Consider the following 45,361-nt stretch of genomic DNA (forward strand, 5'->3'; position numbering starts at 1 on the left):
GAACCCGGCCTTGCGGGCGCGCATGCACCAGTCGTTCTCCTCGCCGTAGCCCTTGCCGAAGGCGATTTCGTCGAGGACCCCGACCGCGTCCAGCGCTGCGGCGGTCATGTACATGCAGAAGCCGACGCCGGTGGGCACCTCGACGGAGCGGCCGCGGTTGAGCGTGCTGGCGGCTTGGTCGAGGTCCGGCCGGGGGATCTCGAGCGCCATGGTGTTGTTGGCGTTGAAGCGCGGGTAGCTGCAGATCGTGGCGTTGTTCGACAGCGGCGTGACGCTGCCCACGGGGGGGCGGCCCTCGGCCTCGGCGGTCTCGGCATGGGCGACGAGCCGGTCGAGCCAGTCCCCGAACACCTGGGCGTCGGAGTTGAGCAGGACCACGGCCCGGCCCTGGCGCAGACTGAGCCCGCGGTTGACCGAGCGGACGAAGCCGAGGTTTTGCGCGTTCTCGACGAGGTGGAACAGGCCGCGGCCGGCGAGGTCTCTCAGTTCCGCGGTCAGGTTCGGGTCGGGGGATCTGTCGTTGACGGCGAGCAGGGTGAACGGGGTCTTCTGCGGGGCGGAGAGGCAGGCGTGGATGGCGCGCAGGGTCTCGCCGCGGCCCTTGTAGACCGGCATGATCACGACGACCCGGGCCTGGGCGAGGGTCAGGGCGCGGGGCAGGCTGTCCCAGTCCTGCGGTTCGGGGGCCTCCATGGGCGGCCAGCTGCCGAGATCCTCGGGACAGCCCATCAGCCCGGCGGCGCGGCCGGTGCGGACGTAGTGCAGGAATGGCGTCTCGCCCTGCGCAAAAAGATGGCCGTAAGTCTCCTCGTAGAACGCGATCGAGAAGGTCTTGCTGGGGTCCCTGCCCTCGTGCTGGCCGTAGGCGACGAAATGGGCGAGCGGGCCGCCCGCGGCGCCGGCGACGTCGGGATTGCGCTTCGCGTAATACGCCGCGTCGAAATACGGCTCGAACAGCCGGGCCTGCTCCGCCAGGGCGTCCGCCTCGGAGGGCGGTGGGCCGTAGCGCGGGTCGAACCTCCCGGCCGCGATGTCGACGCCGTGCAGCAGCGCCGTGGCGAGATGGTGGACCAGGGGCGCGATGCCGGTCTCTTGCGCCCAGGGATGCGCGTCGAGATAGGCCTGCCCGTTGAAGTCGGGGCGCGGGTTGCGGCCCTGACGCCAGCCGGCGTCGCAATAGTCACGGACCGCGTCGACATCCTCCGCCAGTCCGTAGCGCTGCCGGTAGAAGGCGTGGTCGAAATGGAAAGCCGCCAACCCGGCCTGAAGGTCCAGGGACGCTGCCCGGTCCAGGGGCAGGCGGCCGATCGCGCCGAGCCAGAGCGTGTCCTCCACGGGCGGACGCGCCGGGCGCAGGCCGCAGACCCGCAGCAGCGCGTCGAGCGTCGAGCGCCCCGGGCCCGGATCGCGCAGCTCCCGCCAGCCGCTGGTCGCAAAGTGCAGATAGGGAGCGGTCTCCCGGGCATCCGCGTAGGTCGCCCGATACCAGGCCTCGTCCACCGCCGGGATGTTCAGCCTGTCCGTCCCGGAGAACGGTTTTTTGCCGGAGAGCCGCGTCTCGGCCACGTACCGGAAGAACGGGTCGCCGATCACCGCCCGGCTGCCGGCCCGTGCCTGCACGTAGCCGGCCGGGTCGAAATCCTGGCGCGGGCTGCGCATCTTCCGCCAGCCGCCAGCTACATAAGTGCGGAGCAATTCGGTGTCGGAGGCCTCGGCGAGTTCCTGGGCTTCCTGCTCGTCCAATCCGTCCCGGTAGTAGGCGGCGTCGAAATAGGGCGCGAGCGTCTCGGCCTGAAGTCCGAAAAAATCCTCCGGCTCGGGCCGGGCCGGGCCGCCGTGCAGGACGTAATGCACCAGCGGGTTCTGGGTCGCGTAGGAGATGTTTCGGGTCAGGCAGTAGGCCAGGGTGTCGAAGCGGGGCGACGGCTCGCGGCCCTCGCGCCAGCCGGAGGCCATGTAGTGGGCCACCGGGTCGACGCCGGCCGCCTGCAGGTCGGGGTTGTGGGCGAGGTAGAACGCCCCGTCCACGAGGCGGCGGGCCAGGCGCTCGGCTTGCCTTGTGTCGGGCTTGGGCAGGTCGCCACCCTTGGTGCGCTGCGCCGTCACCCAGTGCAGGAACGGGTTGATGCCGGCGGCAGCGAGATACGGCCGTGCGGCGAGGTAGTCGGCGGTGGAGAAATCCGGTCGCGGATCCCGGCCCGCGCGCCAGCCGACCGTGAGGTAGTCCCGGACCGGATCGACCGTGATGCCGTACCAGCTCGCGTAGAAGCCGGCATCGACATACGGCTCCAGCGCCGCGATCAGGCGCGCCTCGAGATCGTCGCCGGCACCCGCGCCGGCCCAGCGGGCCTGCAGGGCGGTGGCCCGGCCCAGCGGATCGCTGATCCGGCGCCAGCCCAAGCGCAGCGCGCGCGCGGAATCGACGGCGCCGCGCGCGACCGGCCGGCCGATGCGGCGCTTGAACCGCCCGAGGGTCGGGGGCAAACCGAGGCGCATCTCAGGGCTCTGCGGGGGAACGTGCGCCGCGTGCCGTCACGAGGCGCGGCATCCGTCGGCCGCCTTCGGGGTCGACGCGGTCGAGGCGCTGGTCTCGGATCGGCTCATGGTCGGCAGCGTCGGGGGCGTGCGAGGCGCGGAGGCGCGGAGGCGGGCGTCGCATTCTTCGCCCGTCGAACTAACGGAACCGGCCGAGTCCGTAAACCATGGGCCGGTCCGTCCTCGGCCTGCGCGGCTGCGCGGCCCGGCATGGCCGCTTGTCGGAGACCGGGGCCCGCTATATCGAAACGCCGACCCATCGGGACCGGATCGACGCCATGCGCCGCCTCGCCGGCTTTTCCTTCCGGCATCCCCGCTCGACCGATCCCTTCGATGCCGACCCGCGGACCCCTCGACGCCGAACAGGCCGCCGCCCTGGAGACCGCGATTGCCGCGGTGGCGCGGGCGTGAGCGGCCGGAGTCCCGCCCGTGCCTGATCCAGACCTGAGCCGCCTCGCGCTCGGCATCACCCTGTTCCGGCCGAGCCGGGACCAGGTGGACCGGGTGCTGGCGCACGCGTCTTCCGGATTCGCCGGGGTGATCGCCTTCGACGATGGCGGCCTGCCCGACGCGGAGGCGGAGCGCCTCGCCCGGGCCGGCGTGACCCTGCTGTCGGCGGGGCGCAATGTCGGCATCGCCGAGGCGCTCAACCGGATCGCCGCGGCGGCCCGGGCGGCGGGCGCGAACACCCTGCTGCTGCTCGACCAGGATGCCGAGCCGCCCGCCGGGCTGGCGGCAGCGCTGCTCACCGCCCGCGCCCGGCTCCGGGAGGCCGCGATCCCGGTGGCGGTCGTGGGGCCGGCCCCCGCCCCGGCCACCGGCCACAAGGCGCCGTCCTACCCGGGCCGGCCCGGCGCCCCAGCCTGCGGCGCCCTCGCCCCGGTGCAGTTCCTGGCGACCTCGGGCTCGCTGATCGACCTCGACGCCCTCGCCCGGATCGGGCCGTTCCGCGCCGATTTCTTCATCGACGGCGTCGAGCTGGAATGGTGCTTTCGCGCCTGGAGCCTGGGCTTGGGCTGCTACCTCGCCCGGGACGTCGCGATCCCGCACCGGGTCGGCGGCGGGGTGATCCGCGGCTTCGGGATCGCGATGCCGCGCCAGCCCCTGTTCCGCATGGCGACCTACCTGCGCAACGCGGTCTATGCCTGGCGCCTGCCGCACGTGCCCCTGCGCTGGAAGCTCGCCCAGGCCGCCTACCTGCCGCTCCAGGCCGGGCTGTACTGGGCGGATTCGGGCTGGCGGCCGGCCGTGCTGCTGCGGCTGCTCGCGGCCGCCCGCGACGGGGCCCTCGGGCGCCTCGGCCCGCCCCGGGATCGCCCATGACCGACCGCGCCGTCCTCGACGTGGTGATCGTCAACTGGAACGGCGGCGCCCTGCTCCGGGCCTGCCTGGCGAGCCTCGCGGCCGTGCAGGAGGCCGCCGCCGTGCAGGTCATCGTGGTGGACAACGCCTCCCAGGACGGCTCGGCGGACGACCTGCCCGCCCTGCCCCGCCCGCTGAAGCTGATCCGCAACGCTGAAAACCTCGGCTTCGGCCGAGCCTGCGATCAGGGCGCCGCCGCTGGGGACGCCCCCGCGATCCTGTTCCTCAACCCGGACACGCAGGTCGCCCCCGACGCCCTCCGTGTGGCCCGGGATGCCCTGACGGCCGATCCGCGCACCGGGATCGTCGGCGCCCGGCTGGTCGACCCGGACGGCCGGACCGCCCGCTCCTGCGCCCGGGCGCCCACCGGTCTCGGCCTCCTCGGCCGCGCCCTCGCGCTGGACCGGCTTGGCCTCGTCCGGCCGCATTTTTTGCTCGAATGGGATCACACCGACGACCGCGCCGTCGGCCAGGTGATGGGCGCATTCCTGATGATCCGCCGGGACCTGTTCGCGGCCCTCGACGGCTTCGACCCGCGCTTCTTCGTCTACTGGGAGGATGCCGACCTCTGCACCCGCGCCCGGGCCGCCGGCTTTTCGGTGCGGCACGTGGCCGGGGCGGTCGCCCACCATGTCGGCCAGGGCACGACCCGGCAGGTGCGGGCGCAACGCCTGTTCTACTTCCTGCGCAGCCAGATCCTGTATGCGCACAAGCATCACGGCCGGGCCGCCGCCCTCGCCCTCACGGCGGCGAGCTTTTGCGCGCAGGTGCCGCTGCGGCTCGCCCTGGCGCTGGCCCACCGCTCGGCCGCCGAGGCCGCCGAGGTGCTGCGCGCGGCCGGCCTCCTGGCGGCGGCCCTGCCCGGCCTCGCGCCGAAGCTGTTGCGGGGCCGGTGATCAGTGGCCGATATGGGCCACCGAGGCGATCTCCACGAGGGCGTCGGGCTTTACGAGGCCGCACTGGATGCAGTAGCGCGCCGGCTTCTCGCCCGGAAAGTAGTCCGCGTAGACCGCGTTGATCGCCACGTAATCGGCCCAGTCCTTCAGGAAGACGTGGTTGAAGGTCACGTCGTCCATCGTGCCGCCCGCGGCCTCGACCACGCCCTTGATCGTCTCCAGCACGTGCCGGGCCTGGGCGCCCGCGTCGCCGACATGGACCACGTTGGCGTCGGCATCGAGCGGCAGCGTGCCCGAAACGTACAGCACCCCGTCGGCCAGGGTGCCGGGCACGTAGGGGGCGAGCGGCTTGCCCGTACCCGGCGGAATGACGACCTGCTTCGGCATTTTTCTTCGGACTTTCGCGGTGCGGGTTTGGGGACGGCGGGCGGTCTATTCGGCGGCGGCGCGCGTCTGCGCGGCCAGCGCCGCCTCGAACGCAGCAACGTCCGAGACCCAGCCGAAGAAGGTCTCGATATTGGCGAGCGCCCCCTCGTGCAGGCTCCGCGGGCCGGCCTGGTGGGTGGCGTCCGCCAGGACGATCCCAAAATACTCCCGGTGGTAGCCGTCCCGCAGGGTCGACTCGACGCAGACATTGGTGGCGATGCCGGTGAAGACCAGCGTGTTCACCCCCCGGGCCCGCAGCATGCTGTCGAGCGGCGTGTTGTAGAAGCCGCTGTAGCGCGGCTTGCCCAGCACGATGTCGCCGGGCTCCGGCTTCAGGGCGTCGACCAGCGCGTAGTCCCACGAGCCCTTGGCGAGGAGCTGCGCGTTCATCTCCGGCCGCCGCCGCATGGTCTTGAGGGCGTTGGACTTGTGCCAGTTCGGCGAGCCCGGGCCGCCGGCCTCGACATAGTCCGGGTCCCAGCCGTTCTGGAACCACAGGATCCGGATGCCCGCCGCCCGGGCCGCCGCCACCGCCCGGATGATCTGGGCGATCACCGGCCCGGTGCCCGACACGTCGAAGCCGGCGAGGTCGAGATAGCCGCCCTGGCTGGCATAGGCGTTCTGCACGTCGACGACGATCAGCGCCGTCGCGGCCGGGTCGAAGGCGATCGGCTCGGGCCGGGCCGGCAGGATCACGCCGCCGTGGCGGCCATGGGGGTCGTGGAAACCAGCAGGCCTATCCATCACGCGACGTCTCTCATCATGCGACCTGGGCTAGCGGCGCCGGCACCACGTGCCGGCGGGATTGCATCAGCGGCTGGATCCGGGTCCCGAAGGCGTCGAGCCCCTTGAGGAAATCGTCGAACACCAGCAGCACGCCCTCCACGCCGTCGATCGTCACGATCGCGTCGAGCATCGCGGCCACCTGGGCGTAGCTGCCCACCAGGGTGCCCATGTTGAGGTTCACCGCCGAGGTCGGGTCGGCGAGCTGGCGGACATTGGTGTCGCTGCCGGACTTGGTGTCGGCCGCGCCCTGGATTCCGAGCCAGGCGATCGCCTCGGCATCGGCGCCGGCCTTGTAATGCGCCCAGGTCGCCATCGCGGCGGCGTCGGTCTCGTCGGCGATGATCATGAACAGCGCGTAGGCGGTGACGTGCCGCCCGGTCTTGGCCCGGGCCTCGGCCAGCCGCTCCACCACGGGCGCGAAGGCGGTCGGCGTGTTGAGCCCTTTCCCCAGGCAGAAATTGTAGTCGGCGTAGCGGGCCGTGAAATCCAGGCCGGCGCCGCTCTGGCCGGCGCAGATGATCTTCATCGGCGCCTGCGGCCGGGGGCTCAGGCGGCAATCGTTCATCTGGAAGAACGTGCCCTTGAGGTCGCTTCGACCCGTCTCCCACAGCTCGCGCAGAATCTGAGCATATTCCGCTAGATAGTCGTAGCGCTTAGAGAAATACTCTTCGCCCGGCCACAGGCCCATCTGGTCATATTCCGGCTTCTGCCAGCCGGTGACCAGGTTCAGGCCGAACCGGCCATCCGAGATCGAATCGATGGTCGCGGCCATGCGGGCGACGATCGCGGGCGGCATGCACAGGGTCGCCGCGGTGGCGAACAGCTTGATCCGGGTGGTGACCGCGGCGAGGCCAGCCATCAGGGTGAACGATTCGAGGTTGTGGTCCCAGAACTCGGTCTTGCCGCCGAAGCCGCGCAGCTTGATCATCGACAGGGCGAAATCGAGCCCGTGCGCTTCCGCCTTGAGGGTGATCTGCTTGTTGAGCGCGAAGCTCGGCCGGTATTGCGGGGCGTTCTCCGACAGCAGCCAGCCGTTGTTGCCGATCGGGATGAACACCCCGACGCTCATGGCTGGTACGCTCGTGACTGGAACACTCTCGGGACGGGTTTCCGCGTCCGCTTGGCTTTGCACCATCGCCCTCTGCTCCGCTCGGCCAAGCCCCGCAGGCAAGCCCTGTGGAACTGAGTCGGTGCGCGGACGCTCGCAAAACCCGGGCGGAGAATCAAACCCGTGCGCCGGTTCGGGGCTGGAAATGCCTCTCATTCCAGCGACTTGCACAACCGGCGCGCGATGCCTGCACATCCTGCGCGCGCAGTGCTTGCCGACCGCCGCCGTCCGTCTAGATGATCAGTCGGCTCAGGTGTCTCGTGGGAGGCGCTCGATCGGAGTGACCGTCGATGCGCGCGTGGCTCGCCCTCCTGCTGATCCCTCTTCTGCTGGTCTTCGGCCTCGCGGGGTCGGCCCTGGCCGATGACGGCGCCCGGGCGGCGGCCCGGTCGGTGATCACCAAGCAGGTCGAGGCGTTCGGGCGCGACGACGCGCCGACCGCCTACGCCCAGGCGGCCCCGGCGATCCGGGAGCTGTTTCCGAACGCCGACCTGTTCATCGGCATGGTCCGCACCCAGTACCGCCCAGTCTACCGCCACCGCAGCTTCGTGTTCGGCGAGGGCCGGGATACCGGGGAGGCGGGCGTGATGCAGTCGGTGGCGATCCAGGACGAGTACGGCGTCGACTGGACCGCCGAGTACAGCCTCGCCCGGGACGCGGACGGGACCTGGCGCATCACCGGCTGCCGCCTGATCAAGGCACCGGGCACGAGCGCCTGACCGGCGCTCGCGGTCCGGCCGGCCCTACGCGGCAGCGAGGCGCTTGGTCTTCCGGATCTGGCCGTCGAGCGCGATGTGGATGTCGTGCTCCGCGCCGTCCTTCGCCCCCCGCAGCTCGAAATGCTTGGGCTTGCGCGCGGGCGCGCCGGCGACCGTGTAGCCGGCCGCCTCCGCGGCCCGGACCGCCAGGGCGGGATCGGCCGGCGCATGGCCGTGGCCATCCTTCTTCGGTCCATCCTTCTCGGGCCAGTCGATCGTGCGGGTCGAGCCGTCCGCCAGGGTGAGGCGGGTGACCTTGATCTCGGAGGGTTTTTGCGTGCCCTGCAGCGAGACCCGGTCGCCGACCGCCAGGGCGATGCCTGCGGCGCCCTTCGGGCCGAGATCCGCCAGGATCCGCCCCCCGGCCCCGTCGAGGGCGAAGCGGTGCCCGAACACCGCCCAGACGGTGCCGGCGGCGAGGTGTGAATCGGTTGTCGTATCGGTCATGTCGGTGATCCTGTCGTGGATGCCGGCGGACGGTGGGGTCGTTTCCGAGCCCCGCCGTCGTGGCAAAGAACTATCGGGCGTCGGCGGGCCGCAGCGTCGCGAGCTTGTCGAGGAGTTGCAGGGTGATGTCGGCGCAGGCCTTCATCGAGTCCTCGTCGGCGCATTTCACGTCGATCCGGGCGTCACCGCGCTCGAGCCGGAAATGCGCGCCCTTCGGCGGCGGAGGCGGCGGCGGCGGACCATCGGGGCCCGGGCCGCGCTGGGGACCGCCGGGCGGCGGCGGGGGCGCTCCGTCCGGGCCGGGACCGCGCCGGGGACCGCCCGGGGGCGGGGGTGGCGGCGGGGCGCCGGCCTCGGGGCCGGGCCGCGGGCCGCCGGGGGGCGGCGTCTGCGCGATCGCCGCGGTGCCGAGCAGCAGCGCTGCGGCGCCGGCCAGGGCGAGGGGTCGAACGGCACGGGTTCGAATCATGGCGGATCTTTCTCCGAAGGCACCCCGCGGGCGGGGTCGGGCCGCCCCCGCGGCGCCGGCCGGTCGGGCCGGGGTTCCTCGGGGGTGATCCGGTTCTAGGGAAGGCGGCGCAACCGGTCCTGAACCGGCCCGTTCAGGCCCGGTTAAACCGAAGGCCCGCCCCGGCGGCCCGGGCTTTCGACAGGTCCGCCCGCATCGTGTAGAGGGGGCGCCTTCCTCCCGGAGGCCCCTGTGCTCCACGTCTCGACCCGCGGCGAGGCCGCGCCGCTCTCGTTCTCGGATGCGCTCCTCGCAGGCCTCGCCCGCGATGGCGGACTCTACGTGCCCCAGACCTGGCCGCAGCTCGGCCGGGCTGAGATCGCCGCGCTGGCCGGCAAGCCCTACGCGGAGGCCGCCAAGCGCGTGCTGCGGCCGCTGATGGATGGCGAGATCGAAGGCCCCGATCTCGACCGGATGATCGACGAATCCTACGCCACCTTCCGGCACCCGGCGGTCTGCCCGCTGACCCAGCTCGACGACAACCTGTTCCTGCTGGAACTCTTCCACGGGCCGACGCTCGCCTTCAAGGACGTGGCGATGCAGCTGCTCGGGCGGCTGATGGACCATGTCCTCGTCAAGCGCGACACCCGCGCCACCATCGTGGGCGCGACCTCGGGCGATACCGGCTCGGCCGCCGTGGAGGCCTTCGGCGGCCTCGACCGGGTCGACATCTTCATCCTCTACCCGCACGGGCGAGTGTCCGAGGTCCAGCGGCGGCAGATGACCTCCGTGCCGGCCCAGAACGTCCACGCGCTCGCGGTGGACGGCACCTTCGACGATTGCCAGAACTTGGTCAAAGCCCTGTTCCAGCACGCCGAATTCGCCGATGCGGTGCGCCTGTCCGGGGTCAACTCGATCAACTGGGCCCGGGTCGCGGCGCAGGCAGTCTACTATTTCACCAGCGCGGTGGCGCTCGGCGCCCCCCATCGGCCGGTCTCCTTCGCGGTGCCGACCGGCAATTTCGGCGACGTGCTCGCCGGCTGGGTCGCCAAGCGGATGGGCCTGCCGATCGAGCGGCTGATGATCGGCACCAACGCCAACGACATCCTGGTGCGCACCCTGGAGCACGGCGCCTACGAACTGCGCGGCGTCGTGCCCACGACCTCGCCCTCCATGGACATCCAGATTTCTTCGAATTTCGAGCGGCTGCTGTTCGAGGCGCTCGGCCGCGACGCCTCGGCGCTGTCGCGGCTGATGTCCGGGCTGAAGCAGTCCGGCGGCTTTTCCCTGAGCCCGGAGATCCTGGCCGCAATCCGCTCCGAGTTCGACGCCGTCGCGGTGCCGGAGAGCGCCGTGATGGAAGAGATCGCCCTGACCCAGGCCGCCACCGGGATCGTGCTCGATCCCCACAGCGCCATCGGGGTGCGCGCCGGGCGCCGGCTCCTGGAGCAGGATCCCGCAACCCCTGTCGTCGCCCTCGCCACGGCGCACCCCGCAAAATTCCCCGACGCGGTCGCCAAGGCCACCGGCGGCCTGCGCCCGCCCCTGCCGCCGCACCTCGCCGACCTCATGGACCGGCCCGAGCGCATGACCCCGGTGGCCAACGATCAGGCCGCGGTGGAGCGGCTGATCCGCGAGCGCGCCCGCATCACCCGGGCTGGGGCAAACCCGCGATGAACCAGCATTTCACCACGCACGCCGCCTCCCCGTCCCTGCGCACGACCCGGCTCGCGAACGGCGTGACGGTGGTGACCGAGCCGATGCCCGGGGTCGCGACCGCGAGCCTCGGCGTCTGGGTCGGGGCCGGCTCGCGCAACGAGCGCGCCGACGAGGCCGGGCTGTCCCACCTCATCGAGCACATGGCGTTCAAGGGCACGCGCAAGCGCTCGGCCCACGGAATCGCGGAGGAAATCGAGAATGTCGGCGGCGAGATCAACGCCGCCACCTCCACGGAGGGGACGAGCTACACCGCCCGGGTGCTCGGCGAGGATGCCGGCCTCGCCCTCGACGTGATCGGCGACATCCTCACCGATTCGGTGTTCGATGCCGGCGAGCTCGCCCGGGAGAAGGGCGTGATCCTGCAGGAATACGCCGCCGTCGAGGACACCCCCGACGACGTGGTCTACGACGCCTTCACGGAAGCCGCCTTCCCGGACCAGCCGGTCGGCCGGCCGATCCTCGGGCGCCCCGAGACGATCCGGAGTTTCGACGAGGCCGGGATTCGCGCCTACCTCGCCCGGGAATACACGCCGGACCGCATCGTCGTGGCCGGCGCCGGCGCGGTGACCCACGAGGCGATCGTTGCGGCCGCCGAGCGCCATTTCGGCGCCCTGCCGGCCACGGTGGCGCCGGCTGCCGTGCCGGGCGTCTACGGCGGCGGCGAGCGGCGGATGCCGCGCAAGCTCGAACAGGCCAACGTCGTGATCGGCCTGCCCGGCCTGTCGTTCCGGGACGATCGCTACTACGCGCTGCACATGTTCGCCCAGGTGCTCGGCGGCGGGCTGACCTCGCGGCTCTGGCAGGAGGTGCGCGAGACCCGCGGCCTCGCCTACGAAATCCAGGCCTTCCACTGGCCCTTCTCCGATTGCGGCCTGTTCGGCATCGGCGCCGGCACCGCGGGGGCGGACCTGCCCGAACTGGTCGACGTGACGCTTGCGGCCACGGCCCGGGCCGCCCGGGACCTCGCCGAGCCCGAGATCGCCCGGGCCAAGGCGCAGCTGAAGGTGTCCCTGCTCTCGGCTCTGGAGACGCCCGGCGGGCGCATCGAGCGCAACGCCCGCCAGATCCTGGCCTGGGGCCGGGTGATCCCGGCCGGCGAGGTGATCGACAAGGTCGACGCCGTCACGGTGGCGGACGTGCGGGCCGCCGCGGCCACGATGCTGAAGGGCGCGCCGACGCTCGCGGCGATCGGCCCGATCCGCAAGCTGCCCACCCTCGACAAGATCGCCGCCGCCCTCGGCGCGGCCTGAAATCCACCGTCTCGACGGACAAGCGACCCCGGGCGGGCGCCCCCCCGCCGCGCCCAACTTGATTTGGCCGCAAAGGGGCGCGATCCGCGGAGTCCGGATCCGGACCGGGGCGGCTGCCCCGGGGTCGGGGCCTTCCTATCGATCGCGGCCGCCCGGGTGGCCGACGCCGCAGCTCGCACGGCCGGAACTCAAGACACCCTTGCGCATCCTCGCCCTCCTCCTGACCCTGGTCGGTGGCCTCGTCGGTGCCTTGTCGCTGGCCGTCTCGGCAAGCGCCCCGGCCCTGGCCGTCGAGGCGGTGCGCGTCACCCTCGACGCGCCGGTGATCGACCTGACCACCGCGATCGAGCGCTACCGCTCGGACGGCGACCTGATCCAGATCTCCACGGCGCCCGGCAAGGACGGCATCGTCCGCCGCATCGTCGTGAAGGCGCGCGACGCCGGCGCCCGGCCCGACTGGATCGTGTTCGCGCTCACCAACGACACCGACGAGCAGATCGACCGCATCCTGGTGGCGCCGCATTTCCGGCTGGTGGATTCCGGGGTGATCTGGCCCGATCTCGGCGGCTCGCGGATCGCCGCCATCACGGCGAGCCAGGGCATCCGCCCCGAGCGCGACGAGAACCCGGAAGCCGACCAGTTCACGATCACGCTGGATCCCGGCACGACCGTCACCTACGTCGCCGAGCTGCGCGGGCCCAACGTCCCGCAGCTGCATCTGTGGGATCAGGACGCCTATCGCCGCAAGACCGCCGGGCTGACCCTGTACAAGGGCATCATCATCGGCATCAGCGGGTTGCTGGCCCTGTTCCTGACCATCGTGTTCGTGGTCAAGGGCGCGATCATCTTCCCGGCTGCCGCGGCTTTGGCCTGGTCGGTGCTCGCCTATGCCTGCATCGATTTCGGCTTCCTGCAGCGGGTCTTTCCCGTCACCGAGCTCGCCGAGCGGGTCTACCGGGCCTCCGCCGAGGCGGTGCTCGGGGCGACGCTGCTGGTGTTCCTGTTCGCCTACCTGAACCTCGCCCGCTGGCACGTGCGCTACAGCCATGTGGCGTTCTTCTGGCTCGCCTTCCTGGCGGGCCTCGTCGGGCTCGCGGTGTTCGACCCGCCGGTGGCGGCGGGGGTGGCGCGCATCTCCATCGCCGCGGTGGCGGGGATCGGCCTGCTGCTGATCGTCTACCTCGCCGCCCATAACGGCTACGACCGCGCCATCCTGCTGGTGCCGACCTGGCTGCTGCTGGTGGTCTGGGTCACGGCGGCGGGTTTCGCCGTCACCGGCCAGATCGGCAGCGACCTGGTGCAGCCGGCGCTCATCGGCGGCCTCGTGCTGATCGTGATGCTGATCGGCTTCACGGTGCTCCAGCACGCCTTCGCGGGCGGCGGCCTCAGCCATGCCCTGGTGTCGGACACCGAGCGGCGGGCGCTGGCGCTCACCGGCGCCGGCGACGTGGTGTTCGACTGGGATGTGCCCGCCGACCGGGTTTTTGCGGGCCCCGAGATCGAGGCGCAGTTGGGCCTCCCCCGCGGCACCCTGGAGGGCCCGGCGACGAACTGGCTCGGCACGCTCCACCCGTTCGACGTGGAGCGCTACTCGGCCGCCCTCGATACGGTGATCGAGGAGCGGCGCGGGCGCATCGTCCACGATTTCCGCCTGCGCTCGGCCGCCGGCACCTATTTCTGGTACCGGCTGAAGGCGCGCCCCGTGATCGGCGCCGACGGCGAGGTGATCCGCGTGGTCGGCACCATCGCGGACGTCACCGAGATCAAGACCGCGGAGGAGCGCCTGCTCCACGACGCCGTGCATGACAGCCTGACCGGCCTGCCCAACCGCGAGCTGTTCGGCGACCGCCTCGACGCGGCTTTGGCCTTCGCCGGCCAGGACCAGCGGCTCAAGCCGACCGTGATCGTGCTGGATGTCGACCGGTTCAAGGGCATCAACGACGCCATCGGGTTGTCGGCGGGCGATTCGATCCTGCTGACCCTGTCCCGCCGACTCGGCCGTCTGCTGCGACCCCAGGACAGCCTGGCCCGGATCTCCAGCGACGAGTTCGCCGTGATCCTGTTGTCCGAGCGCGACCCCGACCGGATCCTGGCCTTCGCCGAGATGATCCGCCGGGCGATCGCGACGCCGATCACCTATGCCGACCGGGAGATTTTTCTCACCGTCTCGATCGGCCTCGCCCTCTACGAGGCGGGCGCCAACCTCAAGCGCGACGAGGTGTTCAAGAGCGCCGAGATCGCCATGATCCAGGCCAAGCGCAACGGCGGCGACCGGATCGAGGTGTTCCGCGCCCATATGCGCACCGACCGCTCCGACCGGCTGATGCTGGAGAGCGACCTGCGCAAGGCGATCGAGCGCAACGAATTGCGGGTGCTGTTCCTGCCGGTGGTCCGCCTCGAGGACCGCACCGTGGCGGGGTTCGAGACCGTCCTGCGCTGGGACCACCCGAAGCTCGGGCGCATCCCGGCCTCGACCTTCATGCCGCTCGCCGAAGAGAGCGGCTTCGTGGTCAATCTCGGCATCTTCGCCCTGGAGCGCACGGCCCTGGAGCTCGCCGCCTGGCAGCGCTCCCTCGAAGTCGAGCCGCCGATCTTCGCGGCCTGCAACCTGTCCTCGCGCCAGCTCCTGCGCCACGACCTGCTGCACGATGTGAAGACCGTGCTGGCCCGGTCCGGGGCGCTCCCCGGCTCGCTCAAGCTGGAATTCAGCGAGAGCCTGGTGATGGAGAACCCGGAATACGCCGCCCAGATGCTGGCCCGGATCCACGATCTCGGCGCCGGCCTGTGCCTGTCGGATTTCGGCACCGGCTACTCGGCCCTGTCCTACCTCCAGCGCTTCCCGTTCGACACGATCAAGGTCGACGCCACCTTCGTGCGCCAGATCGGCACCGGCCAGACCGCGATCCTGCGCTCGATCGTCCGGATGGCGAGCGAATTGAACCTCGCCATCGTGGCGGAGGGCTGCGAATCGGAGAGCGACGCCCAGGCCCTGGCCGGCCTCGGCTGCGAATACGCGCTGGGCCCCGCCTTCGGCGAGCCGATGACCATGCTCCAGGCCCGCCAGATCGTCGGGGCGGCGCCGGAAGCCGCCTGAGCTTCAACCTACGGCTCGGCCTGATCGTCGAGCAGGACGCGCATGCGCCAGAGATAGTCCGCAAGCTGGGGGACGCCAGCCTTGCGGAGATCGTCCGTGTACTGCTTGGGCGTCAAGGGCGGCCGTTTATAGTGGGCGAGGTCGCGGGCGGCCGCCTCGGTCAGCATACCCGGCTCGATCCCCTCGGCCTCGCTGAAGAACGCGTCGGGATGGCGTGTGTGGATGCCATAAGGCGCCAGGGCGTCGGGCGGAAAATCCTTCTCGTTGAAGGTCACGATCACGTCGGCCCGGCCGGCGATGGCGGCGGCCAGGATGTGGCGGTCATCGGGATCGGGCAGGGTCAGCGCTGGAATCAGGCCGGCATATCCCGAGACGAGGGCATCCGGGACCGCGATGTCCATCATCACCCGGATCGGCTCGATCTGCTCGGGCCGGAGGTCGGCACGCCTGCCGAGCACCGAGCGGATCCATTCGTCATGGACATCCGGGCTCCAGCGCGCCCGGAAAACCCCGCTCTGCGCGACCTCCATCACGAGGCTGCGCAGGCGGGCTCCGAAGAACACGTTCGCGTCGAAGAAGGCCGTGAACGTGGACGGCATGATCAGTCGAGGCCGAGATCCTGGGTCAGGTCGGCCATGCGGTCGAGGGCATCCTTGCGCTGCGCCTCGTCCCGACGCTTGTGCTCGATAAGGTCGGCGGCGCGCACGCGCCTATGTGCACCGACGCGGCGGAACGGCAGCTCACCGCGCTCAAGCAGGCCAATAAGATGGGGCCTAGAGACATTGAGCAGGTCCGCAGCCTGTTGCGTCGTGAGTTCGACGTCGTGGGGAATGAACGACACGGCCTTTTGGTCGCCCATATAGGTCAGCACATCGACGATCAGTCGGAGCGCGCGCGCAGGCACCGGCACAACGACATCGACCGACTCCATCACGCGCAGACGGACATCCTGGTTGCCCTCGGCGATGGGCCTCAGGCGCGACACGGCCTCGCGAGCGATGAGGGCCTCCTCGTCGCTCGCCACAAAAGGCGCCTTCTCCATGAGAGCCAGCATGTCCCCTCTCCCGATAGTCATTGTCATGGTGCGCGCCCCGCATCGGTCGGCCGTGTGGACCGCCCGGCAGGGGCCACGGACAGCTGAGAAGCATCTGTGAACGCACTAGTCGCAATAAACGAAACAAGTGTAAACATGTTCCGACGCTCGGCTGCCCGCAAGGATATGCGCTGATCGCAGAATGGGCTTCAGAGGCACACCTCCGAGCCCCCTAGGTATGTCCCGCCTAAAGACCTCGAATGCCGCCAATCGATTTAAGCCCCCCTTAACCATGACCGCGCAAGCTCCTGTTGATGGATTGGCGCTCCGGCGCCCGGGATGGGGATGGGCGGATGGCTGAGGCGGCGAGGCGTTACCAGCAGGCGGGCAGCTCGGATCTCGTGCGTCGTCTGATCGCCCGGCCGGTCCGGCTGGAGCAGCAGGCCCGCACCCGGCTGCCCCTGCCCGGCCAGGCTCTGCCCGGCCAGGAGGCGCGTGTCTCCAGCGCCCCCCAGGACGACCTATCCGAGGATTCGGACGAGGCCGACGAGATCGCCCGGCTCGAGACCGAGCTGCAGGTGATGAAGGCGGTGCTCCGGGCTCAGCGGCAGGAGGTCGAGGCCCTGCGGGCGCAGCGCCAGCTCCTGACCGAGTCCGCGGCGAGCGACGACGTCCGGGCGACCCGCGAGCGCTGGGCGTCCCTGGTCGACACGCTCCTGATCCGCGCCCGGTGATCCCTCTCCAGACCAAGCGGGGTACGGCCATGGGCGCGCGCTGCTCGCTCGTCGTCAACGGCCGGTCGGTGCGCGTCTCGACCGGCGATACGCCCCTCGAGGCGGCCCTCGCCGAAGGCATGATCGCGCCCGTGCAGGCGCAACTCGCCAACCAGATTGCTGGCCAGGGCAGTGCCGCCCCGTCGAGCCGCCGGCCGCCGGCCCGCCGGGCCCGGGCCGAGGCCCTGCGGCCGAGCCTGCCCGGTGCCCCAATCCAGGGCCAGGAGGAGGCGCCGTCCCCGGCCGTCGCCATCCGCAAGGGCACCGTCTCGGAGATCCGCCGGCTCTGCCCCGGCATCGTCGAGGTGGTGGCGACCCTGACCCGGCGCCCGAACCTCGAACCCGGCCACCAGGCGCTCGTCACCTTCGCGGGCCTGCCCGCCCTGACCCTGGCCCCGACCCTGCGGGTCGATGGTTCCGCCGAGATCAACGAGGCGGTGTTCCATATCCCCCGGGATCCCGAGGGCGGCCCGGTCGACGCGATCCGGCTCGACCAGCCCGTGCGCCTGAAGGGCCCCGTCGGCCGCGGCCAGTACCGGCCCGGCGGCGGGCGCCTCGTGCTGGTGGCGGCCGGCGCCGGCTTCGGCCCGATCTGGTCGATCGCCCGGGCGGCCCGCTACGTCGAGCCCGCCCGCGAGATGGCGCTGGCGGTCGGCGCCCGCGACGCCCTCGACCTCTACATGCGCGAGAGCCTGGACTGGCTGCGCTGCACCGGCGTCGGCCGGATCGTGCTCTGCGCCGACCGCGGCCGCCAGCGCCCGCCGGACGTGCGCTCCGGCCCGCTCACCGCCCACCTGCCGAGCCTGCGCGCCACCGACGTCGTCCACGTGGCCGGCGACATCGCCACCATCGGCGCCGTGCAGGTGCTCGCCGCCGCGGTGGGCGCGCGCTGCTACCCGATCGTGCTCGCCTGACCGCGACGCCTGTCCGCGGACCGCGCCCGAAACATCAGGGCTCCGCCCCGATACCCCGCCACAGGGCCGGGGGCCCTTTGGGAACCCGTGTCGTCCCGTGAGTTCGTCTGCGTCGATGCTCCGCGTGCTCTGCCTCGGCTACAGCGTCACGGAGCTGCCGGGCTATGTCGAGCGGGCCAACGCCCTGGCGGCGGCCGAGGGGCGCCCGGTCACCTTCCTGCGCAGCGGCTGGGGCGGCCACTCCCTGCCCTCGATCGCCTGCCTGATCGACGAGATCCTCGACGCTTGTCCCTGCGACCACGTCCTGCTGGAGCTGTTCACCGGCAACGTCCGCTACTTCGATGGCGCGACGATGCGGGCCTACCTGGACGATATCCTGGCGGAGACCGCCCGGCGGGACCTGCCGGTCGCCTTCCTCAACCTCCACCAGGGCGGGGTCGCTTACGGCGCCGAACCGGTGGCCGCCCTGCTCGCGGAGTACCGCACCCTCTACGGCATTCCGTATCTCGACATCGCCGCCCCGGTGGCGGCGGGCGACATCGGCTATTTCCTGACCGACGGGACCCATGTCGCGCCGGCCGGAGCCGAGCTCTACGGCACCCTGGTCTACGCCTTCCTGCGGGCGCCGCCGCCGGGCCGCGCCTATATCGACCGGTTCCGGAGACTGCCGGTCCGGTTCGAATCCCTGCCGCTGCGCACCCTCCCCGGCCTGGCCTGCGGATTCGCGCTGCGCCGCAACGGCATCGCGCTGCACTTCCTGGAGATCCCCGAGGGTGCGGGCGCCGAGATCCCGTTCGGGCGCCCGCGCCACGTGATCGGCGCGCTGGTGACGTACGGGCCGGAGGCCGGCACGCTCACGATCCGGGATGCGGCGAGCGGGCGGATGCGCGCGATCACCGCCTACGACGAATTCTCGTACTACACGCGCTCGGTCTACCGCAGCGCCGTGTTCCCGGCCGCGCGGTCCCTGACGATCACGCAGGAGGCGGCGCTGCCGGACATCGCCCTGCGCAAGGGCGAGCCGGACCGGGGGAAGCGGCTCGGGCGCGTGTCGCACGTCTTCTTCCGGCGCAGGCTCGGGCTGGCCGAGCGCGCGGCGCTGATCCGCCACCGGCTGCTACGCAACCTGCGCCGGCTCACGGGCTTCCCAAGGGCCTGAGGCCCTTGGGCGGGGTGTCGGGGCGGAGCCCCGATCATCGGGCAAAGCCCGACACCAGGGCTCTGCCCTGGACCCGCAAAAGGTCGAAGACCTTTTGAATCCCGAACTTCTTCAGCCCAGGCGGACGCGCCAGATTTCCTCAGCGTATTCGCGCATCGACCGGTCGGAGGAGAACCACGCCATCCGGGCGGTGTTGCGGATCGCCTTGGCCCACCAGCCACGCGGATCACGCCAGGCGGCGTCGATCACGCGCTGCACCCGCCAGTAATCGTCGAAATCGGCGGTGAGCAGGTACTGGTCGCGCTGGCGCAGGTCGTCGGTGAGCGGCCGGAACCGGCCCGGCTCCTCGGGGGAGAACCGCCCGGAGGCGATCATGTCCAGCGCCGCCGCCAGCCGCGGCGAGGCCTGGATGGCCTTGGCGGCGTAGCCCGGCTCGGCTTCGCGCGCCTGCACCCCGGCGGCGTCGAGGCCGAAGATGAAGATGTTGTCCGCCCCGACATGGTCGCGGATCTCGATGTTGGCGCCGTCCAGCGTGCCGACCGTGAGCGCGCCGTTGAGCGCGAACTTCATGTTGCCGGTGCCCGAGGCCTCCATGCCGGCGGTGGAGATCTGCTCCGACAGGTCGGCGCCCGGGATGATCGTCTCGGCGAGGCTCACCGAGTAGTTCGGCAGGAACACCACCTTCAGCCGGCCCGCGACCTCCGGGTCGTCGTTCACCGCCTTGGCCACGTCGCAGGCGAGCTTGATGATCAGCTTGGCCCGGACGTAGCTCGGCGCCGCCTTGCCGGCGAAGATCTTGACCCGGGGCGTCCAGTCCCGGTGCGGCTCGGCCTTGATCGCCTGGTAGAGCGCCACCGTCTCGACGACGTTGAGCAGCTGGCGCTTGTATTCGTGGATGCGCTTGACCTGAACGTCGAACAGCGCGTCCGGATCGATGTCGATGCCGGTGCGCTCGGCCACGACCTTGGCCAGCGCTTCCTTGCGCTGCCGGCGCACGGCGGCGTAGCGCGCCACGAAGGCCGGATCCTCGGCATGGGCCTCGAGGCCCCGGAGCAGGGCGGGATCGTCGAGCACGCCCGGGCCCACCGTCTCCACGGCGAGCCGGGTGAGGCCCGGATTGGCGTTGTGGAGCCAGCGCCGGAAGGTGATGCCGTTGGTCTTATTGACGATCTTGTCCGGATCCAGCGCGTGCAGGTGCGCGAACACCGTGGAGCGCATCAGGTCGGTGTGCAGGGCCGAGACGCCGTTGACCCGGCGGGCGCCGTGGAAGGCCAGGTGCCCCATGCGCACCCGGCGGCCATGGGCCTCGTCGATCAGCGAGATCGAGGCCAGGTAGGCGGCGCCCTGGTGAGCCGGGTCCTGGCGACCGTGCTTGGCCTGCTCTTCCAGGTGCATCCAGTTGATCAGGTAGATGATCTGCATGTGGCGCGGCAGCAGCCGCTCCATCAGCTCCACCGGCCAGGTCTCCAGCGCCTCGGGCAGCAGGGTGTGGTTGGTGTAGTTCAGCGTGTTGGTGGTGATGTGCCAGGCATCCTCCCAGGAGAGGCCGTGGTCCTCCAGGAGAATGCGCATCAGCTCCGGCACCGCGATGGCCGGATGCGTGTCGTTGAGCTGGATCGCGGCGTGGTCCGGCAGGGAGCGCACGTCGCCGCGCTCGGTCACGTGGCGGGCGATGAGGTCCTGGAGCGAGGCCGAGGTGAAGAAGTATTCCTGGCGCAGGCGCAGCTCCTGGCCCTCGGCCGAGGAATCGCTCGGATAGAGCACCCGGGAGATCGCCTCGGCGCGCATGCGTGCCGCCACCGCGCCGACATGGTCGCCGCCGTTGAAGCGGGCGAGGTCGACGGGCTCGCCGGCCTCCGCCTTCCACAGGCGCAGCCGGTTGACGTGGCGCCCGCGCCAGCCGACCACCGGGATGTCGTGGGCGACCGCCCGCACGGTCTCGGCCGGCTGCCAGTGGCGGCGGATCACGCCCTCGCCGGGGGAGGACAGGGTCACGGTGCCGCCGAAGCCGATCGTGTAGGTCGCGTCCGGCCGGGCGAACTCCCAGGGGTTGCCCTCGGCGAGCCAGGTCTCCGGCGCCTCGCGCTGCCAGCCATCCTCGAAGGACTGGCGGAACAGGCCGTGATCGTACCGGATGCCGTAGCCGACCGCCGGGATGCCGATGCTGGCCATGCTGTCCATGAAGCAGGCGGCGAGCCGGCCGAGGCCGCCATTGCCGAGCGCCGCGTCGGGCTCGGCATCCTGCACGGCGTCGAGATCGACCCCGAGTTCCCGGAGCGCCGCCCGGGTCGTCTCGGTGAGGCCGAGATTGTTCATCGCGTCCGACATCAGCCGGCCGATGAGGAATTCGAGCGAGAGGTAGTAGACTCGCTTGTTCGGCACGGCCTTCTCGGAGGCCATGCAGGCCGCCACGATCCGCTCGCGCAGGGCCATCGCGGTCGCGACGAACCAGTCGCGCGGGCGGGCGGTCTCGGGCGTCCGGCCCAGCGCGAAGGTGAGCTTGGCGCGAATCGATTCCCGCAGGTCGACCACGGAATCGCCGGTCTCGGACAGGAGCGGCGCGATCCAGGCGGCGGTCGTCGGGATCTCGGATGCACTGTCGTCGCGCAAGGCGTCCCGCTGGGCGGGCGGAGTGAGAACGTCGTTCAGCACGTGCGGGTCCCCCAAAAGTCGGCGCCCCGGATTCTAGCGCCAGGGCTATCGTGGGCGGATTATCTCTTTTGACGGATTGCCAGCGAATGAACGTCTCGGCGATCCGTGCCCCGAAGCCACAAGTTTGCGATCGGCTTCCGGGCGAAGTCGTGGCGGTGCCGCCCCGACCGGGGCGTGCGACCGCGCGGCCAGAGATATGGCGCGACTACGTGACATTCTAGACACAACGGCCGGCGGCGCCAGCCCGCGACGCGCGCATCTGAGCCGTCGCCAGCGCGCGGCTCAGCGGTTAACCCTGCGTCGGGGATTCGCGGGGTGCAGCATGACCGAGACCGTCTGGTGGAAGCGCGGCACCGTCTACCAGGTCTATCCCCGCTCGTTCCAGGACACGAACGGCGACGGGGTCGGCGACCTGCCCGGCATCACCGCGCGGCTGGACTACCTCGCCTGGCTCGGGGTCGACGCCGTGTGGATCTCGCCGGTCTACCCCTCGCCCATGGCGGATTTCGGCTACGACGTGGCCGATTATTGCGGCATCGACCCGCTGTTCGGCACGCTGGCCGATTTCGACGCGCTGATCGCCGAGGCCCACCGGCGCAAGTTGAAGGTGATCCTCGACTTCGTGCCCAACCACTCGTCGATCGCGCATCCGTGGTTCGCGGAGAGCCGGTCGTCGCGCTCCAGCCCGAAGCGGGACTGGTACATCTGGCGCGACCCGGGCCCCGGCGGCGGTCCGCCGAACAACTGGGTCTCGAATTTCGGCGGCCCCGCCTGGACCCTCGATGAGGCCACCGGCCAGTACTACTACCACGCGTTCCTGGCCGAGCAGCCGGACCTGAACTGGCGCAACCCCGCCGTGCGGGCCGCGATGCACGACGCGCTGCGCTTCTGGCTGGAGCGCGGCGTCGACGGGTTCCGGGTCGACGTGATCTGGCACCTGATGAAGGATGCCGGATTCCGCGACAACCCGGCCAATCCCGACTACGCGCCGGGCACGCCGGAGATCAACCGCTTCACCCAGGTCTACTCCGCCGACCGCCCGGAGGTGTTCGACGTGATCGCCGGGATGCGGGCGGTGCTGCGCCAGTACGGCGAGCGGGTGCTGATCGGGGAGATCTACCTGCCGATCGAGCGGCTGGTGGCCTATTACGGCCCCGACCTCGCGGGCGCCGACCTGCCCTTCAACTTCCAGCTGATCCAGACCCCGTGGCGCGCCGACGCCGTCGCCGACCTCGTGGCCAATTACGAGGCGGCGCTCCCCGAGGGCGGCTGGCCGAACTGGGTGCTGGGCAACCACGACCAGCCGCGCATCGCCGCCCGGGTGGGCGAGGCGCAGGCTCGCATCGCCGCGATGCTTCTGCTGAGCTTACGCGGCACCCCGACCCTCTATTACGGCGACGAGATCGGCCTCGGTCCCATCCGGATTCCGCCTGAGCGTGCCCAGGACCCCTGGGAGCGCAACGAGCCCGGGCACGGCCGCGACCCGGAGCGCACGCCGATGCAGTGGGACGAGGCCCCGCAGGCCGGCTTCTCCACCGCGGAGCCGTGGCTGCCGCTCTCGGAGGATTGGCCGGTCCGCAACGTCGAGGGCCATCGCTCGGACCCGGCCTCGATGCTCACCCTGCACCGGCGGCTCCTGGCCCTGCGGCGCGACCACGCGGCTCTGGCCGTCGGCGACTACCGGGGCGTGCCCGTCGAGGCTGCGGATGTGTTCGCCTACGAGCGCTTCGCCGACGGCGAGAGCCTGCGCGTGGTCCTGAACTTCGGCGGCGATTCGCAGAGCCTTCCCTTGCCCGAGGGCGACTGGACGATCCTGCTCTCGACGCTGACCGGGCGAGCGGGCGCGCAGGCCCGCACGACGCTCGCCCTCGGCCCCGACGAGGGGGTGATTCTCCGCCGCGCCTGAGCCTCGGCCTGCCATCTCTTGTCGCAGTGCAGCGCAGTTATTCGGCCGTAGCCGAATCTGTAACCGAAGCTTAAGGCTGACGCTGGCCTAAATTGTGCGTCGCAGCGGAACTGGTGCGGCGAAGGAGCATTGGACATGGTTGAGGTCGTGACAGCGGTGTCTGCCCGATCCTCTGCCCGACCGGGGCATCCCGCCCGGCCAGGATCGATGCCGATGCACGATGCGCTTCGCGGTGGCTCCCTGGTCGATGACGCCTTCGGCGAGAGCGGCGGAGGCGCTGCGCAGTTCACCAATCCGGCCTGGCCGGCCTCGCTGCGCCGCCGCATCCTCTACGCCACCCCGGAGATGGCCGACTTCGTGAAGACCGGCGGCCTCGGCGAGGTCTCGGCCGCCCTGCCCCGGGCCCTGGTGCCGTATTACGACATCCGCGTCCTGATCCCCGGCTACCGCCAGGTCCGCGCCGCGTTCCCCGAGATCCCGGTGGTCGCCCGGCTCGAAGGCTTCGCGGGTGTACCTGCCTGCGATCTCGGCCTGGTCGAGGCCGCCGACGGCTTGCGCATCTACGTCCTGCTGGCGCCCGAGCTCTACGAGCGTGACGGCACGCCCTACGGCGACGCCCACGGCGATTTCGGCGACAACGACCTGCGCTTCGCGCGCCTCAGCCTCGCGGCGGCGGAGATTGCCGCCGGCATCGATGGCGATTGGGCGGCGGACCTGCTGCACCTCAACGACTGGCAGGCGGCCCTCGCCCCGGCCTACCTGGCCTGGCGCGGTCGGCGCATCCCGAGCGTGCTGACCATCCACAACCTCGCCTATCAGGGCCTGTTCCCCCGCGACAGCCTGGGCCGCCTCGGCGTGCCGGACTCGGCCTTCCAGGTCGACGGCGCGGAGTTCTACGGCCAGCTCTCGTTCCTGAAGGCCGGCATCTTCTACGCCTCACAGGTCACCACGGTGAGCGAGACCTACGCGCGGGAGATCCAGACCGCCGAGATGGGCTGCGGGCTCGACGGGCTGCTGCGCACCCGCGCCGGCCAGGGCCGCCTCGCCGGCATCCTCAACGGCATCGACGAGACCTGGGACCCGAGCACCGACCAGCACCTCGCCACCCGGTTCGAGGTCGACGACTGGAAGGGCAAGCGCGCCAATGCCGAGGCGGTGCGCCAGCAATTCGGGCTGGCGGTCTCCCGCGGCCCGCTCTTCGCCATCGTCTCGCGCCTGGTGCACCAGAAGGGCATCGACCTGAGCCTGCAGGCGGCCGAGGCGATCGTGGCCGAGGGCGGCCAGCTCGTGGTGATCGGCCAGGGCGAGGGCCGGTTCGAGCAGGCCCTGCGCGGCCTGTCCAAGCTCCACCCCGACGCGGTCGGCGTGCATGTCGGCTTCGAGGAAGCCCAGGCGAGGCGGATGTTCGCCGGCAGCGACTTCCTGCTGATGCCCTCGCGGTTCGAGCCCTGCGGGCTCGCCCAGATGTACGCCCAGCGCTTCGGCTCCCTGCCGATCGTGCACCGCACCGGGGGGCTGGCCGACACGGTCGAGGACGGGGTGACGGGCTTCACCTTCCCGGAGGCTTCGGCCTCGGCCTTCGGCTCGGCGGTCCGCCGGGCCTTCGAGGCGTTCGGCCAGAAGAAGCGGCTCAACGCCATGCGCCGGCGCGCCATGGCCGCCCGGTTCGGCTGGGACCAGGCCGCCGACAGCTATGCCGGCCTCTACGCCCGCGCCATGGGCAACAGCCCGGCGCTGCGCTGGCGCGCCGCGTAAGACCGGGTTTCCAAAGGGCTCAGCCCTTTGGCAGGGGTTCGGGGCAAGACCCTTGAGGACTTGGCCCCCGAGACACCAGGGCTCTGCCCTGGACCCGCAAAAGGTCACGGACCTTTTGAATCCGTGACCTTCGGGGACGAGCCTCTATCGCTCCAGCACGAAGATCATCGTCGCCAGCGGCGGCAGGGTCAGCGACAGGGACTGAGCCTGGCCGTGGCTCGCCTGGCCGTCGGTGTGGCCGCCGCCGTTGTTGCCGAGGTTCGAGCCGCCGTACACGGCCGCGTCCGAGTTGAACGCCTCCCTGTAAAAACCCGCCTCCGGCACGCCGACGCGGTAGCCCTCCCGGGGGAGCGGGGTGAAGTTCGAGACCACGATCGCGACCTCACCGGGATTGGCGCCCTTGCGGGCCCAGGCGATGACGCTGTTGTCCTGGTCGTCGGCCACCAGCCACTGGAACCCGGTCTGCTCGACGTCCCGGGCGTAGAGGGCCGGGGTCGAGACGTAGAGCCGGTTGAGGTCCCGGACCACGTCCTTGACGCCCTTGTGCAGGGGATCGTCGAGCAGGTGCCAGTCCAGGCTGTTGTCGTGGTTCCACTCCCGCTCCTGGCCGAACTCGCCGCCCATGAACAAGAGCTTCTTGCCGGGATGCCCCCACATGAAGCCGAAATAGGCGCGCAGGTTCGCGAATTTCTGCCAGCGGTCGCCCGGCATCTTGCCGAGCAGCGAGCCCTTCCCGTGCACGACCTCGTCGTGGGAGAGCGGCAGGATGAAATTCTCCGAGAAGGCGTAGAGCAGCCCGAAGGTCAGGTTGTGGTGGTGGTAGCGGCGGTGGATCGGATCCTCCGACACGTATTTCAACGTGTCGTGCATCCAGCCCATGTTCCACTTGAAGCCGAAGCCGAGGCCGCCCGTGTAGGTCGGGTGCGAGACCCCCGGCCAGGAGGTCGATTCCTCCGCCACCGTGATCGTGCCCGGGGCGTGGCTGTAGGTCGCCTCGTTGGTCTTGCGCAGGAAGTCGATGGCGTCGAGGTTCTCGTTGCCGCCGTAGCGGTTCGGGATCCACTCGCCCTGGCGGCGCGAATAGTCGAGGTAGAGCATCGACGCGACGGCATCCACGCGCAGGCCGTCGAGGTGGTAATGCTCCAGCCAGAACCGGGCATTGGCGGCCAGGAAGGTCGCGACCTCGGTCCGGCCGAAATTGTAGATGTAGGTGCCCCAATCCTGGTGGAAGCCCTGGCGCGGGTCGGCGTGCTCGTAGAGATGCGTGCCGTCGAACAGGCCGAGCCCGTGCGCGTCCAGCGGGAAGTGGCCGGGCACCCAGTCGAGCATCACGCCGATGCCGGCCTCGTGGGCGGTGTCGACGAAGGCGGCGAAATCCTCCGGCGTGCCGAAGCGGCTGGTCGGGGCGAACAGCGAGACCGGCTGGTAGCCCCAGGACCCGTCGAACGGGAACTCGGTGATCGGCAGCATCTCGATATGGGTGAAGCCCATATCCTTGACGTAGGGGATCAGCCGCTCGCCCAGCTCCTTGTAGGTCAGGTAACGGTTGCCCTCCTCGGGCACACGCGCCCAGGAGCCGAGATGGACCTCGTAGATCGAGATCGCGGCGTGGCGCGGATCCTTGGCGCCCCGGGTCTTCATCCAGCCGGAATCGCGCCAGGCGAACTCGCCCGTCCCGTGGGTGATCGAGGCGGTCTCCGGCGGGTGCTGGGCGGCGAAGGCGACCGGGTCGGCCTTGAGCGGGATCAGGGCGCCGTCGGGGCCGCGGATCTCGAACTTGTAGCACGCGCCGGCCTTGAGGCCGGGCACGAACAATTCCCAGATCCCGCCGTCCTGCCACAGGCGCATCGGGTGGCGCCGCCCGTCCCAATCGTTGAAGTCGCCGACCACGCTGACCTTGCGGGCATTGGGCGCCCACACGGCGAAGCGGAAGCCGTCGATGCCGTCGAGCTGGCCGGACTGGGCGCCGAGCATCCGGTAGACCAGATTGGTGCCGACCTCGCGCAGGGTCGCCACGTCGTATTGCTCGATCGAGGAGCCGAAGCCGTAGGGATCGAAGCGTTTGCGCTTGGTCCCGTCCCAGAGCTCGACCTCGATCTCGTAGAGCGGCCGGCCCTCGCCCTCGACCCGGGCGACGTAGAAGCCCTCCGGGTGCCGCTTCTCGAACGGCACGGTGCGGTCGCTCATCACCAGGGCGGCGGCCCGCGCCTCGGGCAGGACGGCGCGCACTTCCCAGAGGTCGGGGCCGACCCGGTGGGGGCCGAGCACCGAGAACGGGTCGCCGTGGTTGGCGCTCATCAGCGCCGCGATCGCGTCCGGATGGACGCTCGGCGGTGCCGAGGCGGCCCCGGAATGCGGGACATCCGCGTTCCGCGCGCTCGCCGCTTCCGGGTCGATCCGCGGTGCGAAGGTCTCGTCGATCGCCGTCATTCAGTTTCTCCGGGCTCGTGGCCGTCCGTGTCCAGAATGGTGAGAACCCCCCGGGCGGGGATTTCGATCCAGTCCGGCCGGTTGTTGGCCTCGTAATCGACTTCGTAGAGGGCCTTGGTCAGCAGGCAGAGGCGCAGCAGCCGCGCCCGCGTGGCCGGGTCGGTCACGGCCGCCCGCGTCCCCGCCACGGCCGTCTCGTAGCCGGCCAGGAACGCCGCCTCGATCATGCCGCGCCAGGCGCTAGCGGCGTCCCGCGCCCGTGCCTCGGAATCGCCGAACCGGACGGTGATCTCGCGGATCACGGTCTCGGCCCCGTACGCGAAGGAGCGCATCAGGCCGGCGACGTCGCGCAGGGGCATCGACTTCGCCCGCCGCTCGTCGGCCGGGCGCGAGGGCTCGCCCTCGAAGTCGACGATGATCAGGTCGCTCTCGGAGACCAGCACCTGACCGAGGTGATAGTCGCCGTGGATCCGGATCTTGTGGGCCCCGCGCGGCGGCTCGGTGCTGAGCGCCTCGATCAGCGCCTCGACCTCGGCCCGCCGCTGCATGAGCGCCGTGCAGGCCGGCTTGCCGGCATCGAGGCCGCGCTCGGAGAGGCCTTTCAGCGCCCGGAAGGCCCGATCGGCCTGGTGACGCGCGTCGCGGGCGAGCACCGCCAGGTCGTCCTCGGCGAAGGGTTCGGCCGCGAAGGCCGGGTCGTCGGTCTCCATCGCGAAGGCGGCGTGCATCTCGGCGGTGCGGCGGCCGAGCAGGTCGGCCCAGGGCCCATGGGCCTGGAACGCCTCCTCGGGGCTGACCGCCTCGCTCTCGGGGGTGAGCACCACGGTCTCGAAGTCCCGGCGCAGGCCCTCCAGCATCAGCGTCCAGGCGTCGCCCTGGTTCATGACGAATTTCTGAAGGACCGCCAGCGCCGTCCGCGTGCCATCCTCGGCCACGTGCTCGAGGGTGCCGAGCAGCGCGGGCGTATTGGAGAAACCCGCCTGCTCGGTGAGGAAGCGCCCGACCTCGATCTCGGGATGCGTCCCCGGCTGCAGGCGGCGCAGCAGCTTGAGCATCATCTTCGAGCCGATGGCGATCGAGGTGTTGCTCTGCTCCGCCGACAGCCGGCGGATGTCGGCCACGTCTACCGTGACATCCGGATCGAAGGCCGACGTGGTGGAAAACACCAGCCGCCCGCTCTCCGTGGGAATCTCCGTGCCCTGGCGCATGGCGTCGATCAGGCCGGCCGCGAAGGCGTTGGAGCCGGCCGCGCCGTAGAGCAGGCCGGTGCGCGGCCCGCGGCGCACCCGCGCCACCGCGAAGGGCAGCAGCGTCTCGTCCTCGCGGCCCTCCTCGACGCCCACGGGCACGAAGTATTCCTGGGATTCGCCGTTGGCGAGCTGGACCTGCAGGCGCGGCAGCAGGAAGCGGGCGCTGCCGTCCACGTCCTTCAGGGCGGCGCAGTCGATCACCTTCACGGACCGGATCCGCGAGCCCTTGGCGCCGAACCAGCGCCGGCTGGTCAGGAACGGCGGCACCACGGTGCGCTCGAAGGCGACCCGCTCGCGGCCCGACATCAGGCTCTCGATGCCGCCGGTGAGCACCAGGGTGAACAGCTCCGGGGGCTCCTGCTGCGGGCCGATCGCGCCCGAGCGGGCGGCGCTGAGCGAGAACCAGTAGAAGCCGTAGGACGGCAGGGTCAGCAGGTAGGGCAGGTCGCCGATCGGCGGGAATTCGGAGCCGCCGGTCAGCTCGATCGGCACCGCGGTGCGCAATTCCGACAGGTCGAGCTGCACCGCCTGGGGCGCGCGCGACAGGTTGGCGACGCACAGGATCCGCTCGTCCTCGTGCTCGCGGATCCAGGCCAGGACCTTGCGGTTCGAGGGATACAGGAACTGGATCGTGCCGCGGCCCAGCGCGACGCTGTTGTTGCGGATCGCGATCATCCGCCTTGTCCAGCTCAGCAGGCTGGTCTGCGACTGGGTCTGCGCCTCGACGTTGATCGCGTCGAAGCCGTAGATCGGGTCCTGGATCGCGGGCAGGAACAGCCGCTGCGGGTTCGCCCGGGAGAAGCCGCCGTTCCGGTCGGGCGACCATTGCATCGGCGTGCGCACGCCGTCGCGGTCGCCGAGATAGATGTTGTCGCCCATGCCGATCTCGTCGCCGTAATAGAGCACCGGCGTGCCGGGCATCGACAGGACGAGGGACTTCATCAGCTCGATCTTGCGCCGGTCGTTCTCGAGCAGCGGCGCGAGGCGGCGGCGGATGCCGAGATTGATTCGGGCCCGGCGCTCGGCGGCGTAGAACGACCAGAGGTAGTCACGCTCCTCGGCAGTGACCATTTCGAGCGTCAGCTCGTCGTGATTCCGCAAAAAGATCGCCCACTGGCAGCCCTCCGGGATCTCCGGGGTCTGGCGCATGATGTCGGTGATCGGGTGCCGGTCCTCCCGGGCGATCGCCATGTACATCCGCGGCATCAGCGGGAAGTGGAACGCCATGTGGCATTCGTCGCCGTCGCCGAAATACTGCGCGGTCTCCTCCGGCCACTGGTTGGCCTCGGCCAGCAGCATCCGGTCCGGATAGCTGGCATCCAGCGCCGCCCGGATTTTTTTGATCACATCATGCGTTTCGGACAAGTTCTCGCAGTTCGTGCCGTCGCGCTCGATCAGGTAGGGGATCGCGTCCAGCCGCAGCCCGTCGACGCCCATGTCGAGCCAGTAGCGCATCGTCGCGATGACCGCTTCCAGCACCTTCGGGTTGTCGAAGTTGAGGTCCGGCTGGTGGCTGTAGAACCGGTGCCAGAAATACTGCTTGGCGACCGGGTCCCAGGTCCAGTTCGAGGCCTCGGTGTCGAGGAAGATGATCCGCGTGTCCTTGTACGGCGCGTCGGTGTCCGACCAGACGTAGAAGTCGCGCTCGGGCGAGCCGGGGGGCGCCTCGCGGGCCGCCTGGAACCAGGGGTGCTGGTCGCTGGTGTGGTTGATCACGAGCTCGGTGATCACCCGCAGGCCGCGCGCGTGCGCCGCCGCCACGAAGGCCTTGAAGTCCTCCATGGTCCCGTAGGACGGGTTGATGCCCTCGTAATCGGCGATGTCGTAGCCGTCGTCGCGCAGGGGCGAGGGATAGAACGGCATCAGCCAGATCGCCGTGACGCCGAGGTCGCGGACATAGTCCAGCCGCCGGGTCAGGCCCTCGAAATCACCGATCCCGTCGTCGTTCGAGTCGAAGAACGACTTGACGTGGATCTGATAGATGATGGCGTCACGGTACCATTGCGGGTCGCTGCGATCGATCATCGCGTCGCTGCCTCATCGGTCGAAGGGACTGGGACCGGCGGGCGGAACCGGCCGGGGCGCGGGCGATCGGCCGCGCGGCGCAAGAGTCGGCGCCGGGCGGGCCCGGCGTCGGAATTAGAAGTCATGGTCAGGTGCCATGGGCTGGCTCAGCCCGCAACCCGCCGCGGCGCCCGAAGACGCCAGATGATGCAGGATCGCTCGGCCGGATCGAGGGCGATCCGGTGGGTCTTGCCCCGCAGCTCGAACGTGTAGCCCTGGAGCAGGTCCTCAACCTCCACGGCGCCGTCGTCGGGCAGGCCGAACAGCCAGAGCGGCACCTCGTAGGTGCATTCCTGGCGGTTCTTGGGATCGAGGTTGACCATGGTGAACACGCAATTGTCACGCTCCGGCGTCGCCTTGGCGTAGGCGATGATCTGGTCGTTGGAGGCGCCGGTGAAGACCACGTTGCGGAAATCCCAGAGGGCGGGGTTCTCGCGGCGGATCTTGTTGAGCGTGACGATGTGCTCGCGGATGTTGCCGGGCCGGTCGTAGTCCCAGGCCTTCAGCTCGTATTTTTCGGAATTCAGATACTCTTCCTTGCCCGGGTAGGGCGCCGCCTCGCACAGCTCGAAGCCGTTATAGATGCCGTAGACCGACGACAGGGTGGCGGCCAGCGTCCCCCGGATCACGAAGCCCGCCCGGCCGCTGGTCTGAAGGAAGTACGGGTTGATGTCGGGCGTGTTGGCGAAGAAGTTCGGGCGGTAGTACTCGCCCATCTCGCCGGCGAGCTCCAGGGCGTACTCGGTCAGCTCCTGCTTGGTGTTGCGCCAGGTGAAGTAGGTGTAGCTCTGCTGGTAGCCGGCCTTGGCGAGCTTCATCATCATCTTCGGCCGAGTGAAGGCCTCGGCCAGGAACAGCGCGTCGGGATAGCGGCCGTTGACCTCGGCGATCACCCATTCCCAGAACGGGATCGGCTTGGTGTGCGGGTTGTCGACCCGGAAGATCCGCACGCCCCTTGCGCACCAGCCGAGCAGGATGTCGCGCAGCTCGATCCAGAGCGAGGGCAGGGCGCCCCCGTAGAAATGGACGTTCGAGATGTCCTCGTACTTCTTGGGCGGGTTCTCGGCGAATTTCAGCGTGCCGTCGGGGCGCCACTCGAACCATTCCGGATGGTTCTTGATCCAGGGATGGTCCGGCGAGCACTGGATCGCGAAGTCGAGGGCGATCTCCATGCCGTAGGCGTGGCTTTCCGCCACCAGCCGCTCGAAATCCTCCAGCGTCCCGAGGTCGGGATGCACGGCCTCGTGACCGCCCTCCTCCGCGCCGACCGCGTAGACCGAGCCGACATCCCCGGGCAGGGCCTTGAGGGTGTTGTTCTTGCCCTTGCGGTTGGTCCGGCCCACCGGATGGATCGGCGTGAAGTAGAGCACGTCGAAGCCGAGTTCGCGGATCTCGGGCAGGCGCTTGATCACGTCGTCGAAGGTGCCGTGGCGGTTCACGTCCATCGACTGGGAGCGCGGAAAAATCTCGTACCAGGCGGAGAACCGGGCTGCGAGGCGGTCGGCGATCACCGGTAGCACCACCGGATAGCGGCTGAGATTCACCCGCTCGGCGTTCCGGCGCACGAGGCTCGCCGCCTCGGGCTGCAGGATCCGCTCGAGCTGGGCGGCCGAGCCGGTCTCCTCCGCGGCGAGCGCCGCGACCAGGGCGGCCAGCCGCTCCGCGTCGCGTCCGGCACCGCGGCCCCGGGCGAGAGACGCGGCGCTCTCCACCAGGGTGACGCCCTCGATCGTCTCAAGCCGGATGTCGACGCCGGCGGCGCGCTTCTTCAGGGTGTCGCGCACCCAGGAGGAGAACGGATCGCGCCAGGCGATCAGGGTGAACTCGTAGCGGGCGTTGCGCTCCAGGGGGAAGTGCCCGGCCCAGCGGTCGTTGTCGACGAAGACCATCGGATCCTCGCGCCACGCCTCGGTGCCGGCGACCCGCGACAGGATCGCGGCGTCGAGCACCTCGTGGCCGTCGGAGAAGATGTCGGCCTCGACCCGCAGGGATTCGCCGACGATGCGCTTCACCGCCGAGCGGCCGCCGTCGATCTCCGGGCTCACGGCCTCGATCACCACCCGGCCCTCGCCGTCCGGCATGCCGCGCTCGGGCAGCTGGGCGACCTGGGCGGCGCTGGCGCTGAGGATGCGCAGCTCGCCCGGCAGCAGGTCGATGGCGCTGCCGGGATGGAAGGCGATCGGCTCGGCTTCGGGGGTCCGGTCGACGAAGGCGCCGAGCATCCCACCGGTCCGGGCGATGAGCGCCCCGGCCTCCACCGGCACCGGCTTGTCCGAGGGGTTGTAGAGCACGATCAGCGCGTGCTGCGCCGAGGCCGGATGGCCGGTGTCGAAGCGGGCCAGCGCCACGAGGTCGCTGTCGGGGGCCGAGATGCGCAGCTGCGCGCCCTCGACATTGGCGGCCGGCAGCTCGGCCCGGAGGGCGTTGATCGCCCGGATCGAGGCGGAGATGTCGATGCCGGTGTCGTTCTCGCGGTCGCGCGGGGTGGTCTCGACCACGTGCAGCGCCCGGCGGTAGCCCCATTCGTAGCCGATCGGCATCAGCACGCCGGCCGAGAAGAAGGCGGCCAGCGCGTAGCGGGTGCGCAGGTGCCGCGCCACCGCCTCGGGGCCGCCGCCGATCTCGGCGGCCAGGCGCTGCATGTCGTGGTTTTCCGGGAAGGCGATCGAGGGCGCCAGCACCCGCAGGCGCTCGTACTGCTCCAGCGCCCAGGGCTTCTTCAGGTCCCACCAGGCGAAGGAGTTGAACAGGTAATCGAAGCCGGCGCCGGCCGTGGCCTTCGCCTCCTCGAAGGTGCAGCCCAGGGTCTCGGCGGCGAACAGGCAGGCGGAATCGCGGCCCTTGGCCTCGCCGATCAGGACGCGCCAGGTCTCGGGCGGGACCTTGTAGGCGGCGTCGCACCGGAAGCCCGCGACGCCGAGCGCCTGCAGCCGGGCGACGTAGGCGCCCCAGATCCGGGTCAGCTCGTCCCGGGCGGACGGCGTGTGATAGTCGAGCTCGACCAGATCGCCCCAGACCGTGCGGATCGAGGGATCGTCCGGATCCACCGCGCCCGGATGCATGATCGAGCCGTCGGGCTCCTTCATGAACAGGTCGGGCCGCTCCAGAGCCAACCGGGCGTTGTCGGCGGTGTGGTTGATCACGAGGTCGGTCATCACCGATAGGCCGGCGGCCTCGGCGGCGGCGCAGAACCGGCGGATCTGCTCGTCGTCCGGGGTGCCGTCCTGGTCGCGGAACCGCTCGTCGAGCCGCTCGGGATCGGCCACCGCGTAGAGGCTCCGCGAGCCGCCGGTCTGGTGGAACGGGTTCAGGTAGATCCAGTCGAAGCCGAGCGCGGCGATCCGGGGCAATTCGGCCGCCCAGTCGGAGACGCGCCCGACCAGGAGCGGGAACAGGTTGTAGATCCGGGGCCCCTCGGCGCGAGGCGCCAGGGCTGCGGGCAGGACGGCTCCGGTCGTCGCAGCGGCGGTGGCGGCGGCGGTGGTCGGTGCGTTCATGCTGGTCTCTGGCTCCTGGTCCATGGTCGTAACGCCCGAACCGCGCGGGCGTGCCTTACGTGGGACGGCGCGGATGTTCAGATCCGCGCCACCCGCCTCTCAGCAGATTCGCATGACAGGGCCGCGAGGGGCCTGCCCGGGCGACCGGCGTCATTGCGAGCGGAGCGAAGCAAGCCAGAGAGACGCGACGATCTGGGAACGCGCGCTGCCCTGGGTTGCTTCGCTCCACTCGCAATGACGGAGCGGATCACCCCTGCGTTGCTTCGCTCCACTCGCAATGACGGAGCGGATCACCCCTGCCGCCGCAGGACCGCGTAGGGCAGGTCGCGCAGGAGCTGACCGAGGTCGGCCCCCTCCCCTCCGGTCTCGACGATCTGCCCCGACACGAGGTCGCGCCAGTGCGTGCCCGCCCCGAGATCGACCCGGGTTCCGGCGAACGCCTCGCCCGACCAGACCGCGTCGCCGACGATGCCGGCGAACAGGCGCGGCACCGCCACGAACAGGTCGCCGCCCTCCTCGCCCGGGTCGGTCCGCCGGTAGGCGATCACGTGGGCCGCCCGGGCGCCCGTGGCCTCGACCGGCTCGTAGGCGGCGCTGGCGTAGAAGGCCGGACGCTCGGCCCGCTCGGCGAGCAGCCGCGCGAGGGTCGCCTGCTTGACCCGCCCGTCCGGCCAGTGCGGCAGCAGGGCGGCCGGTTCGCCGCCCTGTTCGAGCATCCGCTCCAGGGCCGGGTAATCCACCGGGCGGCGGTTGTCGGGATCGACGAACGAAAAGTCCCAGACCTCCGTGCCCTGGTAGGTGTCGGGCAGGCCCGGCAGGGTGCATTTCAGGACCGTCCGGCCGAGCCCCGCGAGCATGCCGAGATGGGCGAGCCGCCGGGCGAAGGGGCGCAACTCGCGCAGGAAGTCCGAGCCCGGGGCGATCAGCGCGGAAAACAGCTTCTTGACCGCGCCCTCGTAGACCTCGTCGACATTGACCCAGCTCGAGCGGCGCTTGCCCTCGCGCATGGCCTTCTCGCCATAGGCGATCAGCCGATCGCGAAAATCCGCGATCGCGGCCGTCTCGTCCCCCTCCAGCAGCTCCAGCGGCCAGGCGCCGAGGATCGCCTGGAAGAACATCCACTGGTCGTTGGCATCCGGGGCCGGCTCGCCGTCGATCCGGGCGAGATGCGGGCTCGCCGTGCGCTGCCACAGGTCCCAGGCGCCGGCCCAGCCCTCCGGGATCTCGGAGAGCGCGAGCATCCGGGTCCGGGCATCCTCGCCGCGCTTGGTGTCGTGGGTCGCCGTGGTGATCATGGCGTTCGGCCAGTCGCGGGCGCGGGCGATCTGCAGGTCGTGGAAGTGCTCGGCGTCGATGCCGTACTCGCCCGGATCGCCGCCGACCTCGTTGAGGCCGAGCAGGCAGGCGTACCGGTAGAACAGCGTGTCCTCCAGGCTCTTGGCCATGACCGGGCCGGTGAGCTGCTGGAACCGGCGGCGGAAGCGCAGGACCACCCGCGGGTCCGGGCGCCCCGGTCCCACGGTCTCGATCCGCCCGAGCAGCACGTCGGCGGCGAAATCGTGCACCGAGCGGTCGGGCAGGCCCGACCAGCGCTTCGCCTTGGCGACCGCGCCCTCGATCAGCCGCACGTCCTCGGGCTCGACTTCGCCCTCCTCCAGCTCCGGCGGCAGGTAGCTGCGGTAGGTCGGGAAGCGGGCGATGATCTCGATCAGGGCCCGGCGCAGCGCGTTGACGGTGAAGTCGCGGGTGCGCCGGTCGGCATCCGCCACCTCCTTCAGGTCGGTGGTCAGCACCTCCAACTCGCTGGCGAAGCTGATCTCCAGGATCTCGGCCTTGGCGGCGCGGAGCTGGAACCCGTAGGGCTCATCGAAGCCCGAGGCCCATTCGTAGAGCCGCCGGACCTTCCCCTGCCGCTCTTTGTCCACCAGGATGCCGTCGAGCTGGTTGAGCACGTCGTAGCCCGTGGTCCCGGCCACCGGCCAGGGCCGCAGCCGCTCGCCGGGCTCCAGGATTTTTTCGACGACCACGTAGAAGCCGGGGCCGACGGCGGCCTGGAGCGCACGCGCGTAGCCCAGCGGGTCGGCGAGCCCGTCGATATGGTCGATGCGCAAGCCGTCGATCCGGCCCTCGCGGATGTGCCGGAACACGGTCTCGTGCGAGCGGTGGAAGATGTCGGACAGCTCCACCCGCAGGCCGGCCAGCGAGTTCACATCGAAGAACCGACGGTAGTTGATGTCGCTCGACGCCACCCGCCAATGGGCCAGCCGGTAGGCCTGGGCCTCCAGGAGCCGGTGCAGCGGCCCGAAGCTGTCGGGGCGGCCCTTGAAGCCGTTGAGCAGCGCCAGGGTGCTGGCGGTGGCCTCCTGGATCAGGGTCGAGACGCCGTAGATCTCGGCGAGCCGGCGCTTGAGCCCCTCGGCCTCCTCGGGGAATCCCTTCCGGCGGGTCTCGTCGGTGTCGATCGCCATGGCGCGCAGGCGCTCGGAGATGGCGAGCAATTCCGCGGTGGTGTCGTCGTCCACTGCCCCGATGGCGGCGATCACCCGGTTCAGGATGGTCGGGTAGCTCAAGGGGCGGATCGGCAGCTGGTGCTCGTAGTGCCAGACGCTGAAGGCGCCGGCCTCGGGATCGAACTTCAGCTCCAGGGTGCCCTGCTCCAGGGCCTCGCCGTAGCGCTCGCCCAGGAACGGGATCACCAGGTTGCGGCCGGCGCCGAGGCGCTGCCAGTCGATGTCGAAGGCGTCCGCGAAGGGCGACAGGGAGCCCCATTCGAGCACCGAGAGCCACCACGGGTTGTCGGAGCCGCCGACGCCCATGTGGTTGGGCACGATGTCCAGGAGCAGCTTCAGCCCGTGCCCGTGCAGGGTCTCGGACAGCTTGACGAAGCCCTCCTCGCCGCCGAGCTCCGGGTTGATCGCGCCGTGATCGACGATGTCGTAGCCGTGGGTCGAGCCGGGCCGCGCCTTCTGGAGCGGCGAGGCGTAGACGTGGCTGATCCCGAGCTTCTTGAGATACGGGACGATCCGCTCCGCATCCGCGAAGGTGAAGTCCTTGTGGAATTGCAGCCGGTAGGTCGATTGCGGCGGCGGTGCCGCCAGCCGGGCGGAGCCGGAACGCGGGCCCCGCGACTCGGCCGAGAGCGAGGCCGCCAGCTTGGCGAGCGGGCCGCCCGGGGCGGCGATGGCGACGAGGTCCCGGTCGAGCTTGCGCCGCCAGTTCGGATAGCCCTCGGTGGAGCCCGGGACGTTGGCCTGGGCGAGTTCCGAGACCACGTCCTCGTACTGCACGGCGGTCAGCATCGAGGGGGCGCGGGCGAGGTAGCGGGCGGCGGCCTCGAACGGCGCGGCCTCGGGGGGCTCGGCCGTCGGCAGGAGCTGCTCGGCCGCCAGCGCCTCGGTGAGGCGGCGGCGCTCGACCACGCGCTCGTTGCGCTCGGCCTCGGCGCGATCCTGATCGTACAGGCCCAGCGACTGGCGGGTGTCGGTGTCGACCCCGCGCCACCAGCCGACGAAGGTCGGCAGGTCGTGGGTGGTGATGGCGGTGAGCGCATCGCGCGGATAGGCGGAGGGGGCCTTGAACCGGCCGTCCCCTTCCCGCTCGAAGGCCAGGATCCGGTAGCTGAGCACGCCGGCCCGCATCAGGGCGTCGGAGAAGCCTTCGGGCGCGGTGCCGAGATCCTCGGCGATGACCAGGCACTTGTTGCGGTGGCTCTCCAGCCGCAGCACCGCCAGCATCGGCTCGAACGGCATCGCCACGTAGGCGCCGGCATGGGCGCCGGCCCCGAGCGGGATCAGGAACAACCGGGCGAGCTGGAAGGCGTGGTCGATCCGGATCGCGCCGGCATGGCGCATGTTGGCCTGGACCAGGGCCCGGAACGCGGCGAGGCCGTCGCGCTCCATCTCCAGCGGGTCGAAGGCCGGCAGGCCCCAGTTCTGGCCCTTGGGGGCGAGCAGGTCCGGGGGCGCGCCGATCGAGACCCGGTCGGCGAAGCGCTCGGGATGCGACCAGATCTCGGAGCCGCCCCGGTCGGCGCCCACCGCGAGGTCGCGATAGAGCCCGACCCGCATGCCGGCGCCCAGAGCCGCCGCGGAGGCTGCGGCGAGCTGGCGGTCGGCGAGGTATTGCAGCCAGGCGTGGTAGCCCACCGCCTCGGCGTTCCCGGCCGCGAAGGCCACGACCGCGTCGGTGCCGGCACGGCGGTATTCCTCCGGCCAGTCGCCGAGCCAATGGGCGCCCTGCTGCCGGAAATGCTCGGACAGGGCCTCGAACACCGCATGCGCGGCGAGGTCCGGGCCGCCCTCCTGGCGGAAGCGCTCGAACGCGGCGTCGGTGCCGGCCCGGGCCGGGGATTCGAGCCAGAGGGCGCGCAGCACCGGGTCGAGCACGTCGGCCACGCCCTGGTGGTCGACGAGCGCCGCCTCGCGGAGCGCCGTGATCGCGTCGGCGCGCTCGGCGAGGAGCGCCTCGGCTCTTGAGCCGGCGAGCCCCGGCAGGCTGCGCGGGGCGATGAACAGGGTCTCGAGGAACAGCCGCGAGGACGGCGAGTAGGGCGAGATCTTGGTGCGGTCGGAACCGAACAGGGCGTGGACCGGGCTGAGCCCCAAGAACGCCGCCCCGCGCAGGGCCGCCTCGCGGGCGGCCTCGCCGGCATCCGCGTAGGTGCCGATGCCGATGTTGGTGGCCGAGCGCAGGCCGTAGAGCTGCGCGGCCATGCCCCAGTCGGAGGCGCCCTCCTCCGTGTAGGGCCGCGGACGCCAGCAGCGCTGGGGCGCGGCGATCACCCAGGATTCGGCCCGGATCCGGCCGGCCTGGACGGTGAGGCGGTGATAGCCCGGGGTCAGCGGCGGCAGCTCGAAGCCGGGCTCGGCCCCCTGCGGGTTGGCCCGGCCCTCGCGGGCCGCGCCACGCTCGTCCACCAGCCGCCAGACCAGGGTGTGCGGGGTGCCGTCCTCGACGCGCACCGGCACCCGGGCGGTGCGGCGCGCCTCCACGGGCAGCAGCGGCGGCACCAGGCCCCGGCGCAGGGCCTCGACCTGGGCGAGGCTCTCGGCGATCCCCGCCTCGTCCTCCACCGCGAAGCCGAGCGCCGCCAGCAGGCCGCGCCGCACCTCCAAGGAGGTTTCCACCGGCTGGCCGAAGGCGTCGGTGTAGCCGGCGGCGACGCCGACGAGGTCGGCGAGTTTTTCCAGGGGGCTCACGAGCGGGGCTCCGTCAGGAACAGGCCTGTCCAGGACGGCAGGTCCCGTCCGGTCTTATCGGGGGCGTTGGTCCAGACCACCCGGGCATCGCCCGGATCCACCGCGAAGGCCGCGTCCCCGACATTGGCGACGAACCGCAGGGTGCCGGCGCCGAACCGCCAGGTGCAATCGACCACATCGGATCGCGGCAGGGTGGCGGCGGCGCCTTGGTAGCCGGACTTCGCCAGCGGCACCACGACGTCCCGCCTTAGACCCAGCAGGCGCGTCGTCTCGGCCAGGACCTCCCGGTGCGGCGATCGCTCGCGCTCCGACCAGTCGAGCTTGGACTGCGCGAAGGTCTCGCGCTCCGTAGGATCCGGGATCTTCGAGGTGTCGTCGGCGAACGCCGCGAAACTCTTGAACTCCCGGCGACGGCCCTCGCGCACCGCGGTGTTGAGGTCCGTATCCGGAGCGAAATCCACGAAGAACAGGAACGGCGTCGAGGCCGACCATTCCTCGCCCATCCAGAGCATCGGGATCTGCGGCGCCAGCAGGAAGCCGGCCCGGGCGAGATCGAGCTTTTTCGGGTCGGCCAGATGGCTCAGCCGCTCGCCGAGCGCCCGGTTTCCGACTTGGTCGTGGTTCTGCAGGAAGGTCACGAAGGCCGAGGGCGGCAGGTGCGCCGAGGGCTCGCCGCGCGGATGGTTGCCCAGCGTCGAGAACGGCTCGCCCTGATACGCGAACCCCTCCGCCAGGCAGCGGGCCAGGCGCTCGACTGGTTTGTCGGCAAAGCTTTGATAATAGCCGGCGTCCTCACCGGTGAGCAGCACGTGCCAGCAATGGTGCAGGTCGTCGGCCCATTGCGCGTCGTGCATCTTCGGCCGCCCGGCGGCGTCGCGCTCCAGCCAGCGGGCCTGGTTGGCCTCATTCTCCAGCATCAGGTGGATCTGGCGGTCCGGAAAAGTTTTGCGGACCGTCTCGCCGAGCTCGGCCAGGAAGTGGCGGGGCGAATCGTCGAGGATGGCGTGGACGGCGTCGAAGCGCAGGCCGTCGAAATGGTATTCCTCCAGCCAGTACAGGGTGTTCTGGATGAAGAACTGCCGCACGGTGGCGCCGCTCTCCTTGCCGTCGAAATTGATGCCCGCGCCCCACGGCGTCTGGTGGCGCTCGGTGAAGAAGGTCTTGGCGTAGGCGTGGAGGTAATTCCCGGCCGGTCCGAAATGGTTGTAGACCGCGTCGAGATAGACCATCAGCCCGAGCCCGTGGGCGGCGTCGATCAGGCGCTTGAGGTCGTCTGGGCGGCCATAGGCGCCGTCGGGGGCGTAGGGCAGGACCCCGTCGTAGCCCCAGTTGCGCGAGCCCTTGAAGTCGGCGAGCGGCAGCAACTCGATCGCGGTGACGCCGAGCGCCTTGAGGTCGGGCAGGCGCGCCTGCAGGCCGGCATAGGTGCCCTCGGGCGTGGCGGTGCCGACATGGCACTCGTAGATCACCGCCTCCTCGAACGGGCGCCCGGTCCAGGCTTCGTCGGACCACGCGAAGGCGCGCGGATCGACCACCTCGCTCAGGCCCGAGACGTCGTCCGGCTGGAAGCGCGATGCCGGGTCGGGCACGACGAGGTCGCCGTCGACGCGAAACCCGTAGCGAGCGCCCGGCTTCACCCCGGGCAGGGCGGTGCGCCGCCAGCCGCCGCCGGATTCGGGCAGCGGATGGTCGATGCCGTCGACGACGAGCTCGACGCTCTTGGCGGTCGGCGCCCAGAGGGCGAAGCGCACGCCGCCCTCCACCATCTCGGCTCCGAAATCCATGCTGTGGGCGCGCCGCATCGGGCCACGGTCCTCGTCGTTGGCCGTGCGCCCCGGGGGACAAGCGCGGCAGGGATCATTGTCGTGGGAGAAGGCCCCGGGCCCGATCCGGTTCCCGCAGCGCAGCTATGGCGGCGGAGGTATGTGGCAATTGGGTGGTGGGGCGGGTGAGGCTTTCTCCCGTGAAAGCCGTTGGTTCACGGATCGACCTGAACGATACGCGATGCACATGGAGACCCATGTGAGCTGTCGGATTGATGCCAACGACTCTCGGATCGTCGCCGGCGCGTTGGGCGTGGCACTCCAGCGTTGCTATGCCTTCTCATACCGAAAGCACCGCGTCCCGCCCGCCGGGTGGGTGTTGAGTGATCACTTGCGCCGGACAAACGACCCGCGTTCCACCGGCAGAATTGGGAATTCGGGCGGCTCGTTTGTCAACGGACCATGAGGCGGAAAGTGCTCAGAGAAGGCCGGATAAATCAGACGAGCGAAGCTTTGATCGGGAAGGGGGGACGCCCTAACCCTGCTTCAGATCGGCGACCTCTACATGTAAAAAGAATGGAAGAATGCCATCGACGCACCGCTCCGCTCGACAATACGGTTCGCCGTCGATTTGGTAATTGGGCGCAATCTCTAGACTCTTACGAGCAACCACGCCCCGAACAGGAACGTCATGCTGTCTGTGCTATATGCTAAGTTTCTGACTTAATGCCCTTGAGTCGGAAGGTTGAAGTTTTTACGAAGATCTCGGATATAAAGATATAAAATCTATAAATTGGAATAAAACTTTATGTAGTTCAACATAATCTAGGATAGATAAAGCGATGATCATGGCTTGCGTTCTACGGACAAATTTGTTAAAAAGTAAAGAGGTTTTCATTTTCTTTAGATGATTTCTGGAAGAATGTTGATCGTTAGATACTCTGCTCTTTTCGAGCCATCGACATCCAATTCGTACTTTGTGGAGCTTGCCTTGTCGATGGCAAGCCTAAAGCACTTTGTTGATCCTTATGCGGATTTAATGGTCGTTTTATACATTAACAAAGCTCATCAAGCAGGATTTGATAAAGTCATACCCGTGTTCGGGGTTAATTACAAATTGTTAATCATGGATGAGCAGCCAAGTTACGCACAAGATTATGAATTCGCAAGATCTATTGCAGACTGCGAAGAAATAGATCGAATCTGTATTCGACGCATGCTTACTGATTTTCGTGAATTAGATGTTTATAGCCATCGCATGCTTATAGGCCCTGATGTCTTCTTTTTTGCGCCTCCTGACGAGGTGCTACGTTTCTATTGGTCTCCAGCTAACGACAAGCGCGTTCTATACGCGTCGGATACATTAACATTTCGTGGCTCGTTGTATAAGTTAAGATTCTTTCGTGCTCCTATCCTTGAAGGACTTTTAGGGGATTTTTATTTGCTTGCTCCGGGCGTTTCCCTTGCGGAAAGTTCAATCAAGCAATGCTTGCGCCTGATTGATTCTTGGCCAGTTTCCGAGTGTAAGTTTATACCAGAAGTCAGTTGCCGCAGCAATTTGGCCGAGCAGCATGCCGCCGCGATACTTCTTTACCCATTCGGTGGTGAGCTATTGCCGCCTGAACGTTACAATCACGGTCATTTTGGTCCAGATTCTGTAATGACACATTGGCATGCAGCGAACTACGCTATCTCGCGCATGCCTGAAAAAGTCACGAATCTCTTTAGAGAGGCGCTCAACGCGACCATTTGAGAAGGATATGTGCTGCCAGCCGTCGGAGCACATGCGCTTTACGAGTCTGATGGCCGTGATCACCTGCATTTTAGGCAGCTTGGCTTGCTTATCGCACGATCATGCATCTGCGAACTGTGCTCTTTCTACTGCCTCGGCACCCACCCGCTCCGCGCCTCCACGCCCGCCGCGGTGAGCACCAGCACCGAGCGGCCGGGCAGCGGCACCGCGTCGTCCGGCCCGTAGGACGAGGCGCCCGGCGGGACCGTGCCGGTGTGCTCGCCCGTGTCGAAGACCGGTTGCCAGGGGCCGCCGATCACCGGGGCGAGGCGGAAGTCGAGGGCCTCCACCCCGGCATTGAACAGCAGCAGCAGGCGGTCGCCGGCCCCGTCATTGCCGATCTGCATGCCGAACACCTGGAGGCCGTCATCGGCCCAATGGCGGTTCTCCATCTCGGTGCCCTCGGGGGCGAGCCAGTGCACGTCCCGCAAGGGCGAGTCCGGGCCGACCGGGGCGCCGGTGAAGAAGCTGCGCCGCCGCAGGGCCGGCTGGCTCCGGCGCAGGGCCAGGAGATTCGCCACGAACGCGGTGAGCCGGGGATCCGGATCGCTGGTCCAGTCCATCCAGCTGATCGGGTTGTCCTGGGCGTAGGCGTTGTTGTTGCCGCCCTGGCTGCGGGAGCGCTCGTCGCCCATCAGCAGCATCGGCACGCCCTGGGCCAGCATCATTGTGGCCAGCATGTTGCGCTTCTGGCGGGCGCGCACGGCCAGGATGCCCACGTCGTCGGTATCGCCCTCGACGCCGTAATTGCAGCTGACATTGTGGCCGTGGCCGTCGCGGTTGTCCTCGCCGTTGGCCTCGTTGTGCTTCTGCTCGTAGGCCACCGTGTCGGCCAGGGTGTAGCCGTCGTGGCTGGCGATGAAGTTGACGCTGGCCAGCGGCGAGCGCCGGGACGGGGCGAACACCTCGCGCGAGCCGGTCAGCCCCTGGGTCAGCTTCGCCAGGGTGCCGGAATCGCCTTTCCAGAAGCCGCGGGCGGCGTCGCGGAACTTGTCGTTCCACTCGCTCCAGCCGCGCGGGTAGCCGCCGAGCTGGTAGCCGCCCTCCCCGATATCCCAGGGCTCGGCCACCATCTTGACCCGGGCGAGCACGGGATCCTGCGCCACCGCCTGGAAGAAGGCCGCCTGCGGGGTGAAGGTGAGCGGCGAGCGCCCGAGGCTCGAGGCGAGGTCGAACCGGAAGCCGGCGATCCCGTAGGCGGTGACCCAGTGGCGCAGGGAATCCAGCACCAGCTGCATCACCCGCGGGTGGCTGACGTCGAAGGTGTTGCCGCAGCCGGTGCAATCGATCGTGCGGCGCCGGTCCGCGGGGTCGAGCTTGTAATAGCTGGCATTGTCGATGCCGCGGAACGACAGGGTCGGGCCGCTGTGGTCGCCCTCGGCGGTGTGGTTGTAGACCACGTCGAGCCAGGTCTCGATCCCGGCGGCGTTGAGCTCGCGGATCGCGGCCTTGAGCCCGCCCAGGCCGCCCTCCCCGAGGTAGCGCGGGTCCGGGGCGAAGTAGTTCAAAGGCTGATAGCCCCAGAAGTTGACGAGCCCCTTCTCGACCAGAAACCGGTCGTCGGCGAAGGCCTGGATCGGCAGCAGCTCCAGGGCGGTGACCCCGAGCTTGACCAGGTGCGCGATGATCGCCGGGTGGCCGAGCGCCGCGTAGGTGCCGCGCTCAGGTTCCGGAATGTCGGGATGGGTGCGGGTCAGCGCCTTGACGTGCGCCTCGTACACCACAGTCTCGGTGAGCGGCCGGCGCAGGGGGGCCAGCGCGAGATCGGGCACCTCGGGGGCGGTGACCACGCCCTTGGGCATGTAGACCGCGCTGTCGCGCCGGTCGATCCGGCTCTCGTTTCCCCGGCGGTGGCCGTAGAGCGCGTCGTGCCAGCGGATCCGGCCGCGGATCTCCCTTGCATAGGGGTCGAGCACCAGCTTTGAGGGGTTGAACCGGTGGCCGTTCGCCGGGTCCCAGGGCCCGTGCACCCGGTAGCCGTAGAGCTGGCCCGGCAGCACCCCGCGCAAATAGCCGTGCCAGACGTCGTCGGTGCGGCAGGGCAGCCGGACCGTGCGGGTCTCGTGCCGCTCCCCCGGCTCGAACAGGCAGATGTCCACCGCGGTGGCGTGCTCGGAGAACAGGGCGAAGTTCACTCCGCGCCCATCGAAATGCGCGCCGAGCGGCGCCGGCACCCCGTCATCGACGGCGATCATGGGCGGGGTCCGGTGTTTCGGGAGGTGGGGGGATGCGCGTGCCGAAACGGACGCGTGGGGTCATTCATGGCGTTCTGGATGGCGCTCGGCTCGCGGGGACGTTCGGTCCAGATCTGACAGGCGCGCTCCCTCCCCCCTCTGCGGGGGAGGG

The 45,361-nt window shown here is 69.9% G+C and carries 27 protein-coding genes; 12 read left to right on the plus strand and 15 right to left on the minus strand.

The window, feature by feature from the left end:
- On the minus strand, positions 1-2,496 hold a 2,496-nt coding region (locus MKK67_RS01950; protein WP_243961678.1), incomplete at its 3' end, for a glycosyltransferase family 2 protein.
- Between the two features lie 468 nt (positions 2,497-2,964).
- Between MKK67_RS01950 and MKK67_RS01955 the strand changes: the two genes are divergently transcribed.
- Together MKK67_RS01955 and MKK67_RS01960 are read left to right on the plus strand one after the other, a co-directional pair.
- Positions 2,965-3,858 carry a glycosyltransferase family 2 protein gene (locus tag MKK67_RS01955; protein ID WP_243961688.1) on the plus strand — a complete coding sequence of 298 codons (894 nt, stop codon included), beginning with the start codon at positions 2,965-2,967 and terminating at the stop codon, positions 3,856-3,858.
- Entirely contained in the window at positions 3,855-4,793 is a 939-nt protein-coding gene (locus MKK67_RS01960) for a glycosyltransferase family 2 protein (protein ID WP_243961690.1), read from the plus strand. The genes MKK67_RS01955 and MKK67_RS01960 overlap by 4 nt, the downstream gene beginning before the upstream one ends.
- On the opposite strand, the gene rutC is transcribed toward MKK67_RS01960, so the two are convergent.
- From rutC to rutA, 3 genes are read right to left on the minus strand one after another with little or no spacing between them, the layout of a single operon-like run.
- Positions 4,794-5,180, minus strand: a complete 387-nt coding sequence (gene rutC / locus MKK67_RS01965) for a pyrimidine utilization protein C (protein ID WP_243961693.1) — start codon at positions 5,178-5,180, stop codon at positions 4,794-4,796.
- A 45-nt stretch (positions 5,181-5,225) separates the two neighbouring features.
- Positions 5,226-5,963, minus strand: coding sequence for a pyrimidine utilization protein B (rutB, locus tag MKK67_RS01970; protein ID WP_243961702.1), 738 nt, complete (start codon positions 5,961-5,963; stop codon positions 5,226-5,228).
- Positions 5,964-5,979: 16 nt separating this feature from the next.
- A complete protein-coding gene (rutA, locus tag MKK67_RS01975; protein ID WP_243961704.1) occupies positions 5,980-7,074 on the minus strand; it encodes a pyrimidine utilization protein A in 1,095 nt (364 codons plus the stop codon).
- A 329-nt stretch (positions 7,075-7,403) separates the two neighbouring features.
- Here rutA and MKK67_RS01980 point away from each other — a divergent pair, with 329 nt between their 5' ends.
- Positions 7,404-7,832, plus strand: coding sequence for a DUF4864 domain-containing protein (locus MKK67_RS01980; RefSeq protein ID WP_243961706.1), 429 nt, complete (start codon positions 7,404-7,406; stop codon positions 7,830-7,832).
- A gap of 24 nt (positions 7,833-7,856) precedes the next feature.
- On the opposite strand, the gene MKK67_RS01985 is transcribed toward MKK67_RS01980, so the two are convergent.
- The gene (locus tag MKK67_RS01985) at positions 7,857-8,318 is read right to left on the minus strand and encodes a hypothetical protein (protein ID WP_243961708.1); all 462 of its coding nucleotides are present in this window, start codon (positions 8,316-8,318) and stop codon (positions 7,857-7,859) included.
- A gap of 70 nt (positions 8,319-8,388) precedes the next feature.
- Positions 8,389-8,787 carry a hypothetical protein gene (locus MKK67_RS01990; RefSeq protein WP_243961710.1) on the minus strand — a complete coding sequence of 133 codons (399 nt, stop codon included), beginning with the start codon at positions 8,785-8,787 and terminating at the stop codon, positions 8,389-8,391.
- Between the two features lie 231 nt (positions 8,788-9,018).
- On the opposite strand from MKK67_RS01990, the gene thrC reads away from it, so the two are divergent.
- From thrC to MKK67_RS02005, 3 genes are all read left to right on the plus strand, one after another.
- A complete protein-coding gene (gene thrC / locus MKK67_RS01995; protein ID WP_243961712.1) occupies positions 9,019-10,443 on the plus strand; it encodes a threonine synthase in 1,425 nt (474 codons plus the stop codon).
- Positions 10,440-11,735: a M16 family metallopeptidase gene (locus MKK67_RS02000; RefSeq protein ID WP_243961714.1), complete on the plus strand. Its 1,296-nt coding sequence runs from the start codon at positions 10,440-10,442 to the stop codon at positions 11,733-11,735. The genes thrC and MKK67_RS02000 overlap by 4 nt, the downstream gene beginning before the upstream one ends.
- Positions 11,736-11,934: 199 nt before the next feature.
- Positions 11,935-14,829, plus strand: a complete 2,895-nt coding sequence (locus MKK67_RS02005; protein ID WP_243961716.1) for a sensor domain-containing phosphodiesterase — start codon at positions 11,935-11,937, stop codon at positions 14,827-14,829.
- 8 nt (positions 14,830-14,837) lie between these two features.
- Here MKK67_RS02005 and MKK67_RS02010 read toward each other — a convergent pair whose 3' ends face one another.
- Positions 14,838-15,428: a putative toxin-antitoxin system toxin component, PIN family gene (locus MKK67_RS02010; RefSeq protein WP_243961725.1), complete on the minus strand. Its 591-nt coding sequence runs from the start codon at positions 15,426-15,428 to the stop codon at positions 14,838-14,840.
- A 2-nt stretch (positions 15,429-15,430) separates the two neighbouring features.
- Positions 15,431-15,883, minus strand: coding sequence for a helix-turn-helix domain-containing protein (locus tag MKK67_RS02015; RefSeq protein WP_243961727.1), 453 nt, complete (start codon positions 15,881-15,883; stop codon positions 15,431-15,433).
- A 332-nt stretch (positions 15,884-16,215) separates the two neighbouring features.
- On the opposite strand from MKK67_RS02015, the gene MKK67_RS02020 reads away from it, so the two are divergent.
- The 3 genes from MKK67_RS02020 to MKK67_RS02030 all read left to right on the plus strand — a co-directional run bounded on the left by MKK67_RS02020 (position 16,216) and on the right by MKK67_RS02030 (position 18,708).
- Positions 16,216-16,596 (plus strand): hypothetical protein, encoded by a 381-nt coding sequence (locus tag MKK67_RS02020; protein WP_243961729.1) that lies wholly within the window; start codon positions 16,216-16,218, stop codon positions 16,594-16,596.
- 29 nt (positions 16,597-16,625) lie between these two features.
- On the plus strand, positions 16,626-17,549 hold the full coding sequence (locus MKK67_RS02025; RefSeq protein WP_243961784.1) for a ferredoxin--NAD(+) reductase: 924 nt from the start codon (positions 16,626-16,628) through the stop codon (positions 17,547-17,549).
- A 97-nt stretch (positions 17,550-17,646) separates the two neighbouring features.
- Positions 17,647-18,708: an SGNH/GDSL hydrolase family protein gene (locus MKK67_RS02030; protein ID WP_243961731.1), complete on the plus strand. Its 1,062-nt coding sequence runs from the start codon at positions 17,647-17,649 to the stop codon at positions 18,706-18,708.
- A 111-nt stretch (positions 18,709-18,819) separates the two neighbouring features.
- Here MKK67_RS02030 and MKK67_RS02035 read toward each other — a convergent pair whose 3' ends face one another.
- Positions 18,820-21,360: a glycogen/starch/alpha-glucan phosphorylase gene (locus MKK67_RS02035; protein WP_409568356.1), complete on the minus strand. Its 2,541-nt coding sequence runs from the start codon at positions 21,358-21,360 to the stop codon at positions 18,820-18,822.
- Positions 21,361-21,682: 322 nt separating this feature from the next.
- Between MKK67_RS02035 and MKK67_RS02040 the strand changes: the two genes are divergently transcribed.
- Together MKK67_RS02040 and glgA are read left to right on the plus strand one after the other, a co-directional pair.
- The gene (locus MKK67_RS02040) at positions 21,683-23,266 is read left to right on the plus strand and encodes an alpha-amylase family glycosyl hydrolase (protein ID WP_243961741.1); all 1,584 of its coding nucleotides are present in this window, start codon (positions 21,683-21,685) and stop codon (positions 23,264-23,266) included.
- Between the two features lie 213 nt (positions 23,267-23,479).
- Positions 23,480-25,021: a glycogen synthase GlgA gene (gene glgA / locus MKK67_RS02045; RefSeq protein ID WP_243961743.1), complete on the plus strand. Its 1,542-nt coding sequence runs from the start codon at positions 23,480-23,482 to the stop codon at positions 25,019-25,021.
- Between the two features lie 144 nt (positions 25,022-25,165).
- Here glgA and glgB read toward each other — a convergent pair whose 3' ends face one another.
- From glgB to treZ, 5 genes are all read right to left on the minus strand, one after another.
- Positions 25,166-27,451, minus strand: a complete 2,286-nt coding sequence (gene glgB / locus MKK67_RS02050; RefSeq protein WP_243961749.1) for a 1,4-alpha-glucan branching protein GlgB — start codon at positions 27,449-27,451, stop codon at positions 25,166-25,168.
- Complete coding sequence (gene treS / locus MKK67_RS02055; protein ID WP_243961758.1) at positions 27,448-30,726, minus strand: maltose alpha-D-glucosyltransferase; 3,279 nt, start codon at positions 30,724-30,726, stop codon at positions 27,448-27,450. Before treS ends, glgB begins: the two co-directional genes overlap by 4 nt.
- Before the next feature lie 146 nt (positions 30,727-30,872).
- Positions 30,873-34,262 carry a maltotransferase domain-containing protein gene (locus tag MKK67_RS02060; RefSeq protein ID WP_243961760.1) on the minus strand — a complete coding sequence of 1,130 codons (3,390 nt, stop codon included), beginning with the start codon at positions 34,260-34,262 and terminating at the stop codon, positions 30,873-30,875.
- Positions 34,263-34,552: 290 nt separating this feature from the next.
- A complete protein-coding gene (locus tag MKK67_RS02065) occupies positions 34,553-39,460 on the minus strand; it encodes a malto-oligosyltrehalose synthase (RefSeq protein ID WP_243961768.1) in 4,908 nt (1,635 codons plus the stop codon).
- The gene (gene treZ, locus MKK67_RS02070) at positions 39,457-41,262 is read right to left on the minus strand and encodes a malto-oligosyltrehalose trehalohydrolase (protein ID WP_243961770.1); all 1,806 of its coding nucleotides are present in this window, start codon (positions 41,260-41,262) and stop codon (positions 39,457-39,459) included. The genes MKK67_RS02065 and treZ overlap by 4 nt, the downstream gene beginning before the upstream one ends.
- A 952-nt stretch (positions 41,263-42,214) precedes the next feature.
- Between treZ and MKK67_RS02075 the strand changes: the two genes are divergently transcribed.
- Positions 42,215-42,976 carry a hypothetical protein gene (locus MKK67_RS02075; protein WP_243961779.1) on the plus strand — a complete coding sequence of 254 codons (762 nt, stop codon included), beginning with the start codon at positions 42,215-42,217 and terminating at the stop codon, positions 42,974-42,976.
- Positions 42,977-43,101: 125 nt separating this feature from the next.
- Here the strand turns inward: MKK67_RS02075 and glgX are convergent, their stop codons facing one another.
- A complete protein-coding gene (gene glgX, locus MKK67_RS02080; RefSeq protein WP_243961782.1) occupies positions 43,102-45,210 on the minus strand; it encodes a glycogen debranching protein GlgX in 2,109 nt (702 codons plus the stop codon).
- Positions 45,211-45,361 lie beyond the last annotated feature (151 nt).

The organism is Methylobacterium sp. J-072 (assembly GCF_022829425.1).
In the GTDB taxonomy this organism is placed as follows: domain Bacteria; phylum Pseudomonadota; class Alphaproteobacteria; order Rhizobiales; family Beijerinckiaceae; genus Methylobacterium.

What these genes read in the sequence shown, in the direction of transcription:
- MKK67_RS01960 (WP_243961690.1), top strand. Translation starts at nt 3,855, where the DNA reads ATGACCGACCGCGCCGTCCTCGACGTGGTGATCGTCAACTGGAACGGC.
- rutC (WP_243961693.1), bottom strand. Translation starts at nt 5,180, where the DNA reads ATGCCGAAGCAGGTCGTCATTCCGCCGGGTACGGGCAAGCCGCTCGCC.
- rutB (WP_243961702.1), bottom strand. Translation starts at nt 5,963, where the DNA reads ATGGATAGGCCTGCTGGTTTCCACGACCCCCATGGCCGCCACGGCGGC.
- rutA (WP_243961704.1), bottom strand. Translation starts at nt 7,074, where the DNA reads ATGAGCGTCGGGGTGTTCATCCCGATCGGCAACAACGGCTGGCTGCTG.
- MKK67_RS01980 (WP_243961706.1), top strand. Translation starts at nt 7,404, where the DNA reads ATGCGCGCGTGGCTCGCCCTCCTGCTGATCCCTCTTCTGCTGGTCTTC.
- MKK67_RS01985 (WP_243961708.1), bottom strand. Translation starts at nt 8,318, where the DNA reads ATGACCGATACGACAACCGATTCACACCTCGCCGCCGGCACCGTCTGG.
- MKK67_RS01990 (WP_243961710.1), bottom strand. Translation starts at nt 8,787, where the DNA reads ATGATTCGAACCCGTGCCGTTCGACCCCTCGCCCTGGCCGGCGCCGCA.
- MKK67_RS02000 (WP_243961714.1), top strand. Translation starts at nt 10,440, where the DNA reads ATGAACCAGCATTTCACCACGCACGCCGCCTCCCCGTCCCTGCGCACG.
- MKK67_RS02010 (WP_243961725.1), bottom strand. Translation starts at nt 15,428, where the DNA reads ATGCCGTCCACGTTCACGGCCTTCTTCGACGCGAACGTGTTCTTCGGA.
- MKK67_RS02015 (WP_243961727.1), bottom strand. Translation starts at nt 15,883, where the DNA reads ATGCTGGCTCTCATGGAGAAGGCGCCTTTTGTGGCGAGCGACGAGGAG.
- MKK67_RS02020 (WP_243961729.1), top strand. Translation starts at nt 16,216, where the DNA reads ATGGCTGAGGCGGCGAGGCGTTACCAGCAGGCGGGCAGCTCGGATCTC.
- MKK67_RS02025 (WP_243961784.1), top strand. Translation starts at nt 16,626, where the DNA reads ATGGGCGCGCGCTGCTCGCTCGTCGTCAACGGCCGGTCGGTGCGCGTC.
- MKK67_RS02040 (WP_243961741.1), top strand. Translation starts at nt 21,683, where the DNA reads ATGACCGAGACCGTCTGGTGGAAGCGCGGCACCGTCTACCAGGTCTAT.
- glgA (WP_243961743.1), top strand. Translation starts at nt 23,480, where the DNA reads ATGCACGATGCGCTTCGCGGTGGCTCCCTGGTCGATGACGCCTTCGGC.
- glgB (WP_243961749.1), bottom strand. Translation starts at nt 27,451, where the DNA reads ATGACGGCGATCGACGAGACCTTCGCACCGCGGATCGACCCGGAAGCG.
- treS (WP_243961758.1), bottom strand. Translation starts at nt 30,726, where the DNA reads ATGATCGATCGCAGCGACCCGCAATGGTACCGTGACGCCATCATCTAT.
- MKK67_RS02060 (WP_243961760.1), bottom strand. Translation starts at nt 34,262, where the DNA reads ATGAACGCACCGACCACCGCCGCCGCCACCGCCGCTGCGACGACCGGA.
- treZ (WP_243961770.1), bottom strand. Translation starts at nt 41,262, where the DNA reads ATGCGGCGCGCCCACAGCATGGATTTCGGAGCCGAGATGGTGGAGGGC.
- glgX (WP_243961782.1), bottom strand. Translation starts at nt 45,210, where the DNA reads ATGATCGCCGTCGATGACGGGGTGCCGGCGCCGCTCGGCGCGCATTTC.